At 63.1% G+C, this 57671-nt stretch carries 48 protein-coding genes and 2 pseudogenes (2 of these 50 only partly in view); 15 read left to right on the top strand and 35 right to left on the bottom strand.

All coding sequences use genetic code 11. The features are described 5' to 3' along the window. Window positions 1-798, bottom strand: a pseudogene (locus QIY50_05000) (transglycosylase domain-containing protein) (it extends 2353 nt beyond the left edge of the window). Window positions 799-1272: 474 nt separating this feature from the next. Between QIY50_05000 and QIY50_04995 the strand changes: the two are divergent. After that, window positions 1273-2691, top strand: coding sequence for an amino acid permease (locus QIY50_04995; GenBank protein ID WGV21602.1), 1419 nt, complete (start codon window positions 1273-1275; stop codon window positions 2689-2691). Window positions 2692-2834: 143 nt separating this feature from the next. Here QIY50_04995 and QIY50_04990 read toward each other — a convergent pair. Beyond that, a pseudogene (locus tag QIY50_04990) lies at window positions 2835-4455 on the bottom strand (FMN-binding glutamate synthase family protein). A gap of 278 nt (window positions 4456-4733) precedes the next feature. Beyond that, complete coding sequence (locus QIY50_04985; protein WGV21601.1) at window positions 4734-9002, bottom strand: DEAD/DEAH box helicase; 4269 nt, start codon at window positions 9000-9002, stop codon at window positions 4734-4736. Between the two features lie 248 nt (window positions 9003-9250). Between QIY50_04985 and QIY50_04980 the strand changes: the two genes are divergently transcribed. Next, window positions 9251-9664, top strand: coding sequence for an NUDIX domain-containing protein (locus tag QIY50_04980; GenBank protein ID WGV21600.1), 414 nt, complete (start codon window positions 9251-9253; stop codon window positions 9662-9664). Here the strand turns inward: QIY50_04980 and metR are convergent. After that, entirely contained in the window at window positions 9648-10565 is a 918-nt protein-coding gene (gene metR, locus QIY50_04975) for a transcriptional regulator MetR (GenBank protein WGV21599.1), read from the bottom strand. The two genes, QIY50_04980 and metR, sit on opposite strands and share 17 nt — an antisense overlap. 197 nt (window positions 10566-10762) lie before the next feature. Between metR and QIY50_04970 the strand changes: the two genes are divergently transcribed. Next, window positions 10763-11758 (top strand): alpha/beta hydrolase, encoded by a 996-nt coding sequence (locus QIY50_04970; GenBank protein WGV21598.1) that lies wholly within the window; start codon window positions 10763-10765, stop codon window positions 11756-11758. 55 nt (window positions 11759-11813) lie between these two features. Here QIY50_04970 and QIY50_04965 read toward each other — a convergent pair whose 3' ends face one another. The 7 genes from QIY50_04965 to QIY50_04935 all read right to left on the bottom strand — a co-directional run bounded on the left by QIY50_04965 (window position 11814) and on the right by QIY50_04935 (window position 18687). Then, the gene (locus QIY50_04965) at window positions 11814-12149 is read right to left on the bottom strand and encodes a GlpM family protein (protein WGV21597.1); all 336 of its coding nucleotides are present in this window, start codon (window positions 12147-12149) and stop codon (window positions 11814-11816) included. 26 nt (window positions 12150-12175) lie between these two features. Beyond that, a complete protein-coding gene (locus QIY50_04960; GenBank protein ID WGV23002.1) occupies window positions 12176-13453 on the bottom strand; it encodes a sigma-54 dependent transcriptional regulator in 1278 nt (425 codons plus the stop codon). A gap of 47 nt (window positions 13454-13500) precedes the next feature. Next, complete coding sequence (locus QIY50_04955; protein WGV21596.1) at window positions 13501-15405, bottom strand: ATP-binding protein; 1905 nt, start codon at window positions 15403-15405, stop codon at window positions 13501-13503. Between the two features lie 72 nt (window positions 15406-15477). Beyond that, on the bottom strand, window positions 15478-16212 hold the full coding sequence (locus QIY50_04950; protein ID WGV21595.1) for an amino acid ABC transporter ATP-binding protein: 735 nt from the start codon (window positions 16210-16212) through the stop codon (window positions 15478-15480). After that, window positions 16209-16880, bottom strand: a complete 672-nt coding sequence (locus tag QIY50_04945; protein ID WGV21594.1) for an ABC transporter permease subunit — start codon at window positions 16878-16880, stop codon at window positions 16209-16211. Before QIY50_04945 ends, QIY50_04950 begins: the two co-directional genes overlap by 4 nt. Then, window positions 16881-17627, bottom strand: a complete 747-nt coding sequence (locus QIY50_04940; GenBank protein ID WGV21593.1) for an amino acid ABC transporter permease — start codon at window positions 17625-17627, stop codon at window positions 16881-16883. Window positions 17628-17769: 142 nt separating this feature from the next. Beyond that, window positions 17770-18687 carry a glutamate/aspartate ABC transporter substrate-binding protein gene (locus tag QIY50_04935; GenBank protein WGV21592.1) on the bottom strand — a complete coding sequence of 306 codons (918 nt, stop codon included), beginning with the start codon at window positions 18685-18687 and terminating at the stop codon, window positions 17770-17772. 334 nt (window positions 18688-19021) lie between these two features. On the opposite strand from QIY50_04935, the gene QIY50_04930 reads away from it, so the two are divergent. Continuing rightward, complete coding sequence (locus QIY50_04930) at window positions 19022-20668, top strand: hypothetical protein (protein WGV21591.1); 1647 nt, start codon at window positions 19022-19024, stop codon at window positions 20666-20668. Beyond that, the gene (locus QIY50_04925; protein ID WGV21590.1) at window positions 20625-23171 is read left to right on the top strand and encodes an NEL-type E3 ubiquitin ligase domain-containing protein; all 2547 of its coding nucleotides are present in this window, start codon (window positions 20625-20627) and stop codon (window positions 23169-23171) included. Before QIY50_04930 ends, QIY50_04925 begins: the two co-directional genes overlap by 44 nt. 25 nt (window positions 23172-23196) lie before the next feature. Here QIY50_04925 and glpD read toward each other — a convergent pair whose 3' ends face one another. The 4 genes from glpD to QIY50_04905 form a co-directional block, all read right to left on the bottom strand. Continuing rightward, window positions 23197-24735, bottom strand: coding sequence for a glycerol-3-phosphate dehydrogenase (gene glpD / locus QIY50_04920; GenBank protein WGV21589.1), 1539 nt, complete (start codon window positions 24733-24735; stop codon window positions 23197-23199). Between the two features lie 173 nt (window positions 24736-24908). After that, on the bottom strand, window positions 24909-25664 hold the full coding sequence (gene glpR / locus QIY50_04915; GenBank protein ID WGV21588.1) for a DNA-binding transcriptional repressor GlpR: 756 nt from the start codon (window positions 25662-25664) through the stop codon (window positions 24909-24911). A 243-nt stretch (window positions 25665-25907) separates the two neighbouring features. Further along, the gene (gene glpK, locus QIY50_04910; protein ID WGV21587.1) at window positions 25908-27407 is read right to left on the bottom strand and encodes a glycerol kinase GlpK; all 1500 of its coding nucleotides are present in this window, start codon (window positions 27405-27407) and stop codon (window positions 25908-25910) included. A gap of 51 nt (window positions 27408-27458) precedes the next feature. Next, window positions 27459-28310 carry an MIP/aquaporin family protein gene (locus QIY50_04905; protein WGV21586.1) on the bottom strand — a complete coding sequence of 284 codons (852 nt, stop codon included), beginning with the start codon at window positions 28308-28310 and terminating at the stop codon, window positions 27459-27461. Window positions 28311-28613: 303 nt separating this feature from the next. Here QIY50_04905 and ybaK point away from each other — a divergent pair, with 303 nt between their 5' ends. Further along, window positions 28614-29084, top strand: a complete 471-nt coding sequence (gene ybaK / locus QIY50_04900; protein WGV21585.1) for a Cys-tRNA(Pro) deacylase — start codon at window positions 28614-28616, stop codon at window positions 29082-29084. 120 nt (window positions 29085-29204) lie between these two features. On the opposite strand, the gene QIY50_04895 is transcribed toward ybaK, so the two are convergent. Both QIY50_04895 and argF read right to left on the bottom strand, forming a co-directional pair. Next, the gene (locus QIY50_04895; GenBank protein ID WGV21584.1) at window positions 29205-30314 is read right to left on the bottom strand and encodes an ABC transporter ATP-binding protein; all 1110 of its coding nucleotides are present in this window, start codon (window positions 30312-30314) and stop codon (window positions 29205-29207) included. Then, window positions 30311-31231, bottom strand: a complete 921-nt coding sequence (gene argF, locus QIY50_04890) for an ornithine carbamoyltransferase (GenBank protein WGV21583.1) — start codon at window positions 31229-31231, stop codon at window positions 30311-30313. Before argF ends, QIY50_04895 begins: the two co-directional genes overlap by 4 nt. Before the next feature lie 397 nt (window positions 31232-31628). Here argF and QIY50_04885 point away from each other — a divergent pair, with 397 nt between their 5' ends. After that, a complete protein-coding gene (locus QIY50_04885) occupies window positions 31629-33737 on the top strand; it encodes a molybdopterin-dependent oxidoreductase (protein ID WGV21582.1) in 2109 nt (702 codons plus the stop codon). A gap of 91 nt (window positions 33738-33828) precedes the next feature. Next, window positions 33829-34164 carry a Grx4 family monothiol glutaredoxin gene (grxD, locus tag QIY50_04880; protein ID WGV21581.1) on the top strand — a complete coding sequence of 112 codons (336 nt, stop codon included), beginning with the start codon at window positions 33829-33831 and terminating at the stop codon, window positions 34162-34164. A 58-nt stretch (window positions 34165-34222) separates the two neighbouring features. On the opposite strand, the gene bfr is transcribed toward grxD, so the two are convergent. Together bfr and QIY50_04870 are read right to left on the bottom strand one after the other, a co-directional pair. Then, the gene (gene bfr, locus QIY50_04875) at window positions 34223-34696 is read right to left on the bottom strand and encodes a bacterioferritin (protein ID WGV21580.1); all 474 of its coding nucleotides are present in this window, start codon (window positions 34694-34696) and stop codon (window positions 34223-34225) included. 200 nt (window positions 34697-34896) lie between these two features. Next, a complete protein-coding gene (locus QIY50_04870; protein WGV21579.1) occupies window positions 34897-35115 on the bottom strand; it encodes a bacterioferritin-associated ferredoxin in 219 nt (72 codons plus the stop codon). 224 nt (window positions 35116-35339) lie between these two features. Here QIY50_04870 and QIY50_04865 point away from each other — a divergent pair, with 224 nt between their 5' ends. Continuing rightward, the gene (locus tag QIY50_04865; GenBank protein WGV21578.1) at window positions 35340-35942 is read left to right on the top strand and encodes a peroxiredoxin; all 603 of its coding nucleotides are present in this window, start codon (window positions 35340-35342) and stop codon (window positions 35940-35942) included. A gap of 161 nt (window positions 35943-36103) precedes the next feature. On the opposite strand, the gene rnt is transcribed toward QIY50_04865, so the two are convergent. Together rnt and pyrC are read right to left on the bottom strand one after the other, a co-directional pair. Beyond that, entirely contained in the window at window positions 36104-36778 is a 675-nt protein-coding gene (gene rnt / locus QIY50_04860) for a ribonuclease T (protein ID WGV21577.1), read from the bottom strand. Further along, window positions 36775-37821 (bottom strand): dihydroorotase, encoded by a 1047-nt coding sequence (gene pyrC / locus QIY50_04855; GenBank protein ID WGV21576.1) that lies wholly within the window; start codon window positions 37819-37821, stop codon window positions 36775-36777. The genes rnt and pyrC overlap by 4 nt, the downstream gene beginning before the upstream one ends. Before the next feature lie 130 nt (window positions 37822-37951). On the opposite strand from pyrC, the gene QIY50_04850 reads away from it, so the two are divergent. Together QIY50_04850 and QIY50_04845 are read left to right on the top strand one after the other, a co-directional pair. Continuing rightward, the gene (locus tag QIY50_04850) at window positions 37952-38911 is read left to right on the top strand and encodes an OmpA family protein (protein ID WGV21575.1); all 960 of its coding nucleotides are present in this window, start codon (window positions 37952-37954) and stop codon (window positions 38909-38911) included. A gap of 470 nt (window positions 38912-39381) precedes the next feature. Next, window positions 39382-40599: an argininosuccinate synthase gene (locus QIY50_04845; protein WGV21574.1), complete on the top strand. Its 1218-nt coding sequence runs from the start codon at window positions 39382-39384 to the stop codon at window positions 40597-40599. Between the two features lie 69 nt (window positions 40600-40668). Here the strand turns inward: QIY50_04845 and QIY50_04840 are convergent, their stop codons facing one another. Further along, complete coding sequence (locus QIY50_04840; GenBank protein ID WGV21573.1) at window positions 40669-41151, bottom strand: hypothetical protein; 483 nt, start codon at window positions 41149-41151, stop codon at window positions 40669-40671. Window positions 41152-41518: 367 nt separating this feature from the next. Here QIY50_04840 and QIY50_04835 point away from each other — a divergent pair, with 367 nt between their 5' ends. Further along, on the top strand, window positions 41519-42142 hold the full coding sequence (locus tag QIY50_04835) for a response regulator transcription factor (protein WGV21572.1): 624 nt from the start codon (window positions 41519-41521) through the stop codon (window positions 42140-42142). A gap of 56 nt (window positions 42143-42198) precedes the next feature. Here QIY50_04835 and QIY50_04830 read toward each other — a convergent pair whose 3' ends face one another. From QIY50_04830 to metG, 7 genes are all read right to left on the bottom strand, one after another. Next, a complete protein-coding gene (locus QIY50_04830; protein WGV21571.1) occupies window positions 42199-42375 on the bottom strand; it encodes a hypothetical protein in 177 nt (58 codons plus the stop codon). Window positions 42376-42479: 104 nt separating this feature from the next. Next, window positions 42480-43118, bottom strand: a complete 639-nt coding sequence (gene nth, locus QIY50_04825) for an endonuclease III (protein ID WGV21570.1) — start codon at window positions 43116-43118, stop codon at window positions 42480-42482. A gap of 4 nt (window positions 43119-43122) precedes the next feature. Next, window positions 43123-43647, bottom strand: a complete 525-nt coding sequence (locus QIY50_04820; protein WGV21569.1) for an NADH:quinone oxidoreductase — start codon at window positions 43645-43647, stop codon at window positions 43123-43125. Further along, complete coding sequence (locus QIY50_04815) at window positions 43640-44242, bottom strand: RnfABCDGE type electron transport complex subunit G (GenBank protein WGV21568.1); 603 nt, start codon at window positions 44240-44242, stop codon at window positions 43640-43642. The genes QIY50_04820 and QIY50_04815 overlap by 8 nt, the downstream gene beginning before the upstream one ends. Further along, window positions 44239-45210 carry an RnfABCDGE type electron transport complex subunit D gene (locus QIY50_04810; GenBank protein WGV21567.1) on the bottom strand — a complete coding sequence of 324 codons (972 nt, stop codon included), beginning with the start codon at window positions 45208-45210 and terminating at the stop codon, window positions 44239-44241. The genes QIY50_04815 and QIY50_04810 overlap by 4 nt, the downstream gene beginning before the upstream one ends. After that, window positions 45207-45755, bottom strand: coding sequence for an Rnf-Nqr domain containing protein (locus tag QIY50_04805; GenBank protein WGV21566.1), 549 nt, complete (start codon window positions 45753-45755; stop codon window positions 45207-45209). The genes QIY50_04810 and QIY50_04805 overlap by 4 nt, the downstream gene beginning before the upstream one ends. A 108-nt stretch (window positions 45756-45863) precedes the next feature. Further along, on the bottom strand, window positions 45864-47903 hold the full coding sequence (gene metG, locus QIY50_04800) for a methionine--tRNA ligase (GenBank protein WGV21565.1): 2040 nt from the start codon (window positions 47901-47903) through the stop codon (window positions 45864-45866). Window positions 47904-48061: 158 nt separating this feature from the next. Between metG and apbC the strand changes: the two genes are divergently transcribed. Further along, a complete protein-coding gene (apbC, locus tag QIY50_04795; protein WGV21564.1) occupies window positions 48062-49156 on the top strand; it encodes an iron-sulfur cluster carrier protein ApbC in 1095 nt (364 codons plus the stop codon). A gap of 187 nt (window positions 49157-49343) precedes the next feature. Here the strand turns inward: apbC and QIY50_04790 are convergent, their stop codons facing one another. Further along, on the bottom strand, window positions 49344-49553 hold the full coding sequence (locus QIY50_04790; GenBank protein WGV21563.1) for a cold-shock protein: 210 nt from the start codon (window positions 49551-49553) through the stop codon (window positions 49344-49346). Between the two features lie 328 nt (window positions 49554-49881). On the opposite strand from QIY50_04790, the gene dcd reads away from it, so the two are divergent. Further along, a complete protein-coding gene (gene dcd, locus QIY50_04785) occupies window positions 49882-50448 on the top strand; it encodes a dCTP deaminase (protein WGV21562.1) in 567 nt (188 codons plus the stop codon). Window positions 50449-50541: 93 nt separating this feature from the next. Continuing rightward, a complete protein-coding gene (locus tag QIY50_04780; protein WGV21561.1) occupies window positions 50542-50769 on the top strand; it encodes a hypothetical protein in 228 nt (75 codons plus the stop codon). Window positions 50770-50775: 6 nt separating this feature from the next. On the opposite strand, the gene pdeM is transcribed toward QIY50_04780, so the two are convergent. The 5 genes from pdeM to QIY50_04755 form a co-directional block, all read right to left on the bottom strand. Further along, window positions 50776-51429 carry a ligase-associated DNA damage response endonuclease PdeM gene (pdeM, locus tag QIY50_04775; GenBank protein WGV21560.1) on the bottom strand — a complete coding sequence of 218 codons (654 nt, stop codon included), beginning with the start codon at window positions 51427-51429 and terminating at the stop codon, window positions 50776-50778. Then, window positions 51426-53879: a ligase-associated DNA damage response DEXH box helicase gene (locus QIY50_04770; GenBank protein ID WGV21559.1), complete on the bottom strand. Its 2454-nt coding sequence runs from the start codon at window positions 53877-53879 to the stop codon at window positions 51426-51428. The genes pdeM and QIY50_04770 overlap by 4 nt, the downstream gene beginning before the upstream one ends. 67 nt (window positions 53880-53946) lie before the next feature. Then, window positions 53947-55062 (bottom strand): M14 family metallopeptidase, encoded by a 1116-nt coding sequence (locus tag QIY50_04765; GenBank protein ID WGV21558.1) that lies wholly within the window; start codon window positions 55060-55062, stop codon window positions 53947-53949. A gap of 222 nt (window positions 55063-55284) precedes the next feature. Next, window positions 55285-56943 (bottom strand): ATP-dependent DNA ligase, encoded by a 1659-nt coding sequence (locus QIY50_04760; GenBank protein ID WGV21557.1) that lies wholly within the window; start codon window positions 56941-56943, stop codon window positions 55285-55287. Beyond that, window positions 56940-57671, bottom strand: the 3' portion of a protein-coding gene (locus QIY50_04755; protein ID WGV21556.1) for a ligase-associated DNA damage response exonuclease. Its footprint extends 285 nt past the window's final position; the window shows 732 of its 1017 coding nt (coding positions 286-1017); the start codon falls outside the window, past its right edge; it ends in the stop codon at window positions 56940-56942. The genes QIY50_04760 and QIY50_04755 overlap by 4 nt, the downstream gene beginning before the upstream one ends.

Raw genomic sequence — 57671 nt, 5'->3', positions numbered from 1 at the left:
GCCACCCTGGTAGGCGCGCACACTGGCGGAAATCATCTGACGGATCTTCTCGGCGCCAGACACTGTCAGGCCGTCCGGTGAGTGGCGGTACTTTTCCAGCTGCGTGGCCAGGGTGCTGCCGCCGGCGGACTGGCCGGGCAGGGCCAGGTACTTGGCCACCTGGCTGTAGGCGGCCTTGGCAAAGCGCGGCCAGTCCACGGCCGGGTTGTTGCGCGGGTCCTTGGTGTCGAGCAGGTCGCGGTTCTCGATGAACAGCAAGCTGTTGACGATTACCGGCGGGATTGCCGCAAAGTCCGGGTACAGGTGTTGCGGGTAGTTGTACTGGTACAGCACGTCGCCGCGGCAGTCGGTGATCGACAGGCCGGCCTGGATTTTCTCGATATAGGGGGCGAACAGCCCATGATCGACGTAGTTCATCAACGCCGGCGAGAACCTCACCTGTTCGCTGATCAGGTAGTCGCGCTTGAGCAGGCGCGGCAGGAATTCGCCCAGGGCGCTGTAGCCCAGGCGTTTGTCGAACGGCCCTTCACCGGGATAGACGATGGCATCGCTGGGGCCTGGTTGCAGCGAATAAGTGAGGGTGCTGGCCAGTTTGCTGAATTCCCGCGACTGCAGGTTGGAGGTGCGGAATTCGTCATACGCAGCGAAGCCGATAGCCACCAGCGCCACCAGCAGGATGAGGATGATCAGCCGCCACCATAGCCGACGCTGGCGGGGGGAGTTGGGGTGTGGCGTCTCGACCGGAGGTCTCTCGGGTGCTTCCGTTCTGCTTGGTTCCGATTGCCACAGTGCGCCCATAGTCTTCTATCCGGCCAGGTATTTTCGTCTTGCTTGTCTGAAGCTTAGACGTTGAGCGGGTCAGGTGAAAAATTTGTAAGAGGCGGAGAAAAGTGGCGTAGGGCTATGCGGCTTTGGTGTGGGTTCGCTCGTAAGACGATATTGCTATGGTGGCCGGGCGATTTTGGGTGCTTCGCGCCCCATTCGCAGCACAAGGCTGCTCCTAAAAGGGAATGCGTATCCACTGTAGGAGCAGCCTTGTGCTGCGAATGGGTCGCGAAGCGGCCCAGAAATCTAGCTGAATTTTCCTGTTTATACAGCGAAAAACCCTACAACGGTCTTCCTATACTGCTCGCCCCCTTCGCCTTGCCGGGCGCTCTATTCCGGCACTCGGGCCGGCCCACGAGGCCAGCCCGGCAAGCTAACGCCACGCCTATCGGCCTGGCCGATGCTGCACGAAGGTCAACTCCAATAACAAAATGAGGTTGTATTGCTATGCCAGTCGGCAACCACTCTGCCCACGGCCAGGCCACTGAAGGCGGCCCGCTCAAGCGTGAACTGGGCGAACGGCACATCCGCCTGATGGCGCTGGGCGCCTGTATCGGTGTCGGTCTTTTCCTCGGTTCGGCCAAGGCCATCGAAATGGCCGGCCCCGCCATCATGTTGTCCTATATCATCGGTGGCCTGGCCATTCTGGTGATCATGCGCGCCCTTGGTGAAATGGCCGTGCACAACCCTGTCGCCGGCTCGTTCAGCCGTTATGCCCAGGACTATCTCGGCCCGCTGGCGGGCTTCCTCACCGGCTGGAACTACTGGTTCCTGTGGCTGGTGACCTGTGTTGCCGAAATCACCGCAGTGGCCATCTACATGGGCATCTGGTTCCCCGACGTACCGCGCTGGATCTGGGCCCTGGCGGCGCTGGGCAGCATGGGTGCGGTCAACCTGGTGGCCGTCAAGGCCTTTGGTGAGTTCGAGTTCTGGTTCGCCCTGATCAAGATTGTCACCATCATCGCCATGGTCCTTGGCGGCATCGGCATCATTGCCTTTGGCTTCGGCAATGACGGCGTGGCAGTGGGCATCTCCAACCTCTGGAGCAACGGCGGCTTCATGCCCAATGGCGTGACCGGCGTGCTGATGTCACTGCAGATGGTGATGTTCGCCTACCTGGGCGTGGAAATGATCGGCCTGACCGCTGGTGAAGCACGTAACCCGCAAAAGACCATTCCGCAAGCCATCGGCTCGGTGTTCTGGCGCATCCTGCTGTTCTATGTCGGTGCACTGTTCGTAATCCTGTCGATCTATCCATGGAACGAAATCGGCAGCCAGGGCAGCCCGTTCGTCATGACCTTCGAGCGCCTGGGCATCAAGACTGCCGCCGGCATCATCAACTTCGTGGTCATCACTGCAGCGCTGTCGTCGTGCAACGGCGGCATCTTCAGCACCGGGCGCATGCTCTACAGCCTGGCGCAGAACGGCCAGGCCCCGGCAGCCTTCGCCCGCACCTCGAAAAACGGCGTGCCGCGCAATGCGCTGCTGCTGTCGATCGGCGCGCTGCTGCTGGGCGTGCTGGCCAACTACCTGGTGCCGGAGAAGGTCTTCGTCTGGGTTACTTCGATCGCCACCTTCGGCGCGATCTGGACCTGGGTGATGATCCTGATGGCGCAGTTGAAGTTCCGCGCCGGCCTCACCACTGCCGAGCGCAAGGCACTTAAGTACCGCATGTGGCTGTGGCCGCTGAGCTCGTACCTGGCGTTGGCCTTCCTGGTGCTGGTGGTCGGGCTGATGGCGTACTTCGAGGATACCCGTGTGGCGCTGTACATCGGCCCGGCCTTCCTGGTGTTGCTGACGGTGCTGTATTACGCGCTCCGCCTGGCGCCGAAAGACGCGCAGGGTGTGGCCAGTACTGCTTCCTGATCTGAAATGGCCGGGGCCGCTGCGCGGCCCTTTCGCGACACAAGGCCGCTCCTACAGGCGACCGCGCCAGCTGCATGGGCCGCGATCTCCTGTAGGAGCGGCCTTGTGTCGCGATGGGCTGCGTAGCAGCCCCAGGGGTTCTATCAGGCTGCCACCTCGTTGTGCGGCTCGAAGCTGTCGGCCCGTGCCAATTGCCACATGCGCGAATAAAACTGCCCGTTCACCTCGCCAGTCAGCAGCTCACCCGGCTTCAAGAACACATGCATCTGCGAGAACAGCTTGATCTCGGTGGCCGAGATGCGCCGTACCAAGTGCTTGGCTTCCAGCTGCGCCGGGTGCTCCAGGCCCGCTGCCGCAAGCATTTCGGCCAGGGCACGCAAGGTGTTGTGGTGGAAGTTCATCACCCGCTGGGCTTTGTCTGGCACCACCAGCGCACGCTGGCGCAGCGGGTCCTGCGTGGCCACACCGGTCGGGCACTTGTTGGTGTGACAGCTCTGCGACTGGATGCAGCCAATGGCGAACATGAAGCCGCGCGCCGAGTTGGCCCAATCAGCGCCAATGGCCAGCACGCTGGCAATGTCGAAGGCGCTGACGATCTTGCCGCTGGCGCCCAGCTTGATCTTGTCGCGCAGGTTCAGGCCGACCAAGGTGTTGTGCACGAACAGCAGCCCTTCGCGTAGCGGTACGCCAATGTGGTCGGTGAACTCCACCGGCGCCGCACCCGTGCCGCCTTCCTTGCCGTCGACGACGATGAAGTCGGGCAGGATGCCGGTTTCCAGCATGGCCTTGGCGATGCCCATGAACTCCCACGGGTGGCCCAGGCAGAACTTGAAGCCTACCGGTTTGCCGCCAGACAGTTCACGCAACCGGGCAATGAACTGCATCATCTCGATGGGGGTGGAGAAGGCGCTGTGGCGCGACGGCGAGATGCAGTCTTCGCCCATCAGCACGCCACGGGTTTCGGCAATTTCCCGGGTCACCTTGTGCTTGGGCAGGATGCCGCCATGGCCGGGTTTGGCGCCCTGGCTCATCTTGATTTCGATCATCCGCACCTGCGGGCTGCGCGCCTGGGCGGCGAAGCGTTCGGGGTCGAAGCGCCCGTCCGGCGTGCGGCAGCCAAAGTAGCCACTGCCCAGTTCCCAGACCAGGTCGCCGCCATGCTCGCGATGATATGGGCTGATGCTGCCCTCGCCGGTGTCATGGTGGAAATTGCCCAGCTTGGCGCCCTGGTTGAGGGCACGGATGGCATTGGCGCTGAGCGAGCCAAAGCTCATTGCCGATATGTTGAAGATCGATGCCGAGTAGGGCTGGCTGCACTGCGGCCCGCCGATGATGACCCGGAAGCTTGCCGGGTCGGCCAATGGTGCTGGGCGCATGGAGTGGCCGATGAACTCGAAGCCGGACTCGTACACGTCGATCAGGGGTGCCGAAAGGTTTGTCCGAAGCTTCGTTCTTCGCCCGTGCATACACCAGCGAGCGCTGCGCGCGGGAGAACGGCAGGGCGTCGCTGTCGGCTTCCAGCAGGTACTGGCGGATTTCCGGGCGAATGGCCTCGACCAGATAGCGGATGTTGCCCAGGATCGGGTAGTTGCGACGTACTGCGTGGCGTTGCTGCAGCAGGTCGAAAAGGCCGATCAGGCTGAGGATGGCGGTGCTCAGGGTGAAAGGCCACAACCATTCGTGGTGGGTGAAGGGCAGGCTCGCCAAGGTAAACAGCACACAGGCGGCAAAGAAGGCATAGCGACTGAGAAGTGACAGGCTCATACAGGGTCCTTGCGAATGGCGCGGTCAGGCTCAGGGCCTGGGCAAACGCCGACCATAGCCCGGTTTGGGCGGTGCTGAAAATGAAAATCGGGGTAGCGAAAATCATTCTCGCAGAGCCTGGCAACAGTCTTCAGGCCAACACTGACTGTTGTAGGAGCAGCCTTGTGCTGCGAAGAGGCCAGTAGGGAAACAGATTGTCTTCGGCAATTACGGCCTCTTCGCAGCACAAGGCCGCTCCTGTAGGGCCTGTCTTTGACCTGAAGTCAACAACAAGGGATTCAGGTAGTGTCGCGCAGCAGCTTCTGCCGCCAGCTTTCCTGCTCCTGGGCTGGCGCCTCGACCAGGAACGAATAGCGCCCGCCCACCCGCACCGCCACCGGCACTCCATCGCGATACAACAGGCGGTTGCCACTCACCGCCGGCACTTTCGCCCCCGGCAGCAACGACCCGACCAGGTTCAGCGGGTCACTGGCACTCACCACCACCAGTGCCCCGTCCAGTTCACGCCGTCGAACCTGCCGCAGCAGCCCCACCGCCTCCGGCAAGGCGAACTGCTCGCCGGCCAGTCCGGCAATGAAGTGTCCGCCACGAATTTCGCCACGCGCTTCCAGCCGGTGATAGCAGCGCAGCAATTCGCGCCAGGGCGGCAAAACATCGCTTTCGCGCTCCAGCAGGCGCCAGCACACCACGCCATAGCGCCGTAGCAGGGCCCTGGCGATGTGCTCCAGGCGCTGGCTATCGTCTACAGTGCCCCTGCGCAGCAAGGCCCAGCGCCCGGCATGGGACATGCTGCTGGACAGCGGCGGGTGCCCGCGTCGGCTACTGCGCGCTGTGCGTTTCGCCGCCGGGGTGATCAGGCTGCGCAGGCCGATGAAGCTGTCGGCCCCCACCAGGCCTGCACCGACCAGCTCCTGCAAGGCCGTCTCCAGTTCGCTGGGCAGCAGGTGGGCATCGTGTGCCAACTCATCGAAGAACAGCGCACCATGCGCGTTCAGCACCGCGTGGACGCGTTGCGCCCGTGCGCCGAGGCTATCCACGGCAGGCACAGGGGCAAGGCTGCGCCACAGGCCAAGGTGCTCCCGCGGCAGCAGCACCAGCGGTGTGCTCGACAGGGTATTGCTCGACACGGTCGCCGCCAGCCGGCTCCAGGCGAACTGCCCGCTACGGCAGGCATCGTCGAGCCAGTGCGGGCTGTAGTCCTTGATACGGGCCGGCAGCAGTTCGGCTTCCCAGGCGCCGGCGGCACTCGGGAACCCTTGCAACTGGCCAAGTACCTCGGCCACGGCTTGCGGGCCACGCAGGTGCGTGTCGTTGGCCAGGTGCTGCCAGTCGAACAGAAAACGCATGAAGTCCTGCAGGCTGACCGGCTCGATCTCCCGGCGCAGGCGTTTGACCGTGTAGCGGTGGATGCGTGCCAGCAAATGGCGCTCGCACCACTGCAGTTCGCTTGCGCCAGGGCTGAAATGCCCACGCAGCACATAGCCTTCGGCTTCCAGGCGGGCCAGGGCCTGTTCGATGGCCTGTGGCGGTTTGCCAAGCGCCGCCGCAATCTGCGCGCGGGTCAGCGGGCCATGGCCGCTCAGGCGGGCTCGCAACAGTTCGACCAGCGCAACGTCCGGTTCGATGGCCTGATCGAAGCCTGGCAGTACCTGCAACGCAGGTTCCAGCCGGGAGCCGGGGTACAGCACCTGCAGCAGGCTCAACCGCTCGCGCGCCAGCCACAGTTTTTCATCCACCAGGCGCAATGCCCGGCCGGCCTTGGCCAACTGCCTGAGCAGCAGCTCCCAGCCGGCATTACCCTGCACTTCGTCCTGGCTGATGGCACCCAGGCCCATCAACGCTTCATGCATTTCGTCGGCATTGCCCGGTTGCGGCCAGGCCTCGGCCGCGACGGCGGCAATGGCATCGGCGTCCAGCGCGCCCAGGTCGTCGCCGTGCTGCACCTCGCTCCAGCGCCGATTGAGCACTGCCTGCGTGCGCCGTTCTTCCAGTGGTGCGTCATCCAGGAAGGCATAGGGCCGAGCGTTGAGGATGGCCGAAGCCAGCGGCGAAGGGGCGGGCAGGTCGCGGCACAGCAGGCGCACCGTGCCGCTTTCCATACGCCGCAACAGCGCCAGCCAGCCTTCGCTGTCCATTGCCTCATGCAGGCAGTCGTCGAGGGTTTGCTCGACCAGCGGATGATCGGGAATCTGCCGTTCGCCGACGATGTTCTCCAGGCAGGCGATCTGGTCGGGGAACACAGCGGCGATCAGGTCTTCGCTCTTCATCCGCTGGATCTGTGGCGCCACCTTGCGTCCGCCGACGAAGCGCGGCAGTGCCATGGTCACACTGGCGTTCCAGCGCCAGCGCACGCCGAACAGCGGCGCATCGAGCAGCGCCTGGACAAGGATCGGTTCGGCGCTGCGGCTATTGAGGTAACGCCACACGTCGTCCAGTTCGAAACTGTGGCTGGAGGACAGCGACAGCACGATGGCGTCCTCGCTGGCCGCCGCCTGCAACTCGAAGTTGAAGGTGCGGCAGAAGCGCTTGCGCAGGGCCAGCCCCCAGGCGCGGTTGATGCGGCTGCCGTAGGGCGAATGGATGATCAGCTGGGTACCGCCGGACTCATCGAAGAAGCGCTCCATCACCAGCGTGTCCTGGGAGGGCAGGGCGCCGAGCACTTCGCGGGTGCGGGCCAGGTAATCGAGCAACTGGCCGGCGGCGTCTTCGCCGAGTTCGAAGGCACACTTCAACCATGCCAGTACCTCGGCCTGGTCGTTGCCAGCCAGCTGTTGGTCGATCTGCGCCTGCAGCCGGGCCACCGCGGCAGACAGCTCGTCGCTGCGCCCCGGCGCCTCGCCCAGCCAGAACGGAATGGTCGGTGGCAGGCCATGGGCATCTTCCACCCGCACCCGGCCCGGCTCGACCCGCAGGATGCGATAGGAGGCATTGCCCAGCTGGAAGATATCCCCGGCGATGCTCTCCACGGCAAAGTCTTCGTTGACGCTGCCAATGTTCAGGGCCTGCGGTTCGAGCAGCACGGCGTAGTCGGCGTTGTCGGGGATGGTGCCGCCGCTGGTCAGGGCGGTCAGCTGGCTGCCACGACGGCCCCGCAGGGTGCCGCTCACCGCATCGCGGTGCAGGTAGGCACTGCGCACGCCCTGGCGGCCGTTGTAGCCCTCGGCGAGCATGCGCAGCAGCGCCTGGTAATGGTGCTGGTCGAGTTCGGCGTAGGGCGTGGCCTGGCGCAGGCAGTTGAACAGGGCCTGTTCGTGCCAGGGCTGGTTGCTGGCTTCGGCGACGATCTGCTGGGCCAGCACGTCCAGCGGCGCCCGGGGAATGTGCAGTTCGTCCAGCTCGCCCCGACGTACGCAGTCGAGCAGGGCGACGCATTCGATCAGGTCATCGCGCGAAGTAGGGAACAGGCGCCCCTTGGGCACGCCATCGACCTGGTGGCCAGCGCGGCCGACCCGTTGCAGCAAGGCCGCGATCGAACCTGGCGAAGCGATCTGGCAGACCAGTTCGATGTCGCCGATATCGATGCCCAGCTCCAGCGAAGCAGTGGCCACCAGCACCTGCAGCTGGCCGTTTTTCAGGCGTTGTTCGGCATCCAGGCGTAGTTCCTTGGCCAGGCTGCCGTGGTGCGCGGCAACCGCCTCCTTGCCCAGGCGGTCGCCGAGGTGGCGGGTGATGCGCTCGGCCAGGCGCCGGGTATTGACGAACACCAGGGTGGTGCGATGTTCGCGCGCCAGGCTGGCCAGGCGGTCATAGACCAGCCCCCACACATCAGTGGCCATCACTGCCCCCAGTGGCACTGGCGGTACTTCGATGGCCAGGTCGCGCTGCCGAGCATGGCCGACATCGACGATGGCACAGCTGCGGCCGTTGCCGACCAGAAACTGCGCCACCCGCTCTACCGGGCGTTGCGTGGCCGACAGGCCGATACGCCGCAATGGTCGGTTGCACAGGGCCTGCAGGCGCTCCAGGGTCAGTGCCAGGTGGGCGCCGCGCTTGTTGCCGGCCAAGGCATGGATTTCGTCGACGATGACCGTATGCACGCTGGCCAGGCCTTCGCGGCCCGAAGCCGAGCCCATCAGCACGTAGAGCGATTCGGGTGTGGTCACCAGGATGTGCGGTGCCAGTTTGCGCATGGCGGCACGCTCTTTCTGCGGGGTGTCGCCGGTGCGCACGGCTGTGGTGATGCGCGGGGCATTCAGGCCCTGGTCCGCGAGGGCCTGGGTGATGCCTTCGAGCGGTGCCTGCAGGTTCAGGCGGATGTCGTTGGACAAAGCCTTGAGCGGTGAAACGTAGACCACCAGGGTTTGCGCGGGCAGCTCGCCCTGGTGCTCCAGGCCCTGGCGGAACAGTTCGTCGATCACGGCCAGGAACGCGCTGAGGGTCTTGCCCGAGCCGGTCGGCGCGGCCAGCAGCATTGACTGGCCCGCGTGGATCAACGGCCAGGCCTGGGCCTGGGCGCCGGTGACCGTGGCGAACTGGCGGCGGAACCAGGTGCGCACGGCAGGGTGGAACAGCTCGAGCACCGGGTGCTGTTTGGCGGGCAGATTCATGTGTTGGTTATGGAGGGCGTGGGGCGGGTTGGCAAGGGGCCGTTCGTCTGGCCGGTCGGCTACATCCTGTGCCGGCCCTTTCGCGGGCATGCCCGCTCCCACAGGTACCTGCGCCGCTCTCAAGACCTGTGGAGGACCTGTGGGAGCGGGCGCGCCCGCGAAGAGGCCGGCACAGGAAACACGGGCCTTGTCAGGCCAATGACCCCCATGGGATCCTCCCGGGCCATTGTTGCAAGTGAGCCCAGCCCATGCCCAAGACCATCCGCATCGCCGCCGCCCTGCTGATCGATCCCCAGGGCCGCACCCTGCTGGTACGCAAGCGCGGCACCCAGGCCTTCATGCAGCCCGGCGGCAAGATTGATGCTGACGAAACCCCGTTGCAGGCGCTGGTGCGCGAGTTGCATGAGGAACTGGGCCTGCACATCGACCCGGCCCAGGCCGTGCACCTGGGTCAGTTCAGCGCCCCGGCCGCCAACGAGCCGGGCTTTGAGGTACAGGCCGAACTGTTCCGTGTCGACAGTGCCGCCGCCGTGCTGCCGGCCGCGGAAATCGAAGAGGTGGCCTGGCTGGCCGCTGACCAGGCCCCCACCTTGCACCTGGCCCCCCTGACCCGCGACCTGATCCTTCCGCTGTACCGCCAGGCCGTCAGCGCACCGCGCTGACGCCATCGAGGGTGGCGAACGAGGTGTCCTTGGCGGTCAGCAGGAAGTCGCGCATGTAGGGTGCATCGAGCATGTCGGTGCGCACGGCGGCATAAAGCGTGGCGAACAGGCCTTTTTCACCCAGGCGCTTGCCCTTCACATACCCGCGCGAGCTGTACTCGTGCAATGCCCAGTGCGGCATACCGCACACGCCACGGCCGCTGGCCACCAGTTGCATCATCATCACCGTCAGCTCTGATGTGCGCACGGCGGCGGGCTCGATGTCGGCCGGCTCCAGAAAGCGGGTGAAGATGTCCAGGCGATCGCGTTCCACCGGGTAGGTGATGAGGGTCTGGTCGAGCAGGTCCTGCGGCACGATGTACGGCTTGCTGGCCAACGGATGCTGGTTGGCCACCGCCAGCATTGCCTCGTAGGTGAACAGCGGCACATAGGTGATGCCTGCCAGGTCCAGAGGGTCGGAGGTTACCACCAGGTCGAGGTCGCCGCGGGCCAGGGCCGGCAGCGGGGCGAAGGCAAAGCCGGAGGCCAGGTCCAGCTCCACCTCCGGCCAGGCGTCACGGAACTGGTCGATGGTCGGCATCAGCCACTGGAAACAGCTGTGGCATTCGATGGCCATGTGCAGCCGCCCGGCGGTGCCACCGGCCAGGCGCGCGATATCACGTTCGGCGCCGCGCAGCAGCGGCAGGGTGGCATCGGCCAGTTGCAGCAGGCGCAGCCCGGCGCTGGTGAAGCGAATCGGCTTGGTCTTGCGTACGAACAGCGGCAGGCCCAGGCGCTCTTCCAGCTCCTTGAACTGGTGCGACAGCGCCGACTGGGTCAGGTGCAGGCGCTCGGCGGCCTCCACCAGGCTGTCGGCCTCGCGCAGGGCATGAAGGGTTTTCAGGTGACGGATCTCCAGCACAGCTGACTCCGGGGTGTGGATTTGAGGAAACAGGGACTGAGTTGAGGTTTCCCTCATGTTGCCACGCCTGTCGACTGGGCAGACGGCCGCACCGCCTGGCGGGAGTCATCAAACTGTCACTGAACTGTGGCAGCGCGCCCGAACAGAATTCATCAGACTCGCGCTCTACTGGGGATCTGCATTCTGGTGTTTCTTTCATGCGGGCTTTTTGGCTTTTTCTTTTCTTTGTATTCGGCGTACCTGCGGGTTTCGCTGAACAGCGTTGTGACGCCCACGTGCCGGTGCAGCGGGCCGAACTGGGTGCGGTCAGCCTGGTGTACCAGAGCGTCGGTGCGCCACGCGACCCGGCCTTGTTGCTGGTGATGGGGCTGGGCGGGCAGTTGATCCATTGGCCGGACGACGTGGTAGAGGCGTTGTGCCGCCAGGGCTTTCGGGTGATCCGCTATGACAACCGCGATGTCGGCCTGTCGCGCTGGAACCAGGTGCCGCCGTCGGCCAACCTGACGGTCGAACTGCTGCGCTACAAGCTGGGCTTGCCGGTGGCTGCGCCTTATACGCTGACCGACATGGCAGATGATGGCTTGCGCTTGATGGATGCGCTGGGCGTGCGCCAATTCCACGTGCTGGGGGTGAGCATGGGCGGCATGATTGCCCAGCATTTGGCGGCCATGGCGCCCGAGCGCGTGCGCAGCCTCACGTTGGTCATGTCCAGTTCAGGGGCCGCGGGATTGCCAGCGCCGGATCCGGCGCTGGTGCAACTGCTGGCCCGGCGCAGCGCGCCGAACCGCGAAGTGGCCATCGAACAGCAGGCCGACCTGCTGGCGGCGCTGGGCAGCCCCGAGGTGCGTGACGATCGTGCGGTGTTGCTGCAGCAGGCGGCCGTGGCCTACGACCGCGCGTTCAACCCGGATGGGGCCAAGCGCCAGATCATGGCGATACTGGCCGAGCCGAGCCGGGTCGAATTGCTCAACCAGTTGCGGGTGCCGACCCTGGTGGTGCATGGCACGGCCGATCCGTTGCTGCCGGTGATGCACGGCGTGCACCTGGCGGCGCATATCCAGGGTAGCCAGCTACGGCTGATCCCTGGGTTGGCGCACCGCTTTCAGGAAGAATTCAAGGCGCCGTTGCTGGGGGCGGTGTTGCCCTACCTGCAGGCGCATCGGCAGGATGTCACGCATATCGCAGGGCTCTGAATCGGCGTTGGCCTCTTCGCGGGTTTACCCGCGAAGAGGCCAACGCCGATTCCGATCAGTGCATCCGCACCCACAAGGTCACCAGCACGGTCGCGGCCATCAGCCAGGCCACCGTGGCCAACGCCAGCGACGCCTCCAGGCGCAGGCGGTCTACCAGTACATACAAAGTCGCCAGATACACAAAGTACGGAATGATCGACCACATGCCGAACAGGATGGTCGTCTTGAGGTCGGCCATGCTGCGCCCCTTGCCGACGATGTAATGGGCAATCAGGGCGAAGGTGGGGAACAGCGGCACCAGCCCGGCGATGTAGTAATTGCGCGTCTTCGACAGCACCGCCAGCAGCACTACCACGCCAGCACCGAGGGCCGCTTTGAATACCAGGTCCACGTTGTCCTTCCAGGTTGGGGTTGAGGTCAGCCGAGGCCGTATTTTTTCACTTTGTCGAACAGCGTGGTCTTGGCCATGCCCAGCTCCTGGCTGGCCTGGCTCAGGTTGCCGCCAGTGCGTTGCAGAGCGTCGCTGAGCAGGTTGCGCTCGAACGCTTCCACCGCCTCGGCAAAGCCCAGCCCCTGGCTTGCACCGCCGCTGGGGCCTTTCTTGAAAGCCGGCAGGCCAAGGGCATAGCGTTCGGCGACGTTGCGTAGCTCACGCACGTTGCCTGGCCAGTCGTGAGCCATCAGGCGCGACAGGGTCTGGCTGTCCAGCACGGGTGTTTCACGGTCGAAGCGCAGGGCCGACTGCTGCAGGAAGTGTTCGAACAGCTGCAGGATGTCTTCGCGGCGCTCGCGCAGCGGTGGCAGCTCCAGGGTTACCACGTTCAGCCGGTAATACAGGTCGCTGCGGAACTGGCCGCTCTGGCCCATGGCATCCAGGTCGGATTTGGTCGCGGCGATCACTCGGCAGTCCACCGCAATGCTCTGGTTCGAGCCCAGCCGCTCCAGGGTGCGCTCCTGCAGCACGCGCAGCAGCTTGATCTGCAGGTTGATCGGCATGCTTTCCACTTCGTCGAGGAACAGCGTGCCGCCGTTGGCGTGTTCGATCTTGCCGATGCGGCGTTTGCCGGCACCGGTGAAGGCGTTGGCCTCGTGGCCGAAAATCTCGCTTTCGAACAGGTTTTCCGGCAGGCCGCCGCAGTTCAGGGCCACGAAGGGCTGGCCCTGGCGGCGGCTGAAGTCGTGCAGGCAGCGGGCGACCAGTTCCTTGCCGGTACCGGTTTCGCCTTCGATCAACACGTTGGCTGAGGTATCGGCGACGTTGGCGATCAGTTCGCGCAGGTGCTCCATGGCCGGTGAACGGCCAATGATGCGGCCCTCAAGGCTGCTCTGCTCGGCCAACTGGCGGCGCAGGGCCACCACTTCGCGCGACAGCCCACGTTGTTCAAGGGCTCGGCGCACCACATCGACCAGGCGCTCCGGGGAGAAGGGCTTTTCCATGAAGTCGTAGGCGCCATTGCGCATGGCGCCCACCGCCATGTCGATATCGCCGTGGCCGGTGATCAGCACCACCGGCAGGCTGCGGTCACGGGCCTTGAGACGGTTGAGCAGCTCCAGGCCATCGATACCCGGCAGGCGTATATCGCTCACGACGATGCCGGCGAAGTCGTCGCCGATGCGTTCCAGCGCCTGCTCGGCGCTGCCCACGCCTTCACAGGCGATGTCTTCCAGGGCCAGCGCCTGTTGGCAGCCGAGCAGCACATGCGGGTCGTCTTCGACGATCAGGACGGTAAGAGGCGCTTGGTTCATGGGTGCTCTGCCGATTCGCTAGGGGTTGAGGCCAGGGGCAGGGCGAGGACGAAGGCCGTACCGCCATTGGCGGGGTGCTCGACGTTGAGGCTGCCCTTGGCGGCGGCGGCAAGGCTCGCCGACAGGGTCAGGCCCAGGCCCAGGCCATGTTCGCCCGGTTTGGTGGTGAAGAAAGGTTCGAACAGGTGCTTGCGCGCCTCGGCGTCGATGCCATGGCCATTGTCGCGCACCTGCAAACGGTACTTGTCGCCCTGCAGCTCGCCTTCCAGCCACAGTTGCGGCCGTGGCTGGGCGGCCATGGCATCCAGAGCGTTGCCGATCAGGTTGACCAGGATCTGCTCCAGTCGCGTCTGGTCGATGGCCAGTTGCTGGTCTTCGAACTGATTGTGCAACTGCAGGTGGCAGGCGCTGATGCGGTTGGCCAGCACCTGCAGGGTAGCGTCCACCGCCTTGGCCAGCGAGGCCTGGCCGCTGTCGTCACCGCGCCGGGCGAACGAGCGCAGGCTGGCGGTGATGCGGCCCATGCGGTCGATCAGGTCGTTCATGGTGCGCAGGTTGGTACTGGCGGTTTCCAGCGCCCCGCGTTCGAGGAAGCGCACGGTGTTGCCGGACAACGTGCGCAGCGCAGCCAGCGGCTGGTTCAGTTCGTGGGCAATGCTGGTGGACATCTGCCCGATGGCGGCCAGCTTGCCGGCCTGTACCAGTTCATCCTGGGCGTGGCGCAGGGTCTGTTCGGCATGCCGGCGCTCGCGAATCTGGCCCTTCAGGCGTTCGTTGCTGGCGCGCAGGTCGGCTGTGCGTTCGGCAATCCGTCGCTCCAGCTGGCTGTTGGCTTCCTGCAGCGCCTCGCGGGCTGCCAGTCGAGTGGCGATGACCTTGCGCCGTTCGTTCCAGGCGATGCCGAGAATCGCCAGCAAGGCGAAGGCCACGCCCACCAGGATGCCTTGCACCATGGATTCGCGACGCAGGTCCTGCAGTGGGGTCAGCAGGGTGAAATGCCAGGGCGTGTCGGCCAGGCGCCGGGTCTGGGCCAGGTAGGCCATTTCGCGGGCCTTGCCCTGTGCGGTTTCGCTGTTGGCCGGGAAGGTCAGCTTTTCCACACCATCGGCCAGGGTTTCCCGGGCGAGGGGCTGCAGCTCGTTCAGCGGCCACCAGTAGTACTGCAGGCTGCGGGCCAGACGCTCCTTGATCTGCGGCGTCAGCGGGCGTACCGACTTCAGGCGCCGGGCCGGGTCGCTGGAGAGGATGATGATGCCGTTCTCGTCGCTGACGAACGCTTCCAGGCGGGCACGTTGCCAGCGCTCCTCAAGGGTGTCCAGGCGCACCTTGATCACCGCCACGCCAATGATCTTGCCGTGCTCTTCCAGGCCATGGGCCAGGTAATAGCCGGCCTCGCCGGTGGTGCTGCCGATGCCGTAGAAACGCCCGGGCTCGCCGCGCACGGCGGTCTGGAAGTAGGCCCGGAACGACAGGTCCTCGCCGAGGAACGAGTCGGCATCGCGCCAGTTGCTGGTGGCCTGGACCCGGCCATTGGTATCGAGGACGAAGATGGCCCGGCTGCGGCTGCGCCGGTTCAGGCCTTCGAGGTATTCGTTGACGGCCTGCCGCGAGCCACCGTCAGGGTCGGTGAGCAGGTGCGAGACACTATCTTCCAGCTCCAGCAGGCTCGGCAGGTAGGTGTACTTGCTGATTTCGCTCTCGACCGTGCGTGCGTGCAGCTCAAGCTGGCGCTCGCCGTTTTCGCTGAGGGTGCGGATGCCGTTGCTCTCGCTGATCAGGTAGCCAGCCATGCCCAGGCCGACCATCAGCAGGATGATCAGTGGCGGCAACAGCAATTGGCGGAGCAGGCGGGATTTCACGGCAGGCTTGGCAGGGAGAAGAAGCGAAGGATCGCATTTCATCACAGTGGCCTTGTCACGACCAGCGCCGCCGCCCGAAAGGGCGGCGGCACCGAGCGCTTCAGTGAAGCAAAATCAGTGTTGCAGGATCTTGCTGAGGAAGTGCTGGGTACGCTCGTGGCGGGCGCTCGGGTTACCGAAGAAGTCTTCCTTCTGGCAATCCTCGATGATGTTGCCCTTGTCCATGAAGATCACGCGGTTGGCCACTTTGCGGGCGAAGCCCATTTCGTGGGTCACGCACATCATGGTCATGCCTTCGTGGGCCAGTTCAACCATCACGTCCAGTACTTCGTTGACCATTTCCGGGTCCAGCGCCGAGGTCGGTTCGTCGAACAGCATCACGATCGGGTCCATCGACAGGGCGCGGGCGATGGCCACGCGCTGCTGCTGTCCGCCGGACAGCTGACCGGGGTGCTTCTTGGCGTGGGCACCGAGGCCGACGCGATCGAGCAGGGCCAGGCCCTTCTTGGTCGCTTCCGCTTCGCTACGGCCAAGCACCTTGCGTTGGGCAATGGTCAGGTTCTCGGTGATGGACAGGTGCGGGAACAGCTCGAAATGCTGGAACACCATGCCAACGCGCGAACGCAGTTTGGGCAGGTTGGTCTTGGGGTCGGCGATCGAGGTGCCGTCGACCACGATGTCACCTTTCTGGAACGGCTCCAGGGCGTTGACACATTTGATCAGGGTGGACTTGCCCGAGCCCGACGGGCCGCACACCACCACCACTTCACCTTTTTTGACCTCGGTGCTGCAGTCGGTCAGTACCTGGAAGTCCCCGTACCACTTGTTGACGTTCTTGATGGAAATCATACGGTGATCCTTTTTTGCAGGCGCTTGACCAGCCACGAAGCGGAGAAGCTGATGAGGAAGTACACGACACCGGCGAAGATCAGGAACTCATGGGAGCGCCCGATGATATCGCCGTTGGAGCGTGCCGAGTTGAGGAAGTCCACCAGGCCCACGGTGTATACCAGCGAGGTGTCCTGGAACAGGATGATGCTCTGCTGCAACAGCAGCGGGGTCATCTTGCGGAAGGCCTGGGGCAGGATGATCAGGCGCATGGTCTGGCCGTAGGTCATGCCCAGGGCCTGGGCGGCGCCCATCTGGCCCTTGGAGATCGACTGCACACCAGCGCGGACGATTTCGCAGAAGTACGCGGCCTCGAACATCATGAACGCCACCACGCACGAGGTGAAGGCACCCACCGGGGTGTCTTCGCCGGTGATCCAGCGCAGCACGAACGGTACCGCCAGGTAGAACCAGGTGATGACCAGCAGCAGCGGGATCGAGCGGAAGTAGTTGACGTAGGCGCCGGCCAGGTTCGACAGCAGCTTGCTCGACGACAGGCGCATCAGGGCCAGGATGGTCCCCAGCACGATGCCGCCGACCACGCCCATGACCATCAGTTGCAGGGTCATGACCATGCCTTCCCACAGGGCTGGCAGGGCCGGGATGATTTCGCTGAAATCCATTTCCATTTATTTGCCCCCTACAGAAATCAGGCCGGGCACCGAGACCTTCTTCTCGACCATGCGCATGAGCAGCATCAGGCCCATGTTCAGGGTGAAGTAGATCAGCGTGGCCAGGGTGAAGGCCTCGAACAGGTTGGCCGAGAATTCGGCGGTCTGCTTGGTCTGCGCCAGCAGTTCCATCAGGCCGATCAGCGAAGCCACCGAGGAGTTCTTGAACACGTTCAGGAATTCCGAAGTGAGCGGCGGAATGATGATCCGGTAGGCTTGCGGCAGCAGCACGTTGGTGTAGATCTGCGACAGGCTGAAACCCATGGCGCGGGCAGCGGCTTCCTGGCCACGCGGCAATGCCTGGATACCGGTGCGCACTTGCTCACAAACGCGGGCGGCGGTGAACAGGCCCAGGCAGATGACCACGCTGATCAGCGCCGAAGTGGTCGGGTTGAGGTCCTGCTTGAACCATTCCTGCAGGCCTTCGGGCAGCAGATCCGGTACCAGGAAGTACCAGATGAACAATTGCACCAGCAGCGGTACGTTGCGGAACAGTTCCACGTAGGCGGTGGCGATACCTGAAACCAGCCGGTTCGGCACGGTACGCATGACACCGAGGATCGAACCCAGCAACAAGGCGATGATCCAGGCGGAGATGGCGATGGCGATGGTCCAGCCCAGGCCGGTGACGTACCAGTCCAGATAGGTTTCGCTGCCCACGCCGGTGGACTTGAAGAACACGCCCCAGTCCCAGTTGTAATTCATCGGGATTTCCCCTCAGACGATTGTTTCACGGGCACCTTCGACCATCCGAGGGCGGCGAGCGCCCTCGGATGAAAGGTTAGACACTAATGGGTGGCCTGCAGAGTTGATTGGTGCTGTTGAGCACCGGGCCACTATCTGAGAGTCAGGACTTCTTCTCGTCCGCGGCCTTGTCGGTCGGCTCGGCGATCAGTTTCTTCAGCTCTTCGCTCATCGGGAACTGCAGGTTCAGGCCCTTTGGCGGAATCGGCTGCTGGAACCACTTGTCGTAGCTCTTGTTGACCTCGCCCGACTTGAAGTAACCGACGATGGCATCATCGACCGCTTTCTTGAAGGCCGCGTCATCCTTGCGCACCATGCAGCCATAGATTTCGTACGACTGCGGGGTACCGGTAATGACCCAGTCCGACGGTTTGCGCGCCTTGGCCATTTCGCCGGCGAGCAAGGCGTCGTCCATCATGAAGGCCACGGCGCGGCCGCTTTCGAGCATGTTGAAGGCTTCACCGTGGTCCTTGGCGGAAATCACGTTCATCTTCATCTGCTTGTCGGCGTTCATCGCCTTGAGGATGCGCTCGGAGGTGGTACCGGCGGTGGTTACCACGTTCTTGCCGGCCAGGTCCGGGAAGTCCTTGTATGCCGGCTGACCATCCTTGACCTTGGTCAGCAGGCGGGTACCGACTTCGAAGATACCGACCGAGAAGCCGACTTGCTGCTGGCGCTCGACGTTGTTGGTGGTGGAGCCGCACTCGAGGTCCACGGTGCCGTTTTGCACCAGCGGGATGCGGGTCTGGGAGGTGACCAGGTTGTAGCGGACTTTGATGTCCGTGCCCAGTTGCTTCTTCAGGGCCTCGACGACAGCCAGCTGGATGTCGTGCGAGTAGCCCACGGGCTCGGGCTTGCCGGCCAGGTAGGAAAACGGGATGGAGGAGTCGCGGTGGCCCAGGGTGATGGTGCCCGAATCCTTGATCTTCTTCAGGGTGCCGGTCAGTTCTTCGGCCATGGCCGGCGAAGCGATCACAGCGGCCGCGATGGCGGCGCCCAGCAATTGACGAACGATGCGCATCAAATTTTCCTCGACGTGTTTGTTTTTTTTATGGAGCCGTTGGCGGACTCTTTCGTTCAACGAATACAGCATGAAGCGGGGTGCATTCGGCTACCAAGTGTAGAGCATGAGTCGTGCCAAGCTCTGATATCGATCATAAACCCGCGAAATCTCAGGGTATGAACCTTTCTTGACGATTTCTGCGTAACTGGAAGTTTCCGGATTTCCGAACGAATGCATTTACCCTGTTCGGAAATCCGAATAGATGGGCGAGCGCTGTAGTCCTGCTATAAGTACCGCGTTTATCAATATTGCGTGTGGTGTCCTGCGTCTTTTCAGACCAGGAGAAACCACCATGCCATCTGCCGATAGTCTTCCGTCCGGGTCGGTTGATCAGTTGATCGCCCGCCAGCTCCCCCCTTGGTTGGCCGCTGCCCAGGCGCGACATGTCGAGCCCTATCGACAGGCTTTGATCGCGCAGCAGCAGGTTGCCGATCAGCTGCAGCATCTGCTGAGTCGCATCCCGGCGGTTGACGACTTCGCAGCGCCGTTGCTGGAAAGGGCCTTGGCGGAAGCAGGGCTTGGGCATGTCGACCCTCGCCGCGCTTTCGTAGTGGTCAGCGAGGAGTTTCCACTGCCTTCGGCTGCAGAGAAGATCCACAAGCCGATGATCACCTATACCACCCGGCAATCCCTGCTCGCGGCGGCCCTGCACAATTTCGATGTAGAAGAGAGCGTGCCCTGGCTGTTGCGCAAGGCGTACCTGGTTGACGGCGAAGGGGGGCGGCTGGGCATGAGGTTTGAGCATTTTGTCAGCCTGTGCCGCACGCTGGATGTCGGTGGCCGTTACCAGGCGCTGTTGAAGACGGTTCTACAGCCCAAGGCAGGCCGGGGCCAGCCTGTCGACCAGGCGCGCCATGCCATCGAACAGCTGTTTCAGGACAGTTTGCGTACCCGGATGAAGGCAGAGCTGTATGAAGGCAGAATCAAGGGAGCGCTGGACGAGCGCGATCTGCGCCGTTTGTTGCCGATACTTGAGCGGCCAGCGCTACCAGCTTACGCAGGCGGTACGCTGACGCCGCGGCAGTTATACCTGTTGGGCAAGTGCATGGTGGGCATTGTCACCCTGGAATGGCGGCCAGCGCCGGGGGCCGCAGTGGATGAAATCATCGTCTGGATACCTGGCGACCCCGAAAAAAGCCTGCGGCATTACGATGCGTGGGATGACGTGTATGGCGATCTGGCGCTACGGCTCAGGCACGAGCCTTTCCTCGCGTTCATGCGGCGCTTTCTCAAGGCCGAGGACCGTAAAGGTTTCGAAATGGCCCTTGCACGCGCCCTGGCGTCCGCGGGTTCCAGCCGACCGGCGGAACTGGACGGGCGCAACCTGCCGGTCGAGGCTTCGGTGTTCAGCCATGTGCGTACCCAGGTCGTGGCGAAAATCTATGATGATGCGCGCTTCATTGCCGTTCCGACCGATGAAGAGGATCGGTTGAGCAGGCACAAGCGTTTGCAGGGGCTGCTGTATGCCGGGCTGGACCTGCTGGGCTTGGCCGCCTTTGTCGTGCCTGTCCTGGGTGAATTGTTGTTGGTAGTGAGCGCCGCGCAGCTGCTGGACGAAGTATATGAAGGTTATCAGGACTGGCGGTTGGGCGATCGCCAGGGCGCGCTGGAGCATTTGTTTTCCGTTGCCCAGGGGGTGGCGTTGACGGGGGCGAGCGCCGCAGCGCTTCACCTGCTCAAGCGGGTACCTTGGGTGGATGCGCTGGAACCCCAGGTAATGACGGGTGGCAAGGTCAGGTTGCTGCGAAATTCCCATTACCCCGCCGCGGAGAACAACCCGCTGGTATTGCTGCAAGGCTTGCCCGGCGAACATTTTGCCGACCTTCTGGAGCCCAGGGCCAAGGTGCTGCTTGATGCGGCGGGCCTGCAAGTGGACCAGTTAACGGCGCTTGCACGTGGAGCACGCGGCGCCGCCAGCGCGGCTGATCGACCTGCATGAGCGGCTGGATCTGTGCGCAAGACGCCCAGGGCTGCGTGGCTTGGCATTGGAGGGTGCGCTGCGGGACTTGCATCCGCCTGCGACCCCCGAGCAAACCTGGCTGATGAATGCTTTCAATGGATTATCGTCCCGAGGCGCACAGGAAATCATTGATCAGAGCAGTTCCTCACAGTTGCCGTCGCCATTGGCCGGCGGGCGAGTGCCGCTGGGTATGGCAGAGCGTGCCCGTTGGTACCTGCGTGACAGCCGCGTAGATGTTGCCTGCCTGGGTATTCGCCTACCGCAGCTGCTCAATGCCGACGGTGAAAAGCTGCTATTGGGGCTGGTCGAGCGCAAGGCCCCATGGCCTGCTTCGGTGCGGGTTGAATTACGTGCTGGCAATCGTGAGGGCCGAGTGCTGTTTGCCAGCCAAAACCACGAGGCCCGCGAAGTCCGGGTCATCATCAAAGGGGCGCAGGGGTATGCGTTGGACGGCGAGGCTGCTGGCCGCGATGCTTCTTTACTACATGCCGTGCTGCAGTGCCTGGACGACAAGCAGAAGCTGGTCTTGGGTAATGTCGGGCAGCAAGTGACACAACTACGGGACAAGGTGCTCGAAATCGCTGCACAGGAGCGCGAACAGGCCGCCAGGCTGATCGGTCTGGCCCCTAAGGGTACTGGCGTACGGCCACCCAGACGCTTTGGCGACGGCCGCCTGGCTTACCGCCTGAGCGGCGGTGGGGAGAGTAGCCGGCAGGCGATCCGGCGCGGCATCCACCAGATATTCCCGACGCTCAGTGAAATGCAGCTTGAAGCTTATATGGATGCGGTCCGCCAGCGAGGCGAAAACCTGTGGGACCATTACCAGATGCTGCAGCGCCAGCTTGCCGGGCTACGCGACGTGCTGCGCCAGTGGCAGGCCGACTGGCAGAACCCCATCGACGCCATCCGCCGCCGCCGCGTCGCCGATACGTTACGCCGGAGCTGGCGGCGCAAGCTGGTAGACAGTAATGACCAGTATGAGCTGACCATCGACGGTGAGCCGGTCAGTGCGCTGCCTGTCCTGCCGCGCGGGGTCGACTATGTGCATGTACGCAGGCTAACGTTGCGTAACATGCAACTACAAGATATCGATGCTTCGTTTCTCAGGCTATTCCCGAATGTTGTCGATCTTGATCTTAGCGGCAACCGGCTAAGCCGTGTGCCAGAGGGTATCGAGGGCCTTACCCAGCTAAGACGGGTCAATCTGGGTAATAACCAGATTGTCCTGGATGAAACCGGGAGCCGCCGTCTGGCGGGTTTGCAGCGGCTCAATACCTTGACTCTGAGCTACAACCCGCTCAACGGCGTGCCTGATCTCTCTGCCTTGCCGCACGTGCGTGACGTGCGCCTGCGTGCAACCGGGCAGGTTGATGTGAATCTGCTTCATGAGCGGGTTGCGTTGCGCGCGCACGTCGACCTGCGCGACAACCGGATCAGCGAGCTGCAAAGGGATATGCGCGGCCTGCGCCTGCGGCTGCGAAGGCTCAATCTGCATGAGAATCCGCTGAACGAAGCCAGCGTCCAGTTGCTTGACGAGGCCCGCGGCGTCAGCGACTCCCGGGCCAGGGGCGGCGCATCCCACGCCCATGCGGCAGTGAACGACCAGACCCGCGCAGAATGGGTGGCCAGCCGAAACGAAGCGCTGCGTACCAGCCGCGAAGCCAGCTGGGACCGTTTGCAGGAGGAGTCCGGCTCGGCAGGCTTGTTTCGTTTCCTCGCAGACTTCGCCGAAAGCGAAGATTTTGAAACACACCCCCGTCATTATCGTCGCCGTATCTGGCATATCCTCGATGCCTGCGAACACGACGAAGCATTGCGCGAGCGATTGTTCCGCGAGGCTGACGCTCCCCGTAGTTGCGAAGACCGCTTGCTGTTGATACTCAACCAGATGGAAGTGGCCATCCTCGCTTACCAAGGTATCGAAGACGTCCCAGTGGCGGTACGGGAGGCCCGTTTTCTGCGTCTGGGCCGGCAATTGCACCGTCTGGACCTGCTGGATGCCATTGCTGCACGGCATGTGCAAAGAATGCGCGCAGAGGCAGTGGTCGAGGTCGACGAAATTGAAACGCGGCTGTACTACCGCTCACGTCTGGCAAGTGCCCTGGATCTGCCGGTAACACCAGACCAGATGCATTACGCTTCGTTTGCCCACGTAAGCAATGCCGACCTGAGCCATGCGCAACTGGAAGTACTGGCGGCCAATACGTCGGTGGCCATCCTCGATACGTTGGCTGAGCGCCCTTTTTGGCAGAATTACCTGCGTGAAACCTACCCAGAGCGTTTCGATGCGTTGGCTGCGCCCTTCCATGAACGCCTTGAATCGCTTGAACAGCAGGCCAGAAATGGCCAGGAAAGCGACTACGGCGGGCGTGCCCGGGCATTGATGCGCGAGCACGAGGTTGACGAGCGGGTACTGATGCGCACCTTGACCACCGAGGCCTGGGCGCGTTCTGTTAGCGACGACCGATCACCGCGAACCTGAGCGACACCAGGCGAGGCATGCAGGGTCAGGCTGCCTGGACTCGGGCCTGATTCTGCGTGCGTTGTTGCAGGTAATCCCTCAGCAATTGCTGTTCACTGGCGCTGGTGAACAGCCCCAGCTTGGTGCGGCGCCAGAGGATATCGTCGGCGTCGCACGCCCATTCCTGATCGCACAGGTATTCCACCTCGCGGCCGAACAGCCCACCGCCCAGTGGCTGGCCCAGGTCTTCCGGCCCGTGCACGCCGTCGAGCAACTGCCACACGCGGTAGCCATAGGTGAGCGCCCAGCGTTTGGCGATGTCCACCGGCAACCAGCCGCAGCGCGCCAGTACGGCATCCACCAGGTCTTGTACGCTCGTCATGTTCTCGCCACCTGGCAGCGGCGCACTGGCCGTCCAGCTACCACGCATCTGCGGGAAATGCGGCTTGAGCTCGGCCATGGCCGATTCGGCCAGCTTGCGGTAGGTGGTCAGCTTGCCGCCGAACACCGACAGCAGCGGTGCCTGACCTTCGCTGGCGGACAATGCCAGGGTGTAGTCGCGGGTCACCGCCGAAGGGTTGTCCGATTCGTCATTGCACAGCGGGCGAACCCCGGAGTAGGTGTGCACGATATCGTTGCGACCAAGCTGGTGGTTGAAGTGCTCGTTGACCACTTTCAGCAGGTATTCGGTTTCCTGTTCGGTGATTGCCACCTTGGCCGGGTCGCCGCTGTATTCGCGGTCGGTAGTGCCGATCAGGGTAAAGCGGTCCAGATATGGGATGCAGAAGACGATACGCTGGTCTTCGTTCTGCAGGATATAGGCGTGTTCACCTTCGTACAGGCGCGGCACGATGAGGTGGCTACCCTGGATCAGGCGGATGCCGTACGGCGCATCGAGCTTGAGGTCGTCCTTGATGAAGCTTGCAACCCACGGGCCTGCTGCGTTGACCAGGGCGCGGGCGCGAATGCTCTGCAGGCTGCCGTCGGCGTGCTGCAGTTCCACCTGCCACAGGCCATCGACACGCTCGGCGCGCAAGCAGCGGGTGCGGGTGTGGATGTGCGCGCCGTGCTCGCGGGCGGCCATGGCGTTGAGTACCACCAGGCGGGCGTCGTCCACTGCGCAGTCGGCGTATTCGAAGCCACGGGTGATCGCTGGCTTGAGCGGGTAGCCTGGGCCGAAGCGCAGGCTGCGCGAGGCACCCAGGCGCTTGCGCTTGCCCAGATGGTCATACAGGAACAGGCCGGCGCGGATCATCCAGGCCGGGCGCAGGTGCGGGCGGTGCGGCAGCACGAAACGCATGGGCTTGACGATATGCGGGGCCTTGGCCAGCAGTACTTCACGCTCGGCCAGCGCTTCACGCACCAGGCGAAACTCGTAGTGCTCCAGGTAGCGCAGGCCGCCATGGATCAGTTTGCTGCTGGCCGACGAGGTGTGCCGGGCCAGATCGTCCTTTTCGCAGAGGAACACCTTCAGGCCGCGCCCGGCGGCGTCGGCAGCGATGCCCACGCCATTGATGCCACCGCCGATCACGGCGAGGTCATAGCAGTCGGCGAGTGGGGGCTGGGACGAAACGGGCTGGGACACGGCAAGGCCTCCTGAGGCTGTTCACATCGAATATGAACATTGATGTTCGTTTTCGAAAATACTAGCGCAACAGAAAGCCGGTCGCCAGTCAGTAGTTATAGAAAAAACTGATCAGATGACAACAAAGTGAACATTTACGAAAACGGCGGGCCGCTTCGCAGCCCACTGGCGGCTCAGACTACTTCGAGGCGTATCTTGTACTGGTTGAGCAACTGGGTAAGGGCGGGCGTTGGCGCCTGGTCGGTGACCAGGCAGTCGACCAGGCTGATCGAGCCCATGCGCACCATGGCGTTGCGCCCGAACTTGCTGGAGTCGGCGGCAAGAATCACTTGTCGGGCATTGGCGATGATTGCCTGGGACACCCGCACTTCCTGGTAGTCGAAATCGAGCAGGCTGCCGTCTTCGTCGATGCCGCTGATGCCCACCAGGGCGAAGTCGACCTTGAACTGGTTGATGAAGTCGACACTGGCCTGGCCGACAACCCCGCCATCGCGACGCACCGTGCCCCCGGCCACCAGTACTTCGAAATCATCCTTGGCGGCAAGGATCGCGGCGACATGCAGATTGTTGGTGATGACTTTCAGGTGGTTGTGGTTGAGCAGTGCGCGGGCGATGGATTCGGTGGTGGTGCCGATGTTGATGAACAGCGAGGCATGGTCGGGAATCTGCCGAGCCACGGCTTCGGCGATGCGTTGCTTTTCGTCACGCATCTGGTCGGCGCGCATGGCGTAGGCGGTGTTCTCGATGCTCGAATCATAGGCTGCGCCGCCGTGGTAACGGCGTAGCAGGTTGAGTTCTGCAAGCTGGTTGATATCACGGCGGATAGTCTGCGGAGTGACGACGAACAGCTGCGCCATTTCCTCGATACTGACGTAACCGCGTTCGCGTACCAGTTCGAGAATTTGTTGTTGGCGAGGGGGCAGATTCATGGGCGGTCCTTTGGGGCTGCCGGACAAATGCTGCAATGATGCCGTAGGACGGGGACTACGACCAGTAGACTAACAGGCCCGTTGCTTCACGCGGTCCCTGCTGCGGCGCTCGTCATGCACAAAACCCAAAAGCTGTACTGGTCCCTGTGGGAGCGGCTTCAGCCGCGAACACCGGCGCAGCCGGTGCCATCTTCGCGGGTAAACCCGCTCCCACAGGATTTGGGCAAGCTTTCGCGCCGGGCATCAGGCCTCGTGATCTTCCCAGTCACGAGTACGCTCGACCGCCTTCTTCCAGCCGGCATACAGCTTCTCTTTCTGCGCTTCATCCAGTTGCGGGCTGAATTCGCGCTCGATGATGGCCTTGTCGCGCAACTCGTCCAGGCCGCTCCAGAAGCCACAGGCCAGGCCCGCCAGGTAGGCCGCCCCCAACGCAGTGGTTTCGCGCATTTTCGGGCGTTCCACGCAAGTGCCCAGGATGTCGGCCTGGAATTGCATGAGGAAGTTGTTGGCCACTGCGCCGCCATCCACGCGCAGCTCGGAAAGGCGCTGGCCGCAATCCTGCTGCATGGCGTCAAGCACGTCGCGGGTCTGGTAGGCGATCGACTCCAGCGCGGCGCGGATGATGTGGTCCACCTTCACGCCACGGGTCAGGCCGAACAGTGCGCCACGGGCATACGGATCCCAGTACGGTGCGCCCAGTCCAGTGAAGGCGGGCACCAGGTATACGCCGTTGCTGTCCTTGACCTTGCTGGCAAAGTATTCGGTATCCAGCGCGTCGTTGACGATCTTCAGTTCATCACGCAGCCACTGCACGGTGGAACCACCGTTGAACACCGCGCCTTCCAGCGCGTAGGCCACTTCGCCTCGCGGGCCGCATGCAATGGTGGTGAGCAGGCCATGGGAAGACTTCACCGCCTGGTCGCCGGTGTTCATCAGCAGGAAGCAGCCGGTACCGTAGGTATTCTTGGCCTGGCCCGGCTCCACGCACATCTGGCCGAACAGCGCGGACTGCTGGTCGCCGGCGATACCGGCAATGGCGATGCCGCTCTTGGTGTGGCCGTAGACCTCGGAAGATGGGCGTACTTCGGGCAGCATCTGCCGTGGGATGCCGAGGATTTCCAGAAGCTTTTCGTCCCACTGCAGGCTGTGGATGTTGAACATCAGCGTGCGCGAGGCATTGGTGTAATCGGTGACATGTACCTTGCCGCCGGAGAACTTCCAGATCAGCCAGGTATCGATGGTGCCGAACAGCAGCTCGCCGCGCTCGGCGCGTTCGCGAGCACCCTCGACATTGTCGAGGATCCACTTCAGCTTGGTGCCGGAGAAGTATGGGTCGGTGACCAGGCCAGTAGCTTCGCGAATGTAGTCTTCATGGCCGTCGCGCTTGAGCTGCGCGCAGATCTCGGTGCTGCGGCGGCACTGCCAGACGATGGCGTTGTATACCGGGCGACCGGTTTCCTTGTCCCATACCACGGTGGTTTCGCGCTGGTTGGTAATACCCAGCGCGGCGACCTGGGCGTGGCTGATGCCGGCCTGGGCCAGGGCCTCGACCATGGTCGCGCTCTGCGTGGCGAAGATTTCCATCGGGTCGTGCTCGACCCAGCCCGCCTGTGGGTAGTGCTGGGCGAACTCGCGCTGGGAGGTACCCACCACATTGGCGTCGCGGTCGAAAATGATGGCCCGCGAACTGGTGGTGCCCTGGTCCAGGGCGATGATGTAGTTCTTATCCTGGGTGTCTGTCATGGTCGTAGGCCTTGCGAAAATTGGGGTTCAGGGCTGGGTGTGACGCCGGCGTCAATTGACTTGAGTATCGCCCTGGCGGTTGTCATTTGTCTCAGGGTTCCCGGCGGCTGCCATTGGCAGGTTACGGGCGATCAGGCCGCGATAGGTCGCGGCACCGAGGCAGGCGCCAAGGATCGGTGCGAACACCGGAACCAGGAAATAGGGCATGTCCCGACCGCCAGTGAAGGCGATTTCGCCCCAACCGGCCAGGAAGGTCATGAGTTTTGGCCCGAAATCGCGGGCCGGGTTCATGGCAAAGCCGGTCAACGGGCCCATGGCGCTGCCGATCACGGCGATCAGCAGGCCGATCAGCAGCGGGGCCATGGCACCGCGCGGCAGGCCGTTGTTGTCGTCGGTCAGGGCCATGATCACCGCCATCAGGATCGCGGTGATGATCACCTCGACCAGGAACGCCTGGCCGGTGGACAGCGACGGGTGTGGATAGGTGGAGAACACCGAGGCCAGCTCCAGGCTGGCTTCGCTACCGCGCAGCATGGCGTGGGCCTGTTCGAAATCGAAGAACAGGTTGCTGTACAGGGTGTAGACCAATGCGGCACCACAGAACGCACCGCATACCTGGGCCAGCATGTAGAAGGGCAGCTTGCGCTTGTCGAAACCGGCGAACAGGGTAAGGGCGATGCTCACCGCCGGGTTCAGGTGCGCGCCGGAAATACCGGCGGTGAGGTAGATCGCCATGCTGACGCCCACGCCCCAGATGATACTGATTTCCCACAGGCCAAAGCTGGCGCCCGCGACCTTGAGCGCGGCGACGCAGCCGGTACCGAAGAAGATGAGCAGTGCAGTACCGAGGAACTCGGCCAGGCATTGGCTGGACAGCGTGGGTTGGCGTAGAGCAGTCGTCATGTATGACCTCGTTTTTTTTGTTGTGAGGCGCTGGGCGCTCGACAGCAAAGCCTGGTGTCTATCCCCATTGACCCCAGGCAGATGTAGGAAATGCACCTTAAAAGTGCACCATTTATTCACAAACGAAAAAATATAGACAAGAAACGCTGATGTCAAAGGTCGAAAGTGAACGATCGGTCACGATCTGGTTGCTGATTTCCGGTGCGTATCCGCGTGCTAGAGGGGCGCGATTGCGGTGCGCTGGCTGCGCTGTGGGAATTGTCCTAAAGTAGCCGCCGAGCCGTCCCTGACCGGAGCAACTGCATGACCCCCGCCCTAGACCTGTTGAAGAAGCACCGCGCCGAACATCGTGTGCACAGTTACGAACATGACCCGAAGTCGGCGTCGTATGGCCTGGAGGCTGCGGAAAAGCTCGGTCTCGACCCGCAGCAGGTGTTCAAGACCTTGCTGGCGAGTAGCGAGAAGGGGGAGTTGCTGGTAGCGGTAGTGCCTGTGGTGGGCACGCTGGACCTCAAAGCCCTGGCCCATGCTGCGGGGGTGAAAAAGTGCGAGATGGCTGACCCGGCGGTGGCGCAACGGGCCACGGGGTACCTGGTGGGAGGGATCAGCCCGCTGGGGCAGAAGAAGCGCCTGCGCACCTTCATCGATGACTCGGCGCAGAATTTTGCGACTATCCATGTCAGCGCCGGGCGGCGTGGGCTGGAGGTAGAGTTGGCGGCAGCGGTATTGGCCGAGCATACCCAGGGCAAGTTTGCCGGGATCGGTAGAGGCTGAGAATTTTGGGGCTGCTTTGCAGCCCATCGCGACACAAGGCCGCTCCTACAGGGGAATACTTACCCTTGTAGGAGCGGCCTTGTGTCGCGATGGGCCGCAGAGCGGCCCCAGAATATCGAATCAGGTCGCCGAACTGTACCGGCGCACCCCGTTCTCCTGTCGCGGCAACTGCGCCGCCACACTGCCCGGGACCGGGAACAGCACCAGATGGTCGGCTTTCACGGCAATCCCCACATCCTCACCGACCTGATGATCGTCATGGCTAGGGAAAATTGCCTCCAGCTGGCTACCAGTCGGCAACTGCAGGCGGTATAGAGTCGATGCGCCAAGGAAGCTCTTGCCAACGATGTTCGCCTGCAGCGCACTGCCCGGTGCGTGGACGATATCGTCAGGGCGCAACAGTACATCCACCGAGCTGCCCGGCGCCATGATGTAGGCACGATTGCCGCGCAACTCACCCAGCTCGGTATTGACCGCCTCGTGGCTGATCATCTGCCCACGGATGAAATACCCCTGGCCAATGAAGCTGGCCACGAACGGCGTCTGTGGCTCGTGGTAAAGGTTGTAGGGCGTGTCCCACTGTTCCAGGCGGCCCTCCTTGAACACACCGACCTGGTCGCTGACGGCAAAGGCCTCTTCCTGGTCATGGGTCACCAGGATGGCGCTGGTGCCGCGGCTCTTGAGTATGTCGCGAACCTCATGGCTCAGGCGCCGGCGCAGTTCCACGTCGAGGTTGGAGAAGGGCTCGTCGAGCAGCAGCAGTTGCGGCTCCGGTGCCAGTGCACGGGCCAGGGCGACCCGTTGCTGCTGGCCACCGGACAGTTCATGCGGGTAGCGCCCGCCCAGGCCACCCAGCTTGACCAGCTCGAGCATCTCTTCGATGACCTCGGCCTGGCGCGGGTGCTTGGCGATGCCGAAGGCAACGTTCTGTGCCACGGTCAGGTGCGGAAACAGCGCGTAATCCTGGAACACCATGCCGATGCGGCGTTTTTCCGGAGCCAGCGTGAAGCCTGCCCGGGAAATGACCTCGCCAGCCAGCTGGATCTCGCCGTCGTGCACCGGCTCGAAACCGGCGATGGCGCGCAGGGTTGTGGTTTTGCCGCAACCGGATGAACCCAGCAGGCAACCGATGTCGCCTGCGTTCAGGTGCAGATTGAGGTTCTGGACGATGCGCTGGTCGCCATAGCCGCAGGCGAGGTTACGCAGGTTGAGCAGTAGGGGTTGACTCATGCGTGGTGGTAAGCCGGTTCTACAAGGAATTCGAGAAGGGCCTTCTGTGCATGCAGGCGGTTTTCAGCCTGGTCCCAGGCGACCGAACGTGGGTCGTCGAGCAGGTCATGGCTGATTTCCTCACCACGGTGGGCGGGCAGGCAGTGCATGAACAGGGCGTCGGGTGCCGCCAGGTCGAGCAGTTCGCGGGTGACCTGGTAAGGCGCGAAATGCGCCAGGCGCCGAGCAGTTTCCTCCTCCTGGCCCATGGAAGTCCAGACATCCGTAGTCACCAGGTGGGCGCCGCGCACGGCTTCCTTCGGGTCACGCACGATCTGCACGTGGTCGCCACCAATGGCCATGAAGCGTGGGTCCGGCTCGTAGCCTTCCGGGCAGGCGATGCGCAGCTGGAAGTCGAACTGCCTGGCAGCCTCGATGTACGAGTTGCACATGTTGAAGCCATCGCCGATCCAGGCGACGGTCTTGCCCTGGATCGAGCCGCGGTGTTCGAGGAAGGTCTGCATGTCGGCCAGCAACTGGCATGGGTGCGACTCGTCGGACAGCGCGTTGATCACCGGCACACGCGAGTTGGCGGCGAATTCGGTCAGGGTGGTGTGGGCGTGGGTACGGATCATCACCACGTCGAGCATGCTCGACAGCACGATGGCGCTGTCGCTGATCGGCTCGCCACGGCCCAGCTGGGTGTCGCGTGGGGACAGGAAGATGGCCTGGCCGCCGAGCTGGATCATGCCCGCCTCGAACGACACGCGGGTACGGGTCGAGGACTTTTCGAAGATCATGCCCAGCACGCGGTTCTTCAGGGGCTCGAACAGCACGCCTCGCTTGCGCAGGTCCTTCAGCTCGATGCCGCGGCGGATCACACCGAGCAATTCGTCGGTGGTGAAGTCCAGCAGGGAGAGAAAGTGCCTAGCGCTCATGATTGACTACCTTATCTGCAACGGTATGCAGGTCGACCGTATGGTTTTTTTGACAACGGGAGTGACCTGCGGCGTAAGCCGCACGGGGGCGGACGAAATAGGGAAAGGCGCAATACTATAAGTAAATGTCGCCTGAAGCCAAGAGGGGAAACAGCTGCCCGGAATCAAAGGGTGTTGCAAAGGGTGTCTTCACCCGACAGGCAGTGCTGTTTTTTATTTGCTACAGAGGGTTGTACACGGCTTGCCGGCAATTTGGCAAATGGCTGTCGCAAATCGTGTGCCTGATGTCGGTGGATTCACGCCGCGAAGCGCGCTGGCCGGTGGTTGAGCGTGAGCGCATAGTCGATGTTCGACAACCCTCTACAACATCCTCCACGATAACAAGGCAGAGGCGGCCATGACCAAGACCCTGCACCACCGTGCCTGTCACCTGTGTGAAGCAATCTGCGGACTGAACATCGAAGTCAGCCATGACGACCACGGGCGGGCGCTGATCAGCTCGATCAAGGGCGACCCGCAGGACCCGTTCAGCCGCGGCCATGTCTGCCCAAAGGCCGTGGCCTTGCAGGACATCCAGAATGACCCCGACCGCCTGCGCCAACCGCACAAGCGGGTGGGCGAGCACTGGCAGGCTATCGGCTGGGACGAAGCCTTTGCCCTGGCCGCCGACAGGTTGTGGGCGATCCAGCAGGCCCATGGGCGCAATGCCGTTGCGGTGTACCAAGGCAACCCGAGCGTGCACAACTACGGCCTGATGACCCACAGCAACTACTTCCTGGGCCTGTTGAAAACCCGCAACCGCTTCTCTGCCACCTCGGTGGACCAGTTGCCGCAGCACCTGGTCAGCCACCTGATGTACGGCCATGGCCTGCTGCTGCCGATCCCGGATATCGACCAGACCGGTTTCATGCTGATTCTTGGCGGCAACCCGCTGGCTTCCAATGGCAGCATCATGACCGTGCCGGATGTGGAAAAGCGCCTGAAAGCCCTGCGGGCCCGGGGTGGGCGCCTGGTCGTGGTGGACCCGCGGCGCAGCGAAACGGCGGCGATGGCCGACAGTCACCTGTTCATTCGCCCTGGAGGGGATGCGGCCTTGTTGTGTGGCGTGCTCAACACCCTGTTCGCTGAAGGCCTGGCGCGCGGCTCGCACTTGCCGGTCACCGGCCTGCAGCAGGTGCGCGAAGCAATTGCGCCGTTCAGCGCAGAGGCCATGAGTGCCCATTGTGGCATTGCCGCAACAGACATTCGCCAGCTGGCGCGGGACTTCGCTGCGGCCGACAAGGCGGTGTGCTACGGCCGCATGGGGGTTTCTACCCAGGCCTTCGGCACCCTTTGTCACTGGCTGGTGCAACTGATCAACCTGGTGACCGGCAACCTTGACCGTGAGGGAGGCGCGCTGTGCACCGAGCCTGCCGTCGACCTGGTGGCGACCACCTCGGGTGGCCATTTCAACGCCTGGCAGAGCCGGGTGTCGGGCTTGCCCGAGTACGGCGGCGAACTGCCCGTGGCGGCCTTGGCCGAGGAAATGCTGACACCCGGCGAAGGGCAGGTGCGCGCGCTGGTGACGGTGGCCGGCAACCCGGTACTGTCCACCCCGAACGGCCGCCAGTTGGATGTGGCGCTGGGTGGGTTGGAATTCATGCTCAGCATCGACCTGTACATCAACGAAACCACTCGTCATGCCGATCTGATTCTGCCCTCCACCTCGGCGCTGGAAAACGATCATTACGACAGCACGTTCAACCTGCTGGCCGTGCGCAACGTGACACGCTTCAATCGGGCGATCCTGGCCAAGCCCGAAGGGGCATTGCACGACTGGGAGATTTTCGTCGGGCTGGCACAAGCGTTCGCCAAGCGCGCCGAGCTGGAACTGAAGCCGACCTGGGCACCGGCGCAGATGATCGACCTGGCCCTGCGCAAGGGGCGCTATGGCGAGGCGACTCCCTGGCAGTTGTCGCTGGCAGCCCTGGACAAGCACCCGCATGGCCTCGACCTGGGGCCATTGCGCACCAACCTTGCTGCGCGCCTGACAACTGCCAGCAAGGCTGTAGAAACGGCGCCCCAGGTGCTGCTGGACGACTTGGAGCGGCTGGCGCAACAAGCCCCTCCGGTGCCAGGCGAACTGCTGCTGATCGGCCGTCGCCATGTACGCAGCAACAATTCGTGGATGCACAATTATCATCGGCTGGTGAAAGGCAAACCACGACATCAGTTGTTGATGCACCCGCAGGACCTTCAGCAGCGGCAGCTGCAGGACGGCCAGCGGGTTCGTATCCGCTCGCGTACCGGGGAGCTTGAAGTCGAGGTACAGGCCTGCGAAGACATGATGCCGGGTGTGGTCAGCCTGCCCCATGGCTTCGGTCACGCTCGTCAGGGCGTGCACATGCAAATTGCCAAGGCGCAACCTGGCGTGAGTGCCAATGACCTCACCGATGAGCGCCTGCGTGACCAGGTTTCCGGCAATGCCGCCCTCAATGGCGTACCTGTGCAGGTAGAGGCCGCGTAAGGAACGGTAAGGCCGAGCATGCTGCTCGGCTTTCCGTTACAATGCGTCACCGTGCCGACGACCGCGTCGGAAAGTTCAGCCGAGGTGCTACATGGATATCATCGAAACGATCAAAGAGCAGATTGCCAACAACACCATTCTGCTTTACATGAAAGGCTCGCCGAATGCCCCGCAGTGTGGCTTCTCTGCGCGTGCATCGCAGGCCGTGATGGGTTGTGGCGAGAAGTTCGCCTACGTCGACATCCTGCAGAACCCGGAAATCCGCGCGAACCTGCCAAAATACGCCAACTGGCCGACCTTCCCGCAGCTGTGGGTAGCCGGTGAGCTGGTCGGCGGCAGCGACATCATGCTGGAAATGTTCGAGAAGGGTGAGCTGCAGACCCTGATCAAGGACGCGGCGGCCAAGGCCAAGGCTTCCGAAGCCTGAATTTTCGGCAAGCATGAAAAAACCCGCTGATCGCGGGTTTTTTCATGGGGCGAAATATTTATTCTTCGCCCATCTGCGACTGCAGGTAGTTTTCGATACCGATCTTGTCGATCAGCCCCAGCTGGGTTTCCAGCCAGTCGATATGTTCTTCCTCGGACTCGAGGATGTCTTCCAGCATGTCACGCGAGCCGAAGTCACCCGCGGTTTCGCAATGAGCGATGGCTGCTTTCAGGTCGACCAGGCCTTTCTGTTCGATCTTCAGGTCGCATTCGAGCATTTCCTTGGTGTGCTCGCCAATCAGCAGCTTGCCCAGGTCCTGGACGTTGGGGATGCCTTCGAGGAAGAGAATACGCTTGATCAGTTTGTCAGCGTGCTTCATCTCGTCGATCGATTCCTTGTACTCGTGCTTGCCGAGTTTGTTCAGGCCCCAATCTTCGTACATGCGTGCGTGCAGGAAGTACTGGTTGATCGCGACCAGCTCGTTTCCGAGGATCTTGTTGAGATGCTGGATGACGCTTACGTCGCCTTTCATGTCGGGTTCCTGCCCTGTAGAAATGTGCCAATACAGCGAAGTTTGAGCCCGATACTTAGGTGTGTCAAACCTAAGTTCTTGAATAATAAGTGAAAATTAATGGAAATAAGAATGTTTGTGAACCGCGTTGAAGCGCTAACTTATTGAATTTCGGGCATAAAAAAACCGGACGCAAGGTCCGGCTCTTTGAATTTCGGGTTTCAGGCTGCGGTAAATTCCACAGGGTAGGGCAGGGCTGCCTGGCTGACCTGAAGCTCGGTCAGGGTATCACGGACCACCTGCTTCGCCACGCAGGCACATTTGCCACACTGGCTGGCGACGTTGGTAGCGGCTCGCACTTCCTTGTAGCTGCAGCATCCTTCATAGATCGCATCGCGGATCTGTCCGTCGGTAACGCCGACACAAAGACACACATACATAAAGGCTGACCATCGTTGGTGGGCTCGATGGGGTGGAGCTTAATGTTAATGAGAATGCTTGTCAAAGTGGTTTCTGCAAGGGGCGTGCTTGAGCGACCGGCGGTTGCTTCGTCGTTGGAGTCGGCCTGTCATCAGAAGCCGTGTATGATGGTCAGCCTTTGTTGGATGTCGGGCAAGCCCGTCTGGCCCGGCAAACGGTTTTTCACCCTCATCAGGAGATTACAATGAGCGTACTCGTTGGTAAGAAAGCCCCCGATTTCACCGTTCCGGCCGTGCTGGGCAATGGCGAGATCGTCGACAGCTTCAACCTGGCTTCGGCCATCAAGGGCAAGTACGGCCTGGTGTTCTTCTACCCGCTGGACTTCACCTTCGTCTGCCCGTCCGAGCTGATCGCCCTGGACAACCGCATCCCTGACTTCCAGGCGCGCAACGTGGAAGTGATCGGCGTGTCGATCGACTCGCACTTCACCCACAACGCCTGGCGTAACACCCCGGTAAACAACGGCGGTATCGGCCAGGTCAAGTACACCTTGGCGGCCGACATGACCCACGAAATCTGCAAGGCCTACGACGTAGAGTCCGAAGGCGGCGTGGCCTTCCGTGGCGCCTTCCTGATCGACACCAACGGTGTTGTCCGTTCGCAGATCGTCAACGACCTGCCACTGGGCCGCAACATGGACGAGCTGCTGCGCCTGGTCGACGCCCTGCAGTTCCACGAAGAGCACGGTGAAGTTTGCCCTGCCAACTGGAAAAAAGGCGACAAAGGCATGAACGCTTCGCCGGAAGGCGTTGCTGCCTACCTGAGCGAGAACGCTGGCAAGCTGTAATTGCCGCGTGCATGAAAAAACCGGCCCATGTGGCCGGTTTTTTTTGTGCGTTCCTGTTCCGGCCTCTTCGCGGGCGCGCCCGCTCCCACAAGTACTCCGCTGGCCTCAGCCCATTGTGCGATCCCTGTGGGAGCGGGCATGCCCGCGAAGGCTTTTGCAGATCAGTCGTTGAAATCGCGCCAGCCGCCCATCTCTTTCCAGCGGTTGACGATGCCGCAGAACAGTTCGGCCGTCTTCTCGGTGTCATAACGTGCCGAGTGCGCTTCACGCCCGTCAAAGTCGATGTCGGCGCTCTGGCAGGCCCGCGCCAGCACGGTCTGGCCATAGGCCAGGCCCGCCAGGGTAGCGGTGTCGAAGCTGGAGAACGGGTGGAACGGGTTGCGCTTCAGGTCATTGCGCGTCACCGCGGCATTGAGGAAGCCCAGGTCGAAGCTGCTGTTGTGGCCGACCAGGATCGCCCGCTTGCAGCCATTGGCCTTGAGCGCCTTGCGCACGCCACGGAAGATGTCGGTCAGCGCGCTTTCCTCGCTTACCGCCATGCGCAGTGGATGGTCCAGCTTGATCCCGGTGAACTCCAGTGCAGCCGGCTCGATGTTGGCGCCTTCGAACGGCTCCACCCGGTGGAAGTAGGTGTGCTCGGGGAACAGGAAGCCCTTTTCGTCCATGCCGATGGTGACCGCGGCAATTTCCAGCAGGGCATCGGTGGCGCTGTTGAAGCCACCGGTCTCCACATCCACCACCACTGGCAGGTAGCCGCGGAAACGCTCGGCCATCGGGTGGCGCGAGCCGCTGCTGCCCTGGGTGTCGAGGTCGTCTTCGTAGAGGTCTTCGCTCACGCGTTTTCCTCCAGCAGGCGCCAGCGCAGTTTTTCGCCGGCGCGCAGCGGGACCACGGTCTGCTCGCCAAACGGCAGGCTGTCCGGGGCTGTCCATTCTTCACGGACCAGGGTAATGGTGTCGGTATTTGCCGGCAGGCCGTAGAACGCCGGGCCGTGCAGGCTGGCAAAGCCTTCCAGCTTGTCCAGCGCGTTACGCTGCTCGAACGCTTCGGCGTACATCTCGATGGCGGCGTAGGCGGTGTAGCAACCGGCGCAACCGCAGGCGGCTTCCTTGGCGTGACGGGCGTGCGGGGCCGAGTCGGTACCCAGGAAGAACTTCGGGTTGCCGCTGGTGGCCGCATCCAGCAGCGCCACCTGATGGGTGTTGCGCTTGAGGATCGGCAGGCAGTAGAAGTGCGGGCGAATGCCGCCAACCAGCATGTGGTTGCGGTTGTACAGCAGGTGCTGCGCGGTGATGGTCGCGCCGACATTGGCCGGAGCCTCGGTGACGAACTGCGCGGCATCGCTGGTGGTGATGTGCTCGAACACCACCTTCAGCGTCGGGAAGCGCTCGACCACACGGCGCATGTGCTCGTCGATGAAGCGCTTCTCGCGGTCGAACACATCGATCTCGCTGCGGGTCACTTCGCCATGCACCAGTAGCGGCATGCCGACTTCCGCGAGCGCCTCGATGGCCGGGAAGATGTTGTCGATGCTGGTCACGCCCGAGTCGGAATTGGTGGTGGCGCCGGCCGGGTACAGCTTGGCGGCGTACACGAAACCGCTGGCCTTGGCCGCGCGGATGTCCTCAGGGCTGGTGCGGTCGGTGAGGTACAGCACCATCAGCGGCTCGAAGCGGCTGCCAGCCGGGCGGGCGGCCAGGATGCGCTCACGGTAGGCGCCGGCCTCGGCGGCATTGCGCACCGGCGGAACCAGGTTGGGCATGATGATGGCACGGGCGAAAGTACGCGCCACGTCGCCAACGGTGTGGGGCAGGACGGCACCATCGCGCAGATGGATGTGCCAGTCGTCGGGACGCAGGAGGGTCAGGCGATCGGACATTGGGGATTCCAGGCGGGTCGAACTCAAGCGCCAATGCTACCGGAAAACCCTGGGTGGAGCACGGCTATCAAGTTTTCCGGCAGGCGTCCGATAGCCTGCAGGTAAGCCGTCGGAATTTGTGGAGCCACCCGTGCGCCAGCGTTACCTAGCCCTGTTGACCCTGTTCGCCAGCCTGCCGGCCGGTGCACTGACCTTCCAGACGCGCATGGAGAACATTGCCTGGAAGGTCGAGGGTGATCAGTTCGAATGCCGGCTGATCCAGCCGATCGACGGTTTCGGCAGTGGCGAGTTCGTGCGCCGCGCGGGCGAGCAGCCGGTGTTCCAGCTGCGTTCGGCCAGCAACGTCCTGGGCGCGGGCACGGCCACGTTGCTGGCAGCCGCTGCACCGTGGCAACCCGGGCGCAGCGACATCAACCTGGGCAGCGTGCGCATGGCCCGCACCGGGGTATTGTTCAGTTCGTCCCAGGGCCAGGCCAGCCGGTTGATCAACGGCCTGCTCGACGGGCGCAGCACGGTGGTGCGCAATTACGCCGGCGAAGCTGGCAGGCCGATGGAAGTGCGTGTGCTGCCGGTCAGTTTCGCCAAGGCCTATAGCGACTATCAGGCCTGTGCCGGCAAGCTGCTGCCGATGAACTACGACCAGGTGCGCCAGACCCAGGTTGGTTTTCCCGGTGGGGGATTCGAGCTGGATGATGCGGCCAAGGCGCGGCTGGACGTGATCCTCGATTACATGAAGGCCGACCCGACAGTGAACCATGTCGAGCTCAACGGCCACTCCGACAACAGTGGCAACCGTTTGACCAATCGCGACATGTCGCGCCGCCGGGCGCTGGCGGTGGCCGACTACTTCAAGGCTCATGGCGTGCCGGAAGAGCAGATTACCGTGCGCTTCCATGGTGAGCGTTATCCGTTGGCGAAGAACAACAGTGCAGCCAACCGGGCGCGTAACCGGCGGGTGAACATCGAACTGGATCGGGTGGCGGTGGTTGAGAAGACGCAGGAGAAGCCGGTTGAGCAGGCGGCGCCTGCTGCTCCGGCGGCAGCGCCAGCCAGTCCGCCTGCTGCCGCGCCGGGGGTGAAGGCGCCCTGAGTCGGGTTGACCGCCAGGTGTCCGCCACAACATTTTTTGCGCCTGTGAGACCGAGCGCCGCCCGCGCGGCGCATCGCCGGCAAGCCGGCTCCCACATCTGTTTCGGGCCAGTCTCTTCTGTGCCTGGTGCGCGCGCCCCCTTGTTTGTACGACACGATATCGAAGGTAGCGCTGCTGCTCTTCTGCAATCTTCAGTCATGCACCCAGGGTGCGAGTGCGCAGGAGGCAGGAGTAACTGGCCCGAAACAGATGTGGGAGCCGGCTTGCCGGCGATGCGCCGCGCGGGCGGCGCTCGATCTCATAGGCGCTGATCAGGTCAAGGCATGCACCTTGGGGCCCTGATACAATTCTCCCGTCGCCCTTCCGAAAGTTCCTGTCGCTTTGTCGTCAGAAGCTGTCGCCCCACTGTAAATTTATCCGCAACGTCGTTAGAATCGATCCCTTTCCGTACAACCCCGTGGAGTGATGGCATGGCGGACGTAAAAAAGGTCGTACTGGCGTATTCCGGCGGCCTTGATACTTCGGTGATTCTCAAGTGGCTGCAGGATACCTACAACTGCGAAGTGGTGACCTTCACCGCTGACCTGGGTCAGGGCGAAGAGGTCGAGCCGGCTCGTGCCAAGGCCCAGGCAATGGGCGTTAAAGAGATCTACATCGACGACCTGCGCGAAGAATTCGTGCGTGATTTCGTGTTCCCGATGTTCCGCGCCAACACCGTCTACGAGGGCGAGTACCTGCTGGGTACTTCCATCGCCCGTCCGCTGATCGCCAAGCGCCTGATCGAAATCGCCAACGAAACCGGCGCCGACGCCATTTCCCACGGTGCCACCGGCAAAGGCAATGACCAGGTGCGTTTCGAACTGGGTGCCTACGCCCTGAAGCCAGGCGTCAAGGTCATCGCTCCATGGCGCGAGTGGGATCTGCTGTCCCGCGAGAAGCTGATGGATTACGCCGAGAAGCACGGCATTCCGATTGAGCGCCACGGCAAGAAGAAGTCGCCGTACTCGATGGACGCCAACCTGCTGCACATCTCCTACGAAGGCGGTGTCCTGGAAGATACCTGGACCGAGCACGAAGAAGACATGTGGCGCTGGAGCGTCTCGCCCGAGAACGCCCCGGACCAGGCCACCTACATCGAGCTGACCTACCGCAACGGTGACATCGTTGCCATCGACGGCGTCGAGAAGACCCCGGCCACCGTTCTGGCGGACCTGAACCGTATCGGTGGTGCCAACGGCATCGGCCGCCTGGACATCGTCGAGAACCGTTACGTCGGCATGAAGTCGCGTGGCTGCTACGAGACCCCTGGTGGCACCATCATGCTCAAGGCCCACCGTGCCATCGAGTCGATCACCCTGGACCGCGAAGTCGCTCACCTGAAGGATGAGCTGATGCCGAAGTACGCCAGCCTGATCTACACCGGCTACTGGTGGAGCCCGGAGCGTCTGATGCTGCAGCAGATGATCGATGCTTCGCAGGTCAACGTGAACGGCGTGGTACGCCTGAAACTGTACAAGGGCAACGTCACCGTGGTTGGCCGCAAGTCGGACGATTCGCTGTTCGATGCCAACATCGCCACCTTCGAGGAAGATGGCGGCGCCTACAACCAGGCGGACGCTGCCGGCTTCATCAAGCTCAACGCCCTGCGTATGCGCATTGCTGCCAACAAGGGTCGCTCGCTGCTCTGATCGTTGGCAGGTGCAATAAAAACCCCGGCCCAGGCCGGGGTTTTTTTTGCCTGTGGAAAGCCTGGGGCATCAATGGCTGTCGTTTTCCATCTGCCCCTCAAGCGCGCTGATCGATAGTTGCGCGCATTGGCGTCTATCCAGGTTGCAAAAGCGCCAGGTGCGCGCTGGCAGAGGTGGCTGGGCAAGGGCGAGCAGCAGTTGTTGCTCCATCATGCGATTGGCATCGGGGCCGGAAAACATGAACGTGACAGGCTCGCCCTGCAGCGCTTCGCCGCCATCACCGGGCGTTGCAGGTTTGACCTGAGCGTTCAATGCCGGTGTGTTGTCGTTCGCCGATCTGTTTGGCGACGGGCTGTAGAAGGACTTGTAATTGAAGTTGAGCGTGAGGAAGAACAGCGCTGTCAGAAAGAACGGGAAGCCCACCAGGAACCAGGTGTAGAGATGTTGGCTGGACTCGCTGAGAAACGGCAGTGTGGCCAGGGCAGAGGCTTCGATAATCCCCGCGAAGATAGCAATGATCGTCAGCGGGGCGACAGGTTGTGCTTGGGGCATATGGGCCGTCTCCAGCGAATTTGCCCATCATTACCTTACGGCGATGCTCAACTAAAGACTGGACAGTTTCCCGGGTGAGGAATAATCGCCGGTAACCCTGACAGCCTTGTTTGTTCCTCGTGTTCGAGTTGGATAATTCCTCAGGTAATGGCCGGTTTTCAACTAGTGCGCCTTTGCAGACGGGTGATACCGTTTATTCCGGCAACAGGGAATTTAACTGTTACAACTACAGCAGTTGTGTGTAGGAAATTTCTGTAAGTGCCGTAGGTTTTATCTGCTCATGAATTTCGCCGGCCAATCACCGCGCCAGCAAGCGTTCTGTCGGTTATCTTGGCGGACCAAAGCAAAAACAATGAATGGATATCGCATGAATAAAGTGCTTATCGTAGATGATCATCCGGTCATACGCTTGGCCGTACGCATGCTGATGGAGCGGCATGGGTATGACGTCGTGGCGGAGACCGACAACGGGGTGGCTGCGCTGCAGCTGACGCGGCAACACCTGCCGGATATCGTGGTGCTCGATATCGGTATCCCCAAACTGGATGGCCTGGAGGTGATCGCCCGCATGACGGCCTTCAGCCCGGGTAGCAAGGTGCTGGTGCTGACATCGCAGCCTCCTGGCAACTTTTCGATGCGCTGCATGCAGGCGGGGGCGGCAGGGTATGTGTGCAAGCAACAGGAGCTCACCGAGCTGCTGAGCGCTATCAAGGCGGTATTGTCGGGTTACAGCTACTTCCCCAACCAGGCCCTGCATCCGTCCCGTGGCAGGGGAGGCGGGAGCGAGACGGATATGGTCAACCGCCTCTCGGCGCGCGAGATGACGGTGCTGCAACAACTAGCGCGAGGGCGCTCGAACAAGGAGATTGCCGATAGCATGTTTCTCAGCAACAAGACGGTTAGTACTTACAAGTCGCGCCTGTTGCTCAAGCTCAACGCGCGGTCGCTGGTCGACCTGATCGAGCTGGCGCAACGGCAAGGGTTGAACTGACCGTCAAGGCCGTAAAGCCTCCTGCCAGGAGGCTTTACCAAGGCTGCAGGATCGGGCTACAGATCGTAGTCGAAATCGGCCAACTGCTTCTGCAGGCGCCTTTCTTCCAGCATGTTGTCGATGGTGCGGCGTTTGCTCAGGTTGGTTTTTGCGGTTTCCACCGGCGGTTCCGCTTCATCCTCTGCGGCAACAAAATCATCTTCGATCGAGAGGTCGTCTTTATCGCTACTCATGAGTCGCTCCAAGCCAAGGGGCCATTGGCCGTCCTTATAACCAGAAAGCAGACGCTGGTAAAAAAGATTTTTTCAATCGTCGCAGGTGGTTTTCCGCTATCGACTCAATCGTCGCAGGTCTTGTGCTTGTACTCGCACAAGTCTTCGATCCGGCAACTGCCGCAGCGCGGCTTGCGTGCCTGGCACACATAGCGCCCATGCAGGATGAGCCAGTGGTGTGCGTCGAGCAGGTAGTCCTTCGGTACGAACTTGATCAGCTTTTTCTCCACTTCCAGCACTGTCTTGCCTGGCGCGATGCCGGTGCGGTTGCTGACCCGGAAGATATGGGTATCCACTGCCATCGTCGGTTGGCGGAACGCCGTGTTGAGCACCACGTTGGCGGTCTTGCGGCCCACGCCGGGCAGCGCTTCCAGGGCTTCGCGGGTTTGCGGTACCTGGCTGCCATGGCGCTCGATCAGCAGTCGACAGGCCTCGATGACATTCTTGGCCTTGCTGTTATACAAGCCAATGGTCTTGATGTATTCGCTCAGGCCTTCGACGCCCAAGGCATAGATGGCCTCGGGGGTATTGGCGACCGGGAACAGGCGGGCGGTGGCCTTATTGACGCCGACATCGGTGGACTGCGCGGACAATGTCACGGCGACCAGCAGTTCGAACGGAGTGGTATAGGCCAGTTCGGTCTTCGGGTCGGGATTGTCTTCGTGCAGCCTGCGAAAGATCTCCAGGCGTTTGGCGGCATTCATGAAATCAGCGCTTTCCTTGACGACGTGGTTGGGCGGGGCCCGGACGCAGGCAATTGTACAAGGCCAGCAGCAGTCCGAGCAGTAGCAAGGCGCCGGGGGCCTGGCTGGCCAGGTGCAGGCCGGCACCGTCGGCCAGCCATTGGCGGCTGGCACCGAGCAGCAGGCAGGTGGCAAACAGTGTGCAAAGGTGGCTGGCGAGCAGGCGCCAGCGCCCTTGATCGGGCAGCAGGTGGTCGGTGGCCAGGCATTGCAGGCACAGCAGTGCGGGATAGTGGCCGAGGGCGAGAGCCAGTGGCAGCAGCCAGGCACGCAGGGCCAGTTGCAGGCAACTGGCCAGAGCCGCCAGCAGCAGCAGGCTGGCCAGCAGGCAGGTGCCGGTGGCGAGCCGCTGGCGCAGGGGGGCCAGCAACAGTTGGTGAAGGCTGCTCATCAGCACCGCGCACACACCGATGGTGGCGCCTTCGGCCAGTGTCCGGGTGGCACCCAGCAGGGGCACAAGGCTTGCGCCTAGCAGGTAGAACCTATTCATGCGTGGCGCCCCCCAGCAGCACGCTGCGCTGCTCATCGAAGTAGCTCAGCGCCTCCTGCAATGCGCCGATCACGGCCCGTGAGGTTACGGTCGCGCCGGCCAACTGGTCAAAGTCGCCCTGGTCGCGCTTCAGCGCCCAATGATCGCCAAGCTGGCGGTTGGCAAATTGCCCCAGCCAGTTCAACTGAGCATCACCCAGGCGTGCGCCCAGTCCGGGGCTTTCCTGTTGCTCGACCAGCTGGCTGCCGATCAGCCGGCCGTCCGTGGCGATGGCCACGCTCAGCACGATCGGCCCGGCATAGCCCTGGGTCTGGGTGACCAGGATGATGGCGGCCGGCTTGCCCGCCAGCGTCGCCCGGTAAGCTGCCAGGATAAGGCTGTTTGGCCGCTGTGCGGCGGGCACGGGCAGCGGGCTGTCCAGTGGCTGGTTGTCGTAACTGCCTTTTGGCAGCACCGCCAGCCGCTGGCGGCCATTCAGTTGTTTCTCGGCCTCGGCAATGGCCGTGCTGGTCCAGTGCCGCCAGGCCAGGGTAGCCGAAAGCGCCAGTGCTCCGGTCAGCAGCAGCAGGCCCACATCACGTATCAGGCGCTTCATCGGGCGACCTGCTGGCGCCGCAAGGCCAGGCGCTCAAGGCTCGGCGCCATGAGGTTCATCAGCAGGGTGGCGAACGCCGTACCGTCCGGGTAGCTGCCCCAGGTGCGGATCAGGTAGATCAGCAGGCCCGTTCCCAGGCCGAACCCCAGCTTCGCCCACCCCTGCCGGGGGCCGGACACCGGTTCGGTGGCAATGAAGAACGCCGCCATCATGGTCGAGCCGGAGAACAGGTGTAGCAGAGGGGAACCGTTGGAGTCCGAACCCGAGCCATTCCAGCCCAGCAGGCTGAACAGGAACAGCCCTGCCAGCAAACCAACCGGCGCATGCCAGCTGATGACCTTGCGCTGCAACAGGAACAGGCCGCCCAGCAGGAATGCCAGGTTGACCCATTCGCTGCCTTGCCCACCGATGCTGCCGAAACCCGGGTGGCTGGCGAACAGTTCATCGAGGGTCAGGCTGCGGTTGTGACGCAGGCCGTCGAGCAGTGTCGGCCGGGCCCAGGCATCGATCTGCCCGCTATCGGCGAATACCTGCTGAAGGCTGTCGAGCAGGCCAGGTGCCGGCCCTGGCCAATGGTTCATCTGCAACGGGAAGCTCAGCAGCACGAAGGCGTAGCCGACCATGGCCGGGTTGAACAGGTTGCGCCCGACCCCGCCAAAGGCCTGTTTGCCGATGCCGATGGCAACGCTGGTAGCGATCACCGGCAACCACCACGGCGCCAGGGTGGGCAGGGCGGCAGCCAGCAGCACGGCTGTCACCAGTGCACTGCCGTCGTTCAGCGCCGTGGTCGGCGGTTGTGCTCGCAAGGTGAGTAGCAATGCCTCGCACAACAGCGCGGCACAGGCGCACAGCAACAGGTTCAGTAGCAGACCCCAGCCATGCAGCCAGAACAGCGCCAGCAAGCCAGGCATGCAGGCCAGCAACACCAGGCCCATGGCGCGTAGCCGCGGGTCGGGTTTGGCGGTCATTGGGCGAACAGCCCGTTGAAGCCGGAAAACGCCAGGGCCATGACCCCGACGCCGAGCAGTTCGACAGGCAGGCCGCGCAGTGCCTCGGGGACCTCGGCATGGGCGCTGCGTTGGCGCAGGTCGGCGAGCAGGATCAACGCCAGGCAGAAACCACCGCCGGCCAGCAGGGCTTGCAGCAGCGTAGCGAGCCATGTGCTGTCGTCACTTGCCTGTTGCAGGGCCAGCCCCAGTACTGTCGCGTTGCTCAATAGTAGTGTCGGCAGCCCCACCAGGGGCCAGGCCGGGCGCCACTTGGCCAGCAGCCAGGGCACGCCCCGGCTGAGCAGTGCCAGCCAGGGCAGCAACAGGAACAGGGCAAGGTCGTGGAGCTGTAGCGGGGCAAGTATTCCGCGTATCAGCACCTGTGCGCCGATCATGCCCAAGGCAATGCACAGTGCGCAGGCCAGGCCGTGCACGTGCAGTTGCAGCCTGGAGAGTGGCTGTTGTTGCAGGCACAAGTGATTGACCAGCGCGGCGCTGATCAGGACCAGAAGGTAATCGTTCATGAAATGACGATAGCCGGGAATCGGGGCGATTGTCCGGGTTTGGCATCAAGGTGCTGCAGTCATTGTGGGAGCGGGCACGCCCGCTCCCACAAGGTCCGGCAGGTTGTGTTACTTGATGCGCTGGCCTGGCTTGGCACCGCTGTCCGGGCTCAGCAGGTAGATCTCTTCACCGCCAGGGCCGGCCGCCATGACCATGCCTTCGGACACGCCAAAGCGCATCTTCCGTGGCTTGAGGTTGGCGACCATCATGGTCAGACGGCCTTCCAGTAGGGACGGGTCGGGGTAGGCCGACTTGATGCCGGAGAACACGTTGCGGCGCTCGTCACCGATGTCCAGGGTCAGTTGCAGCAGCTTGTCGGCACCCGGTACGGCTTCGGCCTTGACGATCAGCGCTACGCGCAGGTCGACGGCAGCGAAGGTGTCGAACTCGATTTCCGCCGACAGCGGGTCCTTGGCCAGCTCGCCGTTGCCGGCAGGGGCCTTGGCTTCGGCTGCCAGCAGGTCTTCCTTGCTGGCGGCGACCATGGCTTCGACCTTGGCCGGTTCGATGCGGCTCATCAGCGCCTTGAACGGGTTCAGCTGGTGGTTTTCCAGGCGCGACAGGTGGTCGTTCCAGGTCAGCGGTGCCACGTTGAGGAACGCCTCGGCGTCGGCAGCCAGCACCGGCAGCACCGGCTTGAGGAAGATCACCAGCTGGCGGAACAGGTTGATGCCCTGGGCGCAGATGGCCTGCACTTCATCCTGCTTGCCTTCCTGCTTGGCCAGCGACCACGGGGCCTTGTCGGCGATCCAGGCGTTGGCGCGGTCGGCCAGGGCCATGATTTCGCGCATGGCACGACCGAAATCGCGGCCTTCATAGGCGTCGGCGATCGACGGGGCGGCCGCCAGGAAGGCTTCGGTCAGCTCCGGTGCGGCATCGCCGGCCACCATCACGCCTTCGTTGCCCTTGTGGATGAAACCGGCGCAGCGGCTGGCGATGTTGACCACCTTGCCGACCAGGTCGGAATTGACCTTTTGCACGAAGTCTTCCAGGTTCAGGTCCAGGTCATCGACGCCACGGCCCAGCTTGGCCGCGTAGTAGTAACGCAGGTACTCCGGTTGCAGGTGGTCCAGGTAGGTGCGGGCCTTGATGAAGGTGCCGCGCGACTTGGACATCTTGGCACCGTTCACGGTCAGGTAGCCGTGCACGTTGACCGCGCTCGGCTTGCGGAAGCCGGCGCCTTCAAGCATGGCCGGCCAGAACAGGGCGTGGAAATTGACGATGTCCTTGCCGATGAAGTGGTACAGCTCGGCCTTGGAGCCTTCGCTCCAGAACGCGTCGAAGTCCAGCTCCGGGCGGCGTGCGCAGAGGTTCTTGAAGCTGGCCATGTAGCCGATCGGTGCATCCAGCCACACGTAGAAGTACTTGCCAGGCTCGCCCGGAATCTCGAAGCCGAAGTACGGCGCGTCGCGGGAGATGTCCCATTCCTGCAGGCCCGAATCCAGCCATTCGGCCAGCTTGTTGGCGACTGCGTCCTGCAGGGTGCCGCTACGGGTCCACTGCTGCAGCATGGCCTGGAAGTCCGGCAGCTTGAAGAAGAAGTGCTGGGAATCACGCAGCACCGGGGTGGCACCGGAGATGGCCGACTTGGGGTTCTTCAGCTCGGTGGGCGCGTAGGTGGCGCCGCATTTTTCGCAGTTGTCGCCGTACTGGTCTTCGGCCGCGCACTTGGGGCAGGTGCCCTTGATGAAGCGGTCGGCAAGGAACATGCCCTTTTCCGGGTCGAAGTACTGGGTGACCGAACGGGTGGCGATGTGCCCGGCATCACGCAGGCGCGCGTAGATCAAGCCCGACAGCTCGCGGTTTTCTTCGCTGTGGGTGGAGTGGAAGTTGTCGAAATCCACCAGGAAGTCGGCGAAGTCGCTGCTGTGCTCGGCCTGGACATTGGCGATCAGCTGTTCCGGGGTGATGCCTTCCTTCTCGGCGCGCAGCATGATGGCCGAGCCGTGGGCGTCGTCGGCGCAGACGTAGATGCACTGGTTACCGCGCAGCTTCTGGAAGCGGACCCACATGTCTGTCTGGATGTACTCGAGCATATGGCCAAGGTGGATCGAACCATTGGCATAGGGCAAGGCGCTGGTGACGAGAATCTGGCGTGGCTCGGACATGGTGGCTCGGCTACTTATCTGGCGACGGGGTAAAAATGAGGTTGATCGGTAACTATAAAGGGCTGGCGAAGATATTTCATCCCGCATGCGCATCTGCTGACGATTGACGGGTTAGGATAGGCGTCTGTTTTACATCCAGTTTGCCAATGGGAGTCTCCATGAGTGCCGTCACCCGTGCCGCCGTCGAAGGCGTGCTTCGCCAGTACACCGACCCCTACCTGAACCAGGATCCGGTCAGCGCCGGCTGCGTGCGCGCCATCGATATCCAGGGTGGGCAGGTCAACGTGCAGTTGCAGTTGGGTTATGCCGCAGGGTTGTTCAGGAACGGCTGGGCCCAGGTGCTGCAGACTGCCATCGGCAACCTCGAGGGTGTCAGCAGTGCCCAGGTGACCATCGACTGCGTGGTGGCCGCGCACAAGGCTCAGGCTCAGGTGCCGGCCATGGCCAACGTCAAGAACATCATCGCCGTGGCCTCGGGCAAGGGCGGTGTGGGCAAGTCGACCACCGCGGCCAACCTGGCCCTGGCGCTGGCCCGCGAGGGAGCGCGGGTGGGTATTCTCGATGCCGATATCTATGGCCCCAGCCAGGGCGTGATGTTCGGTATCGCCGAGGGGACGCGCCCGCAGATTCGCGAGCAGAAGTGGTTCGTGCCGATCAAGGCCCATGGCGTGGAAGTCATGTCCATGGCGTTCCTCACCGACGACAACACACCGATGGTCTGGCGTGGTCCGATGGTTTCCGGCGCGCTGTTGCAACTGGTGACCCAGACCGCCTGGGACGACCTGGATTACCTGGTGATCGACATGCCGCCGGGCACCGGTGACATCCAGCTGACCCTGGCGCAGAAGGTGCCGGTGGCCGGTTCGGTGATCGTCACCACCCCGCAGGACCTGGCTCTGCTCGACGCCAGGAAGGGTGTGGAGATGTTCCGCAAGGTCAACATCCCGGTGCTGGGCGTGGTGGAGAACATGGCCGTGCACATCTGCTCGAACTGCGGCCATGCCGAGCACCTGTTCGGCGAAGGCGGTGGCGAGAAGCTGGCGAGCCAGTATGGCGTAGACCTGTTGGCGTCGCTGCCGCTGTCGATGCTGATTCGCGAGCAGGCCGACAATGGCAAGCCGACCGCCATCGCCGAACCGGAAAGCCAGATCGCCATGGTCTATCAGGAGCTGGCCCGTCAGGTAGGGGCGCGGATCGTGCTGCAGGAAGCGGCGGCGCCGGCGATGCCGAGCATTACCATCAGCGAAGACTGATCTGTCAGACCGCGTCGCTCTCTTCGTGGGCTTGCCCGCTCCCACAGGTACAACACAAGCTTCAAACGCTGTGCAGTCCCTGTGGGAGCGGGCAAGCCCGCGAAGCAGGCGACTCGGTCTTTCTGTCAGGCATAAAAAAACCCGCCGGGAGGCGGGTTTTTTTGAAAGCCAGGAAGCTTCGATCGACTTAGGCGATCTGAACTTCTTCAGCCTGCATGCCTTTCTGGCCGCGGGTAGCGACGAAAGTAACAGCCTGGCCTTCTTTCAGGGTTTTGAAGCCGTCAGCTTGGATGGCTTTGAAGTGCACGAACAGGTCATCGCCCGACTGAGGGGTGATGAAGCCGTAGCCTTTCTCATCGTTGAACCACTTAACAACACCGGATTGACGGTTGGACATTTTTCTGTCTCCTTGGACAATTTGATAACGGTCAGGAAAAACCCTGGCCGGGACTGAGCGCAAAGAGAGCAGAAAATTCAGCGATGGGCCGATCAGGATCGTGCATCAAACTAGAGATTCTCGGTGTCACGTGCAGCACAGTGGCGCCACCTTACCCCACTTTCCGCAACCTGCCAATGGTCAGAAGACGCTTTACGCAAATTCGGATCGACGGCGGCTGTAGCCCCCGTCCGGCGCGGGATGAGGCATGGAACTTTAACCTGGGCGCCGGGACCGGTAAGATGCGCGTCTCGAATTTTCACCTCGCATCTCTTCAGGACACCCCGCCATGAGCATCAAATCGGACAAGTGGATTCGCCGCATGGCGCAGGAACACGGCATGATCGAACCGTTCGTCGAGCGCCAGGTGCGCGGCGAACAGGACAGCCGGGTCATCTCCTTCGGCGTCTCCAGCTACGGCTACGACGTGCGCTGCGCCGACGAATTCAAGGTGTTCACCAACATCAACTCGGCCACCGTCGACCCGAAGAACTTCGATGCCGGCAGTTTCGTCGACATCAAGAGCGACGTGTGCATCATCCCGCCGAACTCTTTTGCCCTGGCGCGCACTGTCGAGTATTTCCGTATTCCGCGCGACGTCCTGACCATCTGCCTGGGCAAGAGCACCTACGCCCGCTGCGGCATCATCGTCAACGTCACCCCGCTTGAGCCCGAATGGGAAGGCCATGTGACGCTGGAGTTCTCCAACACCACCACGCTGCCGGCAAAGATCTACGCCAACGAAGGCGTGGCCCAGATGCTGTTTTTGCAGTCCGACGAAGAATGCGAAGTGTCGTACAAGGACCGTGGTGGCAAGTACCAGGGCCAGCGCGGCGTCACCCTGCCGCGTACCTGAGCCGACGAGCGCGGGGAATTCCCCGCGCCTTTGGCACTCCAACTGGATAACGCCGGTACGCATGATGCGTAGCGGCCTTGCCAGGAGCAGCCAATGAAACTCCACCCCGCAATCAGTGCCAAGCTGGCAGGCCTGCAACCCAACCACGTCGGGTTGCTGCCATGGTCCCTGCTGGCACACCCGTTGCCGATGCAGGCGGGCGGCGTGCCCCACCAGCCTGACCCGGACACCCCGCAACCGCCGGAACCGGGCGAAACGCCCCCCATGGAACCAGGCGAGCCGACCCTGCCGGACGAGCCGCCTCCTGCGCCTGTCGCCTGAGCGTCGCTATACGGGCCAGACGCGGTCTGCCCCGGCCAGGTACACCCGGCTGGTGCCCGTGGGCGCGACTTCCCAACCCCCGGTAAACTCACCGAACGCCGGCAGCAGGCTGACCTGGCCATCGATCAGGAAGCAGGGCAGTCGCAGGCGTTGCCGTGCCTTCCCGCGCAGCACGAAAACCGGGTGTACATGGCCCGCCAGGACTGGGTGGCTGGGGTGCGGTTCGGGTTCGTGCTGGAGCGCGAACGGCTCTAGCAGCCAAGGTTCGTTCATGACTTCAATATCGAGCGACACGGGTGGATCACCGGCGTTCCGGTCGTGATTACCGCGGATCAGCACGATGTTCAGTGCTCTGTGACGCGCCCGCCATGCCTGCAGCCTGGCCAGGGTTGCCGGTGCGTGCGCTGCGCGCGCATGCAGGAAATCGCCAAGAATGATCAGTTGCTCGCAATCATGCCTGGCCAGCAAGGCATCCAGGCGGGCGAGTGTCGCTTCGGTGGTCCCGCGTGGTACGGGTTGATGCAGGGCGCGATAGCTTGCGGCCTTGCCGATGTGCACGTCGGCCACCAGCAGGGCACGGCGGGCTGGCCAGTAGATGGCCTTGTCCGAAAGCAGCCAGAGCACCTGGCCATGGTGTTCGATGGATAGCAGGTTGGTCATTGCGTTGCGTCCGCCGCACTGTTCAGCTCCGTGACCATCCTGGCAATGCGGTCCGCCAGTTTCTCGGTGCTCAACGTTTCGCGCATGCCTTCCACCAGCAAGGCAAATGCCAACGGCCCGGGCCGCTCAAGCTGTCGCAGCTGTAGCTGTAACTGGCGCATTTTCAGCAACTGCCGGTGCAGCCGCTCGATCTCCAGTTCCTCATTCAGCACTTCGTCCCGTGCCTGGGCCAACAGCAAGTTGCCGGTATCGTGCTTGCGAAATACCTCATAGAACAGCCCGCTGGAGGCCTGGATCTGCCTCAGGCTTTTCTGCGCTGCCGGATACCCGCCAAATACCAGCCCGGCAATCTGCGCGATTTCGCGAAAACGGCGCAATGCCATTTCTCCTGCATTGAGGCTGGCCAGTACATCGTCCAGCAGATGCTCGGTGCCCAGCGCTTGCGGCAGGTGCGTCGCCCAGTCCACATTGCCCGGGCTGAGCAGTTCGAACCCGTAGTCATTGACGGCAATCGAAACCGAGAGCGGCTGTACGCGGCTTACTCGCCAGGCAATCAGGTTGGCCAGGCCAAGGTTCGCCATGCGCCCGGCGAACGGATACAGGAACAGGTGCCAACCCTGACGCGACTTGAAGGTTTCGGCCAGCAGCGTGCCGGGTGTGGGTAGCGCCGACCACTGCGCCTGCAAGGTCAGCAGGGAGCGTACGGCACGCATCTCCGGGCTTTGAAATTGCCCTTGGGATGCTGCGCCGAGCTGTTCGACCAGTGCGTCGGCCAGTTCGCTGGAGAGCGGCATGCGGCCACCATTCCAGCGTGCAACCGCGGCCTTGCGCGCGGTGCTGCGGCGTACGTACGCGGTCATGTTTTCCACGCGCACCAGTTCCAGCACTCGCCCGGCGAACACCAGGGTATCGCCGGGGCGCAAGCGGGCAATGAACGCCTCTTCGATGCTGCCCAGCGCCTTGCCCCCACCACCCTTGCTCCAGTACTTGAGCTGCAGGCTGGCGTCGCTGACGATGGTTCCGATACTCATGCGGTGGCGACGTGCCAGACGTTCGCTGGCAACCCGGTAAGTGCCGTCGGCCTGGCGCTCGACGCGCTGGTAATCCGGATAGGCGCTTAGTGAGCTGCCGCCATGGCAGACGAAGCCCAGTGCCCACTGCCACTGGCTGTCGCGCAATTCGCGAAAGGCCCAGGTGCTGCGCACTTCGGCCAGCAACTGCTCAGGGTAAAAGCCACTGCCCAAGGCCATGCTGACCAGGTGTTGCACCAGCACATCCATACACAAGCGCGGCGAATGACGGGCCTCGATGCGCCCGGCTGCCAAGGCCTGCCTGGCGGCTGCGGCTTCCACCAGTTCCAGGCTGTGTGTGGGCACCAGGGTCACCCGGGAACGCCGTCCCGGCGCGTGACCGGAGCGCCCGGCCCGTTGCACGAGGCGGGCAATGCCCTTGGCGGAGCCGATTTGCAGTACGCGCTCCACGGGCAGGAAGTCCACCCCCAGGTCGAGGCTGGAGGTGCAGACTACTGCCTTGAGGCTGCCTTGCTTGAGGCTGCGCTCGACCCAGTCGCGAGTATCGCGGGCCAGTGAGGCATGGTGCAAGGCGATCAGCCCGGCCCAGTCGGGGCGTGCTTCGAGCAGGGCCTGATACCACAGTTCAGCCTGCGCCCGAGTGTTGGTGAATACCAGGCAACTGGTGCTGGCATCAATCTCCCGGCTGACCTGGTCGAGCATCTTCAAGCCCATGTGCCCGGCCCAGGGGAAGCGCTCGATGGCGGTTGGCAGCAAGGTATCGACCAGCAGCGGCTTGTCCTGTCGGCCTTGTACCAGCAAGCCGCCTTGCGGCAGCAATACGTCCAGCGCATGTTGAAGATTGCCGAGGGTGGCGGACAGGCCCCAGGTCGGCAGGCCCGGGTGCCAGTGGCGCAGGCGGGCCAGGGCAAGTTGCAGTTGTACCCCGCGCTTGTTGCCCAGCAGTTCGTGCCATTCGTCCACCACTACCAGGCGCAGCGTGGCGAAGTCTTCGCGGGCTTGTGCACGGGTCAACAGCAGCGTCAGGCTTTCAGGGGTAGTGACCAGTACGCTGGGCAGGCGTCGTGCTTGCCGGGCGCGTTCGGCACTGCCGGTGTCGCCGCTGCGAACGCCCACGCTCCACGGCAGGCCCAGGTCGTCCAGCGGCATCTGCAGCGCGCGGGCAGTGTCGGCGGCCAAGGCACGCATGGGGGTGACCCACACCACCTGCAAAGGTGCAGCCTGCCGACCCTGGGCTTGGGCCTTGAAAGCCTGCAGCGCGGCGAGCCACACCGCGTAGGTCTTGCCGGCACCGGTACTGGCATGCAGCAAGCCGGATTCGCCGCGTTTCACGGCGGCCCAGACACGGCGCTGGAAAGCGAAAGGCTTCCAGCCACGCTTGGCGAACCAGGCCTTGGCGAGGTCGGTGGCGGCGGGCATGGGGCATAGGGTCCTTCGGTGGCTGTGTTTCTACAGACAACCCGCCAGTTGCAATGGTTTTACCGGATCAGTTGGCCAGCAGGTAGCCGCTGCGGCACACCTGCTCGCCTGCAACGTGGGCGATGACCATGCCTGCGGTAGCCATGCGCCGTACGTTGCGTGCATACAGCAGGCCTGGCTGGCTGTTGTGAATGGCCGTCACCCGGTCGCTGAGCGGATCGATGACTTCGGCGATCAACTGGCCCGCCTCCAGGTGCTGGCCTGGTCGGGCGTGGTACACCAGCAGCCCGCCCAGTGGTGTTATCACCGGTTCGACAGCGGCCAGCGGCGTGGCCGGGCAGCGCAAGGCGGGCAAGGTGGTCGCGGCCCCTTCGATGACCCCCGCATGGGTCAGGAAGTCGAGAATCGCCTGGCAGTCCTTGCTGGCCAGGTCGTGGCTGACATCTGCCTGGCCACGCAGCTCGACGGTGACCGAGCAGCAGCCCAGCGGAATCGGGAACCGTTTGCCGAAGCGTTGCTGCAACTGCCACCAGACCAGGCTGAAACATTCATCGAACGACTGCCCGCCCGAATCGGTGGCCAGCAGGCTGGCCTGGGCACCCAGGTAGCGGGCCAGCGGTTCGATCTGCGGCCAGGCGTCTGGTGTGGTGTAAAGGTGCTCGACCGCCTCGAAGTCGCAGTGCAGGTCCAGCACCATGTCGGCATCGCAGGCCAGGCGCTGCAGGATCAGGCGTTGGGCCTGCAGCGGTGTGCGCGCAGGGTGGGCATCCAGCCCCCGACGCAGGTATTCGCGGATCAGCGCGAGGTTGTGTGCCGGGTCTTCGGTCAGGTGTTCTTCGATCTGGTCGCCGATACTGTCGGAAAGATCAACGAAGTTGCGGTTGAAGTTCTCGCCGCTTTGCAGTTCGAAACGCCCCAGCGGCGCGTCCAGCAGCACCTGTTCCAGGCCGACGGGGTTGGCCACCGGCACCAGGATGACCTCGCGCTGCAGGCGGCCTTGCTGTTCCAGTTCACCCAGGCGGCGCTTGAGGTGCCAAGCCACCAGCATCCCAGGCAGTTCGTCGGCATGTAGCGAAGCCTGGATATAGACTTTGCCGCCACCGCGGGGTCCGAAGTGGAAGCTGTGCAGCTGGCGGGTGATGCCCGGAACAGGGGAGAGCAGGTCATGGGTCGAGTGGTGCATGATGGTCCTGGGTGCGTGGCGAAAACGGTCTGCGACACAGTCGGCACAAAGATGGAAGCACAGTTTTCGGGCTTGCGCCTCTTTCATTGTGCTCCGATTACCCCGCCGGCTTCTTCGCGGGCGCGCCCGCTCCCACAAGAAACCTTACAATCCTTGGGGCCTGTGACGAACCTGTGGGAGCGGGCGAGCCCGCGAAAAAGCCAACGCGGTATCGAAATGGTTTCAGGCCAGCAGCGCCTGCAATGTCGCCAGGTCATCCGCTTCTTCCACCGGCTTGTCCAGCCGCCAGCGCAGCATCCGCGGAAAGCGCACGGCAATCCCGCTCTTGTGCCTCCGGGACAGGGCGATGCCCTCGAAGCCAAGCTCGAACACCAGCGTCGGCGTCACGCTGCGTACCGGCCCGAAGGTTTCAACCGTGGTCTTGCGGATGATGGCGTCGACCTTGCGCATCTCTTCGTCACTGAGCCCTGAATAGGCCTTGGCAAAGGGGACCAGGGCCCGCCCCGGGGTACCGGCTGGCGCGTCCCACACGGCAAAGGTGTAGTCACTGTACAGGCTGGCCCGGCGGCCGTGGCCGCGCTGGGCATAGATCAGTACGGCATCGACGCTGAACGGGTCGATCTTCCACTTCCACCAGGTGCCCATGTCTTTGGTCCGGCCTACGCCATACAAGGCCTCGCGCTGCTTCAGCATCAAGCCTTCCACCCCCAGGGCGCGTGACTGTTCGCGCTGGCGGGCAAGGTCGGACCAGTCCGGGCCTGCGAGCAGGGGCGAGAGCAGCACCGGGGCCAATGGGTGTTCTTCAAGCACACGTTCCAGCTGCCGACGGCGCGCGTGCTGCGGCCGGCTGCGCCAGTCCTCGCCTTGCCATTCCAGCAGGTCGTAGGCTTGCAGGACCACTGGCGCATCGCTCAGCAGCTTCTTGCCCAGGGTTTTGCGACCCAGGCGTTGCTGCAACAGGGCAAAGGGCTGTACCGCCAGTTCATCCGCCGAACTGCCCGGTTTCCACACCAGGATCTCGCCATCGAGCACGACCCCGTCGGGGAGTAGCTGCGCCAGGCTGTGCAGTTCGGGAAAGCGCTCGGTGACCAGTTCCTCACCGCGCGACCAGACCCACAGCTGGCCTTCGCGCTTGACCACCTGGGCGCGAATGCCGTCCCATTTCCACTCGATTTGCCATTCGCTCGGCGGCCCGAGCAGTGCATCTAGCTGCTCGGTTGGCACCTGCAGGGGGTGGGCCAGAAAAAACGGGTAGGGCTGGCCGCCACGCTGGCTATGTTCATCGTCTGTTTCCGGGGCTATCAGCCGCTGATAGCTGCCTGCCGTCGGGCGGTGGCTGATGTCGGTGTAGCCAACCAGGCGCTGGGCCACGCGTTTGGCATCCAGCCCGGCCAGTTGCGCGAGGGCGCGAGTGACCAGCAGCTTCGATACGCCCACGCGAAAGCTGCCAGTGATGAGTTTGAGGCAGAGCATCAGGCTGGGGCGGTCCAGCTGTGCCCAAAGGGGCGGCAGGCGTTGCTGGATCTCTTCGGCCGGCAGGCTCCGCAATGGCAGTAGATGGGCTTCAACCCAGCGGGCGAGGCCTTCGTCGCCAGGGTTGTGGCTTTCCGGTACCAGCAGGGAAATGGTTTCGGCCAGGTCGCCAACGGCCTGGTAGCATTCCTCGAACAGCCAGTCAGGCAGCCCCGCCAGGCTACCGGCCAGCTCCCGCAGCACACGGGTAGGCACCAGTTGGCGAGGGCGGCCACCGGCCAGGAAGTACACCGCCCAGGCAGCATCCACAGCCGGGGCGGTGCTGAAGTAGTCGCGCAGCGCCTTGAGCTTTGCAGTGCTGGAAGTGGTCGCATCCAGCCTCAGGTACAGCTCGGCGAATGCTTTCATGCGTCTGGCTCCGCTGCTACAACATCATCTTCGTCGCCGTACTCGGTCACGAAGGCGCGGGCATCGAGGCCTTGTTCGATGAGGTAGCGCACCAGCACATTGACCGAGCCATGGGTGACCATCACGCGCTCTGCGCCAGTCTGGCCGATTGCCCAGAGCAACCCCGGCCAATCGGCATGGTCCGAAAGCACGAAACCGCGGTCCACCCCACGCCGGCGGCGGGTGCCGCGCAACAGCATCCAGCCACTGGCAAAGGCATCGCTGTAGTCGCCGAAACGGCGCATCCAGCTGCTGCCACCCGCCGAAGGCGGTGCCAGCACCAGCGCCTGGCGCAGCAGCGGGTCGTTGCGTGGGATATCGCCGACATAGCGGGTTTGCGGAAGGTAGATGCCAGCGTCCCGGTACACCCGGTTGAGTGGTTCGACAGCGCCATGCACGAGCACAGGACCAATGTTGGCGTCCACCCCGTGGAGGATTCGCTGGGCCTTGCCGAAGGCATAGCAGAACAGCACGCTGGCTTTGTCCTGTTCGCAATTGGCGCGCCACCAGGCATTGATGTCGGTAAAGATCTCGCCCTGGCTGGGCCAACGGTAGATGGGCAGGCCGAAGGTCGATTCGCTGATGAAGGTGTGGCAGCGCACCGGTTCGAACGGCGTGCAGGTGCCGTCGGGCTCCACTTTGTAATCGCCGGAGGCGACCCAGACCTCGCCCTGGTACTCCAGGCGCAC

This window comes from Pseudomonas putida (assembly GCA_029953615.1).
Classification (GTDB): domain Bacteria; phylum Pseudomonadota; class Gammaproteobacteria; order Pseudomonadales; family Pseudomonadaceae; genus Aquipseudomonas.
This window is presented reverse-complemented; position numbering and strand designations above follow the sequence as displayed.

Bases quoted from the DNA above. Each gene is read 5' to 3' on its own strand.
- QIY50_04845 (WGV21574.1), top strand. From the start codon at position 39,382: ATGGCGGACGTAAAAAAGGTCGTACTGGCGTATTCCGGCGGCCTTGAT.
- glpR (WGV21588.1), bottom strand. From the start codon at position 25,664: ATGAATCTGCCCCCTCGCCAACAACAAATTCTCGAACTGGTACGCGAA.
- QIY50_04840 (WGV21573.1), bottom strand. From the start codon at position 41,151: ATGCCCCAAGCACAACCTGTCGCCCCGCTGACGATCATTGCTATCTTC.
- QIY50_04935 (WGV21592.1), bottom strand. From the start codon at position 18,687: ATGCGCATCGTTCGTCAATTGCTGGGCGCCGCCATCGCGGCCGCTGTG.
- QIY50_04760 (WGV21557.1), bottom strand. From the start codon at position 56,943: ATGAAAGCATTCGCCGAGCTGTACCTGAGGCTGGATGCGACCACTTCC.
- QIY50_04895 (WGV21584.1), bottom strand. From the start codon at position 30,314: ATGAGTCAACCCCTACTGCTCAACCTGCGTAACCTCGCCTGCGGCTAT.
- pdeM (WGV21560.1), bottom strand. From the start codon at position 51,429: ATGACCAACCTGCTATCCATCGAACACCATGGCCAGGTGCTCTGGCTG.
- ybaK (WGV21585.1), top strand. From the start codon at position 28,614: ATGACCCCCGCCCTAGACCTGTTGAAGAAGCACCGCGCCGAACATCGT.
- QIY50_04985 (WGV21601.1), bottom strand. From the start codon at position 9,002: ATGAATCTGCCCGCCAAACAGCACCCGGTGCTCGAGCTGTTCCACCCT.
- QIY50_04765 (WGV21558.1), bottom strand. From the start codon at position 55,062: ATGCACCACTCGACCCATGACCTGCTCTCCCCTGTTCCGGGCATCACC.
- nth (WGV21570.1), bottom strand. From the start codon at position 43,118: ATGAATGCCGCCAAACGCCTGGAGATCTTTCGCAGGCTGCACGAAGAC.
- apbC (WGV21564.1), top strand. From the start codon at position 48,062: ATGAGTGCCGTCACCCGTGCCGCCGTCGAAGGCGTGCTTCGCCAGTAC.
- QIY50_04820 (WGV21569.1), bottom strand. From the start codon at position 43,647: ATGAATAGGTTCTACCTGCTAGGCGCAAGCCTTGTGCCCCTGCTGGGT.
- QIY50_04830 (WGV21571.1), bottom strand. From the start codon at position 42,375: ATGAGTAGCGATAAAGACGACCTCTCGATCGAAGATGATTTTGTTGCC.
- bfr (WGV21580.1), bottom strand. From the start codon at position 34,696: ATGAAAGGCGACGTAAGCGTCATCCAGCATCTCAACAAGATCCTCGGA.
- QIY50_04805 (WGV21566.1), bottom strand. From the start codon at position 45,755: ATGAACGATTACCTTCTGGTCCTGATCAGCGCCGCGCTGGTCAATCAC.
- QIY50_04995 (WGV21602.1), top strand. From the start codon at position 1,273: ATGCCAGTCGGCAACCACTCTGCCCACGGCCAGGCCACTGAAGGCGGC.
- QIY50_04815 (WGV21568.1), bottom strand. From the start codon at position 44,242: ATGAAGCGCCTGATACGTGATGTGGGCCTGCTGCTGCTGACCGGAGCA.
- QIY50_04905 (WGV21586.1), bottom strand. From the start codon at position 28,310: ATGACGACTGCTCTACGCCAACCCACGCTGTCCAGCCAATGCCTGGCC.
- pyrC (WGV21576.1), bottom strand. From the start codon at position 37,821: ATGTCCGATCGCCTGACCCTCCTGCGTCCCGACGACTGGCACATCCAT.
- QIY50_04835 (WGV21572.1), top strand. From the start codon at position 41,519: ATGAATAAAGTGCTTATCGTAGATGATCATCCGGTCATACGCTTGGCC.
- QIY50_04770 (WGV21559.1), bottom strand. From the start codon at position 53,879: ATGCCCGCCGCCACCGACCTCGCCAAGGCCTGGTTCGCCAAGCGTGGC.
- QIY50_04780 (WGV21561.1), top strand. From the start codon at position 50,542: ATGAAACTCCACCCCGCAATCAGTGCCAAGCTGGCAGGCCTGCAACCC.
- QIY50_04885 (WGV21582.1), top strand. From the start codon at position 31,629: ATGACCAAGACCCTGCACCACCGTGCCTGTCACCTGTGTGAAGCAATC.
- QIY50_04950 (WGV21595.1), bottom strand. From the start codon at position 16,212: ATGATTTCCATCAAGAACGTCAACAAGTGGTACGGGGACTTCCAGGTA.
- metG (WGV21565.1), bottom strand. From the start codon at position 47,903: ATGTCCGAGCCACGCCAGATTCTCGTCACCAGCGCCTTGCCCTATGCC.
- QIY50_04790 (WGV21563.1), bottom strand. From the start codon at position 49,553: ATGTCCAACCGTCAATCCGGTGTTGTTAAGTGGTTCAACGATGAGAAA.
- argF (WGV21583.1), bottom strand. From the start codon at position 31,231: ATGAGCGCTAGGCACTTTCTCTCCCTGCTGGACTTCACCACCGACGAA.
- QIY50_04970 (WGV21598.1), top strand. From the start codon at position 10,763: ATGCGGGCTTTTTGGCTTTTTCTTTTCTTTGTATTCGGCGTACCTGCG.
- QIY50_04955 (WGV21596.1), bottom strand. From the start codon at position 15,405: ATGAAATGCGATCCTTCGCTTCTTCTCCCTGCCAAGCCTGCCGTGAAA.
- glpK (WGV21587.1), bottom strand. From the start codon at position 27,407: ATGACAGACACCCAGGATAAGAACTACATCATCGCCCTGGACCAGGGC.
- QIY50_04810 (WGV21567.1), bottom strand. From the start codon at position 45,210: ATGACCGCCAAACCCGACCCGCGGCTACGCGCCATGGGCCTGGTGTTG.
- QIY50_04865 (WGV21578.1), top strand. From the start codon at position 35,340: ATGAGCGTACTCGTTGGTAAGAAAGCCCCCGATTTCACCGTTCCGGCC.
- QIY50_04870 (WGV21579.1), bottom strand. From the start codon at position 35,115: ATGTATGTGTGTCTTTGTGTCGGCGTTACCGACGGACAGATCCGCGAT.
- grxD (WGV21581.1), top strand. From the start codon at position 33,829: ATGGATATCATCGAAACGATCAAAGAGCAGATTGCCAACAACACCATT.
- QIY50_04930 (WGV21591.1), top strand. From the start codon at position 19,022: ATGCCATCTGCCGATAGTCTTCCGTCCGGGTCGGTTGATCAGTTGATC.
- dcd (WGV21562.1), top strand. From the start codon at position 49,882: ATGAGCATCAAATCGGACAAGTGGATTCGCCGCATGGCGCAGGAACAC.
- QIY50_04940 (WGV21593.1), bottom strand. From the start codon at position 17,627: ATGAATTACAACTGGGACTGGGGCGTGTTCTTCAAGTCCACCGGCGTG.
- QIY50_04980 (WGV21600.1), top strand. From the start codon at position 9,251: ATGCCCAAGACCATCCGCATCGCCGCCGCCCTGCTGATCGATCCCCAG.
- QIY50_04945 (WGV21594.1), bottom strand. From the start codon at position 16,880: ATGGAAATGGATTTCAGCGAAATCATCCCGGCCCTGCCAGCCCTGTGG.